The sequence below is a fragment of the Gemmatimonadaceae bacterium genome (genome assembly GCA_036003045.1).
In the GTDB taxonomy this organism is placed as follows: domain Bacteria; phylum Gemmatimonadota; class Gemmatimonadetes; order Gemmatimonadales; family Gemmatimonadaceae; genus JAQBQB01.
Window position 1 is genome coordinate 1 of the sequence record DASYSS010000074.1, and the last position, 41,901, is coordinate 41,901.

At 64.9% G+C, this 41,901-nt stretch carries 30 protein-coding genes and 1 riboswitch; of the genes, 17 read left to right on the top strand and 13 right to left on the bottom strand.

All coding sequences use genetic code 11. The features are described 5' to 3' along the window. Positions 1-453 (bottom strand): hypothetical protein (locus VGQ44_17515; protein ID HEV8448635.1); only part of this gene is annotated, 453 nt, incomplete at its 3' end. A gap of 76 nt (positions 454-529) precedes the next feature. Between VGQ44_17515 and VGQ44_17520 the strand changes: the two genes are divergently transcribed. From VGQ44_17520 to VGQ44_17535, 4 genes are read left to right on the top strand one after another with little or no spacing between them, the layout of a single operon-like run. Continuing rightward, positions 530-940 (top strand): GntR family transcriptional regulator, encoded by a 411-nt coding sequence (locus tag VGQ44_17520; protein ID HEV8448636.1) that lies wholly within the window; start codon positions 530-532, stop codon positions 938-940. Positions 941-942: 2 nt separating this feature from the next. Beyond that, positions 943-1,875 (top strand): slipin family protein, encoded by a 933-nt coding sequence (locus VGQ44_17525; GenBank protein ID HEV8448637.1) that lies wholly within the window; start codon positions 943-945, stop codon positions 1,873-1,875. Between the two features lie 60 nt (positions 1,876-1,935). Beyond that, positions 1,936-2,691 (top strand): Yip1 family protein, encoded by a 756-nt coding sequence (locus VGQ44_17530; protein ID HEV8448638.1) that lies wholly within the window; start codon positions 1,936-1,938, stop codon positions 2,689-2,691. Positions 2,692-2,749: 58 nt separating this feature from the next. Next, positions 2,750-3,268 (top strand): HEAT repeat domain-containing protein, encoded by a 519-nt coding sequence (locus VGQ44_17535; GenBank protein HEV8448639.1) that lies wholly within the window; start codon positions 2,750-2,752, stop codon positions 3,266-3,268. 74 nt (positions 3,269-3,342) lie between these two features. Here VGQ44_17535 and VGQ44_17540 read toward each other — a convergent pair whose 3' ends face one another. The 4 genes from VGQ44_17540 to VGQ44_17555 form a co-directional block, all read right to left on the bottom strand. Next, a complete protein-coding gene (locus tag VGQ44_17540; protein HEV8448640.1) occupies positions 3,343-4,707 on the bottom strand; it encodes a GGDEF domain-containing protein in 1,365 nt (454 codons plus the stop codon). Between the two features lie 359 nt (positions 4,708-5,066). Beyond that, on the bottom strand, positions 5,067-5,576 hold the full coding sequence (locus VGQ44_17545) for a DinB family protein (GenBank protein ID HEV8448641.1): 510 nt from the start codon (positions 5,574-5,576) through the stop codon (positions 5,067-5,069). Then, a complete protein-coding gene (locus tag VGQ44_17550) occupies positions 5,576-6,100 on the bottom strand; it encodes a c-type cytochrome (protein HEV8448642.1) in 525 nt (174 codons plus the stop codon). Before VGQ44_17550 ends, VGQ44_17545 begins: the two co-directional genes overlap by 1 nt. Before the next feature lie 185 nt (positions 6,101-6,285). Further along, positions 6,286-8,091, bottom strand: a complete 1,806-nt coding sequence (locus VGQ44_17555; protein HEV8448643.1) for a PQQ-dependent dehydrogenase, methanol/ethanol family — start codon at positions 8,089-8,091, stop codon at positions 6,286-6,288. Positions 8,092-8,359: 268 nt separating this feature from the next. Beyond that, positions 8,360-8,457, top strand: a riboswitch (cyclic di-GMP riboswitch). A gap of 24 nt (positions 8,458-8,481) precedes the next feature. On the opposite strand from VGQ44_17555, the gene VGQ44_17560 reads away from it, so the two are divergent. Continuing rightward, positions 8,482-10,077, top strand: coding sequence for a S8 family serine peptidase (locus tag VGQ44_17560; GenBank protein HEV8448644.1), 1,596 nt, complete (start codon positions 8,482-8,484; stop codon positions 10,075-10,077). A gap of 89 nt (positions 10,078-10,166) precedes the next feature. Here VGQ44_17560 and VGQ44_17565 read toward each other — a convergent pair whose 3' ends face one another. Beyond that, positions 10,167-11,603: a hypothetical protein gene (locus VGQ44_17565; protein ID HEV8448645.1), complete on the bottom strand. Its 1,437-nt coding sequence runs from the start codon at positions 11,601-11,603 to the stop codon at positions 10,167-10,169. A gap of 543 nt (positions 11,604-12,146) precedes the next feature. Here VGQ44_17565 and VGQ44_17570 point away from each other — a divergent pair. Further along, positions 12,147-14,102: a BTAD domain-containing putative transcriptional regulator gene (locus VGQ44_17570; protein ID HEV8448646.1), complete on the top strand. Its 1,956-nt coding sequence runs from the start codon at positions 12,147-12,149 to the stop codon at positions 14,100-14,102. 208 nt (positions 14,103-14,310) lie between these two features. Here VGQ44_17570 and VGQ44_17575 read toward each other — a convergent pair whose 3' ends face one another. The 3 genes from VGQ44_17575 to VGQ44_17585 form a co-directional block, all read right to left on the bottom strand. Then, entirely contained in the window at positions 14,311-15,453 is a 1,143-nt protein-coding gene (locus VGQ44_17575) for a hypothetical protein (GenBank protein ID HEV8448647.1), read from the bottom strand. 249 nt (positions 15,454-15,702) lie between these two features. Then, entirely contained in the window at positions 15,703-16,788 is a 1,086-nt protein-coding gene (locus tag VGQ44_17580; protein ID HEV8448648.1) for a zinc-binding dehydrogenase, read from the bottom strand. A 247-nt stretch (positions 16,789-17,035) separates the two neighbouring features. Continuing rightward, a complete protein-coding gene (locus VGQ44_17585; protein HEV8448649.1) occupies positions 17,036-17,791 on the bottom strand; it encodes a hypothetical protein in 756 nt (251 codons plus the stop codon). Between the two features lie 194 nt (positions 17,792-17,985). Between VGQ44_17585 and VGQ44_17590 the strand changes: the two genes are divergently transcribed. The 8 genes from VGQ44_17590 to VGQ44_17625 all read left to right on the top strand — a co-directional run bounded on the left by VGQ44_17590 (position 17,986) and on the right by VGQ44_17625 (position 31,269). Then, entirely contained in the window at positions 17,986-18,897 is a 912-nt protein-coding gene (locus VGQ44_17590; protein ID HEV8448650.1) for a hypothetical protein, read from the top strand. 151 nt (positions 18,898-19,048) lie between these two features. After that, on the top strand, positions 19,049-19,690 hold the full coding sequence (locus VGQ44_17595) for a DUF1254 domain-containing protein (protein ID HEV8448651.1): 642 nt from the start codon (positions 19,049-19,051) through the stop codon (positions 19,688-19,690). Positions 19,691-19,719: 29 nt separating this feature from the next. Then, on the top strand, positions 19,720-20,082 hold the full coding sequence (locus tag VGQ44_17600; protein HEV8448652.1) for a PadR family transcriptional regulator: 363 nt from the start codon (positions 19,720-19,722) through the stop codon (positions 20,080-20,082). Beyond that, positions 20,079-22,772, top strand: a complete 2,694-nt coding sequence (locus VGQ44_17605) for an ABC transporter permease (GenBank protein ID HEV8448653.1) — start codon at positions 20,079-20,081, stop codon at positions 22,770-22,772. Before VGQ44_17600 ends, VGQ44_17605 begins: the two co-directional genes overlap by 4 nt. A 462-nt stretch (positions 22,773-23,234) precedes the next feature. Continuing rightward, positions 23,235-24,659, top strand: coding sequence for an alpha/beta hydrolase (locus VGQ44_17610; GenBank protein HEV8448654.1), 1,425 nt, complete (start codon positions 23,235-23,237; stop codon positions 24,657-24,659). A 382-nt stretch (positions 24,660-25,041) separates the two neighbouring features. Continuing rightward, on the top strand, positions 25,042-25,665 hold the full coding sequence (locus VGQ44_17615) for a DUF4136 domain-containing protein (GenBank protein HEV8448655.1): 624 nt from the start codon (positions 25,042-25,044) through the stop codon (positions 25,663-25,665). A gap of 125 nt (positions 25,666-25,790) precedes the next feature. Then, the gene (locus tag VGQ44_17620; GenBank protein ID HEV8448656.1) at positions 25,791-27,371 is read left to right on the top strand and encodes a DUF1254 domain-containing protein; all 1,581 of its coding nucleotides are present in this window, start codon (positions 25,791-25,793) and stop codon (positions 27,369-27,371) included. 484 nt (positions 27,372-27,855) lie between these two features. Continuing rightward, a complete protein-coding gene (locus VGQ44_17625) occupies positions 27,856-31,269 on the top strand; it encodes a hypothetical protein (protein HEV8448657.1) in 3,414 nt (1,137 codons plus the stop codon). 208 nt (positions 31,270-31,477) lie between these two features. Here VGQ44_17625 and VGQ44_17630 read toward each other — a convergent pair whose 3' ends face one another. Together VGQ44_17630 and VGQ44_17635 are read right to left on the bottom strand one after the other, a co-directional pair. Then, the gene (locus VGQ44_17630; protein HEV8448658.1) at positions 31,478-31,774 is read right to left on the bottom strand and encodes a four helix bundle protein; all 297 of its coding nucleotides are present in this window, start codon (positions 31,772-31,774) and stop codon (positions 31,478-31,480) included. Positions 31,775-32,108: 334 nt separating this feature from the next. Next, the gene (locus tag VGQ44_17635) at positions 32,109-35,414 is read right to left on the bottom strand and encodes a hypothetical protein (protein ID HEV8448659.1); all 3,306 of its coding nucleotides are present in this window, start codon (positions 35,412-35,414) and stop codon (positions 32,109-32,111) included. Positions 35,415-35,874: 460 nt separating this feature from the next. Between VGQ44_17635 and VGQ44_17640 the strand changes: the two genes are divergently transcribed. Together VGQ44_17640 and VGQ44_17645 are read left to right on the top strand one after the other, a co-directional pair. Next, positions 35,875-37,797 carry a multicopper oxidase domain-containing protein gene (locus VGQ44_17640; GenBank protein ID HEV8448660.1) on the top strand — a complete coding sequence of 641 codons (1,923 nt, stop codon included), beginning with the start codon at positions 35,875-35,877 and terminating at the stop codon, positions 37,795-37,797. An 11-nt stretch (positions 37,798-37,808) separates the two neighbouring features. Next, positions 37,809-38,402 (top strand): class I SAM-dependent methyltransferase, encoded by a 594-nt coding sequence (locus tag VGQ44_17645; protein ID HEV8448661.1) that lies wholly within the window; start codon positions 37,809-37,811, stop codon positions 38,400-38,402. Between the two features lie 37 nt (positions 38,403-38,439). Here the strand turns inward: VGQ44_17645 and VGQ44_17650 are convergent, their stop codons facing one another. Next, a complete protein-coding gene (locus tag VGQ44_17650; GenBank protein ID HEV8448662.1) occupies positions 38,440-38,826 on the bottom strand; it encodes a hypothetical protein in 387 nt (128 codons plus the stop codon). A gap of 120 nt (positions 38,827-38,946) precedes the next feature. Here VGQ44_17650 and VGQ44_17655 point away from each other — a divergent pair, with 120 nt between their 5' ends. Then, positions 38,947-40,617 carry a competence protein CoiA family protein gene (locus VGQ44_17655; GenBank protein ID HEV8448663.1) on the top strand — a complete coding sequence of 557 codons (1,671 nt, stop codon included), beginning with the start codon at positions 38,947-38,949 and terminating at the stop codon, positions 40,615-40,617. Positions 40,618-41,048: 431 nt separating this feature from the next. Here the strand turns inward: VGQ44_17655 and VGQ44_17660 are convergent, their stop codons facing one another. Then, on the bottom strand, positions 41,049-41,615 hold the full coding sequence (locus VGQ44_17660) for a Uma2 family endonuclease (GenBank protein ID HEV8448664.1): 567 nt from the start codon (positions 41,613-41,615) through the stop codon (positions 41,049-41,051). Between the last annotated feature and the right edge of the window lie 286 nt (positions 41,616-41,901).

Genomic DNA, 41,901 nt, shown 5'->3' on the forward strand with positions numbered 1-41,901 from the left:
GTCCCGGTCCTTCGTCATCTTCACCAATTCGCCCGACGCCGTTTCGGCCTTGCCGCGCCATTGGTTGCGATCAACGGTCAGCTCGCCGACGAGTTTGATTTTCCGGGCGCGCTGATACCTGGCTTGCTTGATCCATTTGGGCAGATCGCGCTCGGCCTTGCCAGCCGACACGAACGCGCGCCATGCGAATCGCAAGCGACGGCCACTCGACCGGATCAACCGCCAGAGCTTCTTTATCTCCGGCCACAGCAAGACCACGATCACGAGCGCGAGGACGCCCATGACGCCGATCAGCGCGGGGACGCCCTTCAGGAAGGGCGGCACGCGATCCTTCCACCACTTATGGAGGTTGCTCGCCGCGTCGTCCGGGGAGATCTGCGCCAAGTTCCAGACGAGCGCGTACAGGAACGCGAACACCGATAACAGGATGGCAACGAGTCGTCGTCGTGACATGTCGCCAAGCTACGCATCGGAGCACCCTTGTGCAACAGGGATATAACCCCGACTGTACTAGTACAATCAAACTAACGTGTTTGCCGTCAATACTGACGATCCGACTCCCATCTATGCGCAACTCGATCGCAGCATACGCGCGGCGATCGCGCAGGGGAGGCTCGCTGTGGGCGACCGCCTGCCGACCGTGCGCCAACTCGCGGTGGACCTCAGGGTGAACGCCAATACCGTCGCCAAGGTCTACGCCGAGTTGGAACGCTCGGGCGTGTTGGCGACGCAGCGCGGAGTGGGAACGTTCGTGCTCGCATCACCGCCTGCACCAAGCCACCCCAAGGCCGCGACCGCCCGCCGCGAACGCGAGCGCCAGTTGCGGCCGCTCACCGACCGTCTGCTGGCTGACGCCGCGGCGGTCGGCATCTCACTCCGGGAGATCGTGGAGTACCTCCAGGGGTTCGAGACGTCTCGCTCTACCACGGAGAAGACCTGACCATGACCAAGAAGAAGAAGACCGGAGTCCGCACTCCGAGCCCGAAACACGTCGCGCAGTCGAACGCGCGGTTCAACATCGTCGCGGTGTTCGTGCTCCTGTTGTCCGTTGCCGTCGGATTCTCAGTGAGCGCCGCGCAGAAGAGCCCGCACGGAATCGTCATCGGCATCGTCGTCGGGTTGATCCTCATGTTGTCGCCGCGCATCGCGCGGCAGTGGGAGCGCGCCGTCGTGCTGCGCCTCGGGAAATACAATGGACTGCGCGGGCCCGGGCTCTTCTGGGTCGTCCCGCTCATCGACAACGTGTCGTCGTGGATCGACCAGCGCGTCATCACGACCAACTTCAACGCCGAGGAGACGCTCACGTCGGACACGGTGCCGGTAAACGTCGACGCGGTGCTTTTCTGGATGGTGTACGATCCCGAAAAGGCCGCGCTCGAGGTGCAGGACTACGCGCGCGCCGTGAGCTGGGCGGCCCAGACCGCGCTCCGCGACATCATCGGACGCACGTCGCTCAGCGACCTGCTCCGCGGACGCGAGCGCATCGAGAGCGAATTGCAAAAGCTCATCGACGAGCGCTGCACGCCCTGGGGCGTGACCGTCCAGTCGGTCGAGATGCGTGACGTCATCATCCCGGCCGCACTGCAGGACGCGATGTCGCGCGAAGCGCAGGCCGCGCGCGAGAAAGCCGCCCGCATCATCCTCGGCGAGGCCGAAGTGGAGATCGCGCACCTCTTCAAGAACGCGGCGATGTCATACCAGGACAACCCGACCGCGCTGCACCTTCGGGCGATGAACATCCTGTACGAGGGTCTCAAGGAAAAGGGCGCCTTGATGCTCGTGCCCAGCACCGCCGTCGAGTCCATGGGGCTTGGGGGCTTGCTGGGAGCCGCAGCCGCGCAGCAGACTAAGTTGAGCCAGGGGCAAGGCGCTTGACCTGGCGGATCGTCCCCGCACTCCTCACTCCGTCCTCTCCCCCTTCTCGCGAGTTCGACCATGACCGAACCGTCCTCCGTCGCCGCGCCGCCCGCCTCGACAACGCCAGCGGCGCCACCGAAGGCTTCGTTCTGGGAAGACCTGATCGACATCTTCTTTTCGCCGGCGTCCGTGTTCCGCCGCAACGAGAACAAGAGCGTCTGGCCGCCGCTGCTGTTCGTGTCGATCGCCATCGGCGTCATTTTCTTCTTCACGTTCAACCAGCTCGAGCCGATTTTTGACGCCGAGTTCCAACGCGGCATGGCCAAGGCCGCGGCGCAGCAACCGCAGCTCACCCCCGAGGCAATGGCGAAGATGAAGGGAATCAGCGAGTCGGTTACTCGCTATGGCCTCTCGGTAATCATGTTCTTCTCAGTTCTGGTAATCGGGGTCGTCTCCTGGGTCATCGGCAAGGTCGTCGGGTCGGCGCAGTCCTTCCACGCGGCGCTCGTCGTCGCGGCCTGGTCGTACATGCCGCGAGTCCTCGGCGCGATCCTTGGCGGAGTGCAAGGATTGCTTATGGATCCGGCGAGCCTCACCGGGCAACTGGCGATTTCTTTGAGCCCCGCTCGCTTCTTCGCGGCCGATCAACCGAATCCGCTCATGTACCAGTTCTTGGGTCGGTTGGATTTGATAACGATCTGGGTGACGATCTTGCTGTCGGTTGGCCTCTATGTGACGGGCAAGGTGAGCAAGGGACGCGCGGCAATCTTCGGCGTCATCATCTGGCTCATTGGCGCACTGCCCGTCCTGCGAACGGCCTACATGTCCATGTGAAACGGTGTACGGCTCTCGGCTGACCGCCGAGGGCCGATGCCGGGCTGGTTGTCGACGAATGTTTCTCGGATTTACGGGGATTCTTCCTTTCCTCGGCGTGATCCCGGCATGGATCGCCGAGCGAAAGGGACGCAGTGGGTTCGGCTGGTGGGTCTACGGCACGACGATGTTCGTCATAGCCCTGCCCCACGCGTTGATGCTGAAAGACGCGGATGACCTCGCCGAGTTCATCGACGAGTTACGTCCTTGTCCGTCGTGCGCCAAGACGATTCGCGCCGATGCGACCTACTGCCGCTTCTGCAAGCACGCCGTTCCACCCGGCGAACGCCTCGACGACGACGCCTCGAACGCGTCTTTGATCCGAAGCCTCGCCTCGCGCGACGACAACACACGCGAGAAGGCCATCATCCTCCTCGGTGACCGCGGCCCATGGGCCAAGGAGGCTCTCCCGCAACTGCGGACCTTGCTCGACGACTCTTCACGCCGAGTTCGCATCCGCGCCGAATGGGCCGTCGAACGCATCGACGATGAAGGACCTCGCGTCCGACGCTTCGATCCCCCACCACCACAAGGCTAGAACTCGTCATTCACAGCCGTTCCCGTCCACCTGTCCACCTGTCCACCTGTCCACCCGTCCACCGGTCCACCCTCTTACCCGAACGCCCCCGACACTCTCCTCGCGTACGGTGGCGTCGCGTTCGATCGCATCCCCGGCGCCCACAACACGACTCGATCTCGGCCGAGCCGTTTCGCGACGTACAGCGCCTCGTCGGCGCGCGCTCTCAGCGCTCCGGCTATGTACGGCTCGCTGATTCGCTCCGATGCGATACCGACGCTGATCGTCACCTTCTTGTTGCCCTGCGGAACGCGGAACGTGTGCGAGCGCATCGAGTCCATCAGTCGCTCGGCGACCACCCCCGCGGTTTCGCTGTCGGCGCCCGGGAGCAGCATCACGAACTCTTCTCCTCCGACTCGCCCGACAACGTCCCCGGCGCGCGACGCGTCGAGCAGCAGCATGGCTACCTCGCGCAGCACCATGTCGCCGACCAAGTGGCCCGCCGAGTCGTTGATGGCCTTGAAGTGATCGATGTCGACGGCGAGGATCGCGATCTCGGTCTCACGGCGCGACGCGCTGTCGATGATCTGGTCGAGCGCATACTCGAATCCGTTGCGATTCAAGCAGCTCGTGAGGTTGTCCGTGAACGCGATCTCGGCGAGCTCGGACCGCATGTGGTTGTAGGCGCGGCCGAGCACCGTGATGGCGTCGGGCTCGCGGTTGCGCGATTCCACGAACGTGCGCCCGAAGTCACCACGCTGGGCCGCCGCGAAGAGGTCGACGAGCGCGGCGAGGCGCTGGTTGGCGCTCGCCTGAAGGATCATCCCGTGGAACGACACGATGAGAAAGACGCAGAGCATCCAGCACTGCTCGCGCCAGTCGATGAAGATGCCGCGATGGTCCGCCGCGACCAGGAGGCCCAGGTACGCGGCTGACGACGCGACGACCACCGTGAGGGCGGGCGAGCGTAGGAAGAACATCTGCATCAATTGCAGAGCCAGAAGGCTCAGCAGGAGGGCGCGGCCGTAGTACGCGGGGCTCGTGACGAGGAGCGCCGTCGCATAAATCGCCATGACGTCCGCAAGCGCGAGCACGACGAGCGCCACGCGCGTGACCCTTTCGCGTCCTTCAATAAAGACTGTTAAAAGCGCGACGAAGATGACGTACGCCGGCGCGATAGCGAGGATCGGCCAGACCGGCCCGCGCGCCCAGCCCGTGAGGCGCAGCACAATGCCGCCCGCCGCCACGGCTCCCGCGAGCCAGAAGCGCCGGGTGGACTGCCACACCACCATCTCCGCGTTGTTGAAGACGCCGGCCCGCTCGGCGTAGCGCGAACGGCCCAGCACGCGCTCGATGGACAACATCGACTCGGCGGCGAATCGACGATACGAGCGCGGCGTGGGAAGCGGGAACGAGCGCCGTCGCTCGGTCAGATTCTGCGTAGGAGTGTGCGTCGACATCTGATGCGTGGCTGAGAGGGAGCCAGCGGAGTAATACCCGCCTTTGAGGACTCTCCTGCTGTGATACCCGCCACGACTCGGGCGTCGGTGATACAAAACGTTCCAATGAACTGCAAACTGCGCAGCTGACGAACGGCGCTGCTGAGCAACACCGCACCTGCCGTAGGGCGCGATTCCCGAAGGACGCGAAGTGCGCGACTGCCGAACGTCGTCGAGCAGTTGCGCCGTTCACGCCTCTTGGTAGTTGCGCCGTTCACGCCCCTTGGTAGTTGCGGCCTTCGCGCCCGTTGTCAGGCCCCGTCGTCAGCTGCGCCCGTCGTCAGTCGCGCCGTTCGGCATCTGCGAAGTCAACGCAACTCCTATACACCTGCCGCCAACGCCATCAGCTTGATCTGCCCTGCATGATAAGTGTCGTGCAGCGCCATGCCGACCAGTTGTCTCGCGATCGGCGTATCGGAGCGCTCCGGGACGCGCGCCAGCTGCTCGGGCGTGGCCGCGCGGATCGCGGCGAGCAGGCGTTCCTGGTAGTCGTCCAGCAAATCGCGATCGACCAGCCACGCCGTCTCACTCAAATCGGCCGGCGACGCGGGCCACCAGGGTTCTTTAATCGGCCGAGGAAACGGCGGAATGCTTTCGTTGGTGAGTCGCTCGATCAGCAGGTGGCGTCCGTGCGCGAGGTGCAACACGAGCTCCCAGATCGAGTGGCGGTGCGGCGCGATGCGCTTGGTCGCCGCTTCGGCGTCGACGCCGGCCAGCGCTTCAACGACACACGGGCCGTGCCAGGCCGGGCCGGCATACGATTCGTGAATCAGATCAGCGATGTAGTCGGGATGCGTGGTGGTCGGGTCCTGCACTCGCGTCGTCGTCACTACCGTCCTCCTCGATCGATCGTCTTTCCGGTGAAGTTCTCCGTCGAGACGCTGTGGCCTTTGGAAAGCGTTTCGACGTAGGCGACGAGCCGCCAGATCTGGTCGTCGCCGATCCTCCCGCCCCACGACGGCATTCCGTCCGGGCGCCCTTCATATATGGATTGAAAGATGTCACCGGAGGTGCTTCCGAAGTGCATGCGTCCGTCCTGTAAGCTTGGCCCCATCGCCCCCGCGCCCTCGGCCCCGTGGCAGTCCAAGCAGTTGTAAGCCACGAACAGCTTGGCGCCCTCATCGATCCGGGCCGGATTGCCTGAGTACGGATTCTTGAGCGTCGCGAGCCGGCCTTGGAGGTTGAGCCCCGGCTGAATGTTGTCCGGATGCTCGACGAAGTACGTCGGCTGCGTGCCGATCTCGGTCACATGGATCTGTTGGTTCGGCCGTGTCGTCCCTTGGGCTCGATACACGCCGACGCCGGTTAGTGCCAGGAGTACCGCGGCGGTTTGGAATGTCGAGGAGAGTTGCATGAGTGGCGTTCCTTGTGGCACGATGGCCGTACCAGCTAGACGGGATGTCACTGCCGCAAGAAACGCCCCGAGGCAGTTCACAAAGAGTTTGTTTTTGTCGCCTGTAGCCGTATCCGCGAAATCCGTGGTTTATCCGCGAAATCCGCGTTCTTTTCAGGCTGTTGCTTTGCCCCCAGCCTCCCAGCCTACAGAGAGAAAACGAACAACATCCCACCCCACGAAGTGTATCTGGCCAGGTCCGGCAGCGTTGTGCCGCGTTCACGAACGTCGTACGGCATGTTGGCTGCCACGTCGCCGGCGATGAGCAGTCCCATATCGCCACCGATTCCGGAGTAGATCGCGACGTACTGCTTGCCGTCGGGTCCGGTGTACGTCATCGGCGCGCCGACGATCCCGGAGCCGACCTTGAACTTCCATAAAACGTTACCGCTCACGGCGTCGACGGCCTTGAACCAGCCGTCGAGCGTTCCATAGAAGACGACGTTCCCCGCGGTCGCGAGCGCGCCACTCCAGACGGGGAAAGGCTCCTTGATGCCCCAGAGCTTTTTCCCGTTCACCGCGTCCCACGCGATGAACTCGCCCTTGTAGCCGCCGGGACCGCCGACTTCGGGCGCGTCGCCGCCGATGTACGGCGTACCGGCGATATACGTCACCTCTCGGCCCGTGAAATCCATGCACAGGTTGTTCGTCGGCACGTAGAAGAGTCCCGTCTTCGGCGAGAACGCCGCGGGCTGTTGGTTCTTTCCGCCCTCGAGCGACGGGCAGATGTCCTTCACGTGCTTTCCTTGCGCCGTCGCCTTGTCGACGTTGACGTTCGGCCGCCCGGTCGCGAGGTCCACGCCTGATGACCAGTTCATCGGCACGAACGGCTGCGCGATCAGCACTTGTCCGGTCGCGCGATCCATCGTGTACCCAAAGCCGTTGCGGTCGAAGTGGACCAGCACCTTTCGGGTGGTGCCGTTCATCGGCAGGTCGACCAAGATGTTCTCGTTCACCGCGTCGTAGTCCCAGACATCGTGCGGCGTCGGCTGAAACGCCCAGACCATCTCGCCGGTGTCCGCGTCGCGCGCGATGATCGCCGCGCTCCACTTGTTGTCGCCAGGGCGCTGATTGCCGTTCCACGGCCCCGGGTTCGACGTGCCGTGGTAAATCAGGTTGAGCTCGGGGTCATACGACACCCACCCCCAGACCGTCGCTCCACCGACCTTCCACGAATCCGCCGGCCACGACGCCGTCCCCGAATTCGCGATCTGATCTTGCTTATAGTAGGGTTTGAATCTCGGCCCCGCCTTGATGTCCGGGTCCGGTCCGATGTTGTACGCGCGCCAGATTTGCTTTCCGGTCTCGAGGTCGAGCGCCGCGATCCAGCCGCGCACTCCCATCTCGCCGCCGCTGGAGCCGACGATCACTTTGTTCTTCACGACGATCGGCGCCATCGTGATCGTCTCGCCGCGATTCAAGTCGCCCATTTTCACCCGCCACAGTTCCGTCCCCGTCGCCGCGTCGACGGCAACGGTGTGCCCATCGAGCAGGTTGTACACGATCTTGCCGTTCGCGTACGCCGCTCCGCGATTCACGACGTCGCAGCACGCTTCACCCACCGCGGCCTGCGCGTTCTCCGGCCGGTACTTCCATTTCGCGGGGAATCCCGGCTGCGTCAGATCCAACGCGTACGCCACGTTCGGATACGGCGTGACGATGTACATCGTGTTGTCGACGACGAGCGGCTGCCCCTCGTGGCCGCGGAGCACACCGGTCGAAAAGGTCCACGCGACGTGCAAGTCCTTGGCGTTGGCCGACGTGATCTGCGCGAGGTTGCTGTACCTGCTGTTCGCGTAGTCTCGGCCGGGCATCAGCCACTCGCCGTCCTTGTTGTTCGGGGGAGCGACGGCGATCGCGGCGCCTGACGAACCGGCTTTGGCCGGCGGTGACGATGAGTTCTGGCAGGCTACCGCGAACGATCCGATGACCAACAACGCAACAGCGCGCATTCAGGCTCCGGGGAGCGAACCATCGCAATATCCGGAGGGCTGACAGTGCTCGGTAGGGCTGGTTGCTGCGTTTCGTGACGCGGACCACTCCGCACAACTCGTCTCTTCAGCCGCTATGCCATCGTCATAGCGCACACCGTCCAATGTCCTGTCGTGGCCTGTTGTCTGGAACGTTTTGTATCCAGATCGTTTACCCCGTTTCAGTTACGGCTTCATCGCTCTCTCCGTCGAACATTTGGACACGCGCCTTCCCTCAAACCGGGATTGATCGCGATAACGGCAAACCCGGTGAAAACCGGCGACGCAAAGCTACGAGGCTACCGCGCCCTCCTCCCGTGATGGCGCCACGCCAGTCGAGCCGCCGAACGACTCGAGAGCTTGAGGGAGACAATGTTCACGACTCGAACCGCCGCCGAATCGCGCGAGACAAACGCACGCCGGTGGCCTGCCGTTGTCATCAATGCCGCGGCGGTCCTCACAGCTTCGCTGCTCTGGGCTTGCGCGAACGAGCCCACGATGCCCGCCGCGCCCACGAATGCATCGTCGGTGCTCAAGAATGCCGCAGCGAACGCCGAGACCATCCCGGGTCAGTACATCATCACGTTCGTCGACTCCGTAAACGACGCGCAGGGACTCGCAAACAAGATCGCCGGTCAGTACGGCCGATCGCCGATCTTCACCTACGACGCCGCGATCAAAGGGTTCGCCGCCCAACTGCCGGATCAAGCGATTGACGCGCTGCAACACAACCCGCGCATCGCGAACATCGAGCAGGACGCGCTCATGCAACTCGAAGCTTCCGGGACAGAATTGTCAGCGCCTTGGAATCTCGATCGAATCGACCAGAGGAATATGCCGCTCGACGGAACGTACTCCTACGGCGCGGACGGCAGCGGAGTCAACGTCTACATCATCGACAGCGGCATCCGGACGACCCATGTGGAGTTCGGCGGCCGAGCGTTCGGCGTTTACACGGCGATCAATGATGGTTACGGCACCAGCGATTGCTACGGTCACGGCACGCAGGTCGCAGCTGTTGCCGGTGGCGCAACCTACGGTGTCGCGAAGGCGGCAAAGCTGTACGCGGTCCGCGTGGCCGACTGTTCTGGCTATAGCGCCTACAGCGCGCTGGTCGCCGGCATCGACTGGGTTACGAAGAATCGCGTTCTGCCAGCCGTCGCGAACATAAGCATTGCCGGTGGCACCTCGTCGACGGTCAATGCGGCGGTAGAGAATTCCATCGCGGCAGGAGTCGTCTACGCCGTTGCCGCGGCAAACTACGCGGCCAATGCTTGCAACTACTCGCCGGCAAGTGCGACCGATGCGCTGACGGTGGCTGCTTCGACGCGAGACATCACGAGCTCATACGACGTCCAGGCCTCTTATTCGAATTTCGGATCTTGCGTCGATCTTTTTGCGCCAGGGTCGGCGATCCTGACTGCGACCAATACCAGCGATCTTGCGACGACAGTAGCCAGCGGGACGTCCGTCGCCGCTCCGCATGTGGCTGGCGTGGCAGCCCTTTATCTATCTGCGTACCCGTCCGCGTCGCCAGCACAAACCGCGGCCGCCATTCTGGGCGGCGCTATACCAGGCGTCGTTAGCGGTGTGACGACTGGGACGGCCAATCTGCTCTTGAACTCCAACATCACAGGGGTCGCACCTCCGCCGCCGCCACCTGACACGACCTCGACGCCTGCGCCGCCCCCCGCGCCGTCGTCCCACCCACCGGTCGCGACCTTCTCGGTCAATGGATGCCCTAAATCGACCTGCGCGTTCGACGGTAGCGGTTCCACGGCCGTGAACGGCATCGCAACTTATTCATGGAACTTTGGCGACGGTGGAACCTCGAGCGCCGTCACCACCAGCGCGTCAAAAGTTTCGCACTCTTATTCTGGCAAGGGTTCTTATAGAGTGACGCTCACCATCATCGACAACGCCGGGTTGACGGCTTCCTCATCGCTGACGGTCAGCATCAAGAAGTAACCGCGTCAATCACCACATCTTCAAGCGAAGCAAGCGGGCGGGGAGACTCGATTTTGGTCTCCCCGCCCGCTTTCTTCGTTCAGTACAGCCTACGATTCGCGGTTCAGGCAGTTCAACAAGAGGTTCATCGCGCCAATCGCAGACTGCGTCGTGCTCCCACCACTGGCGCTATGGTCGACCAGGGTGACGGCAGCCGCGAACGCATCGTTGACGCTATTCAAGGCCGTTAGCCCGGCCGTCAAATACGCGCTGCAACCCAGAGCGCCGATCGACTGCCCAGTAAAGGTGGGGACGAGGTTGATGTTGTAATGAAGAGCAAGGATTTGACCGGCATTCGTGTTGAACGCGCCGAGGCTAATTCCGCTCGCCAGCGTGCAGTTCTTCAGCGGATTCGTCGTGGTCGCCGCGCCCACCGTGTAGATGCTCGGCGAGCCCGATCCGCAAGCGTTGAGGGTGGACGGTAGAACTTTTAGGGCTTCCTGTTGAGTGTCGATGTTCGACCCTCGGCCAATGCCCGTTGCGTTGCCCGAGTACCCACCGTGGCCCGTGATATAGGCGACGCCGTTGGTGTTCCCCCAGAAGCCCATCGTCTTCCCGAGTTGGCCCGCGATGCTGAACGGCTCGCAGACGCCTTCGGCATCCGTGACCAGCGTCAAGTCACCGCTGTAGAAGAAGGCTTTGTACCCGTATGAACCGGGCAGGCTGATCGTCTCCGGGAGACCGCCGTCGAACGATGCGGGAGAAGCCCCGCTAATCGAGTGCGAATCGGGCCCACCCAAGGGCGTGCCTGTACACGAGCTATTCCCAAAGAAATAGAAGACCACACTGCTTCCGTCCGGAAGGCTGCCGCCGCCGCCGAACGTCACGATGGCTTTGTCGTGCACGCTGAGCGTCCCAAAGGCGCTCAGGTAGAGCGTCGAAGATCCGTCGATCACGGTGTGATCGGCTAAGTGGACCTCTGTTGTGAGCGTCGCGTCCTGTGGGGTGCCTCCACAATCCTCGGTGCAGCCTTCCCGCACCTTGAAGTTGTCGTATTTGCACTGGCTGGGATCGAGGACTGGAGCAGGGCCGTTTGGATCTACAGCGCCTATGCTGCATGCTGAGAAAACGTATTCGCCGCCAGGGTTCGACGTGTTGTCGTAGGGCAGCAGCCGCACCATATGTCGAGCGCCATCGTAGTCGTGCCCTCCCGGAAAACCGGCGGCAGGATACGTGATCACGCCGCCGCTGATGGAGAACACGCGATGCGACCACACGTCACCGCCGCCGCCATTGCATGCGTCCGACAGATTCTCGGCCGCGCACTCATTGGGGTCGCCCTGGCCGCTCGGATCGAGGACGGCAAACACGTAAATACCATCGCTTAAGGCGGCGCTGGCCGGGCCGCCCGTCAGCCAGACATAGGCCTTTTGCGCGTAGATGTTGCAGTTGTTGACGGGGCTCGAGTCGAGCCCGTTCGTGCACAGGTCATGCATCGAACTCAGCGAGACGTTTGGATCGTCGGCCGGATTTGTTGACGTGAACACCGCCCCGCTGGGGGCCGCGTCGTGCGAAGAATGAGCTTTGACCGCACTCCGCGTGACCTCGGTTGGCTCCGTGCGATCCGAACACGCCGCCGCAACTAGGAGCGTCATCGCCCCCGCGGCCAACAAGTAGAACTTCCTCATACCGCTACCCCCCCAACGAATTAAGGTCGCCGGTTGTTGGTCGTCGCCGGCCCGACGCCTCGTCGATCGCGCAGCGGCCTCGCCTCATGCATCGAGACCTGGGCTCTACGAACCGACCTCATTGGCCGGGGTGCCACGCCCGAGGTACCATCACAACTCTCTTTGTTAAGGTTCTTTTAATCTGTGTATCCCTCGATCCGAACCCGCCAGCGCCGCCCGCCTTCCGGGCCAACCGAATTTCCTGACCAAATGGACGAGATCGCCTGACTGGCGAAATCATCGTTAAGGATCCCTTAAGCTCCGGGAGCCCTATCTTGCCCTCCCCAATGGGGACAGCCATTTTAGCGGAGCGCCATCAACCCGCCGTTAGTCCTTCGTTATTTGCGCGACGCCGCGCCGATTGTGACAATTCCCCCTCGCTCCCTCCGGCTTCACACGCTCGGAGGCCTCTCCATCGGCGACGGCAATTCGCCGACTCACCGCAGCCGGCGCGCGCTCGCTCTGCTGAGCATCGCCGCGGTGGCGGGCGCGGACGGGGTCGAGCGCGATCGCATCCTGGCGCTGCTCTGGCCGGAGAGCGACACCCTCCGCGCCAATAACAGCTTCCGGCAAATCCTTTTCGGGATTCGGCGCGATCTGGGTGCGGGCGAGATCATCTACGAAGCGGGTCGTTTTCGACTCAACCCGGTTCTTTTCGAGGTCGACCTCTGGGACTTCGAGTATGCCGTGCGCATCGGCGATCTCGAACGCGCCGCCCCTCTCTACACCGGGCCGTTTCTCGAGTCATTTCACATCGCGGGACTCGACGCCTTCGAACGGTGGGCCGACGGAGAGCGCGTTCGACTGCGGCACCTTGCGCTCACCTCGCTGCAGCGTCTCGCGGAACGCGCGTCCGCGAAGGGCGATCATCCCTCGGCCGTCGAGCGGTGGCGCGCGGCCAACGCGATCGATCCGCTCAGCGCGAGGAACGCGCTCGGCCTTCTCCGCGCACTCGTGAACGCCGGCGACCGGACCGGCGCTCTCATCGCCGCTCGCAACCACGCGGAGCTCCTCCGCGCCGAGCTCGACGCTGAGCCCGACGAAAGCGTCGTCCGATACACAACGGCGCTTCAGCACCCGAACGGCGCCGCGCCCGAGGTGCCGCATCGTCGCCTGCTCACTTCCTCGTCGCCGACCGCACAACCCGCGCTCGCCGAGCAGAATGCCACGGAGCGCGAGGCCGCACCGCTGAGTCGGTGGCGAGCAGCGATTGCCGGACTCGCGGGACGACCGGCGATCGTCGTGGCCGCGCTCGCGGCCGTCGTCATTCCGGCGGCCGCGCGATCGTGGACCCGCTCGACTCACTACACCGCGAACGTCGTCGCCGTCCTCCCGCTCCGGGTTTACAAATCGAGTGATTCCTCGCTCGCCGTCGAGGCAACCTCGCTCGTGAGCACCGATCTCGATGGCGCCGGCTCTCTCCGGGTCATCGCGCCCTCGGATGGCGACGTGGGCGCGGCCCGACGTCGCGCCTTCGATCAGGGCGCCGGTCTCTACGTGCTGGGCGATTTGGCGAGCGACTCGAACAGCATCCGCCTGTCGGCATCGCTCCTCGATTCGCGAACGGGCTCGACGATCGGCGACCGTGTCGTCGTCGAAGGCGCGCCGGACCAGTTGCTGCGACTCGTCGACGACCTCGCCGCGCGGCTCGTCGCCGCGCGTTATGATCGGCCGATCGATCACCTTCTCCAGTCGGCCGCTCTCTCCACGAGGTCAGTCGTCGCGATGAAGGCGTTCTTGCGCGGATCGGCCGCGTTGCGCGAGCGACGTTTCGCCGCCGCGGCCGACGCGTTTCGCGACGCGACGATGGCCGATACCACGTTCGCTATCGCGTATTATCGGCTCTCGGTTGCGAGCCGATGGTGTGCGCGCACCGAGGTTGCCGAGCGAGCAATCGATCTCGCGGTCCGCTACGCCGGTGACCTTCCGGACCGCGACCAACGGCTCATCTCGGCTTACGCCGCGTGGAATCGCGGATTGAGCGTCGCCGCCGAGGAGACGTACCGATCGATCCTCGTCGACTATCCGGATGATGCCGAGGCGTGGCGAGAGTTTGGAAAGGAACTGTTTGGGACGGATGCGCTGCGCAGCCGGTCGGTAATCCAGGCGCGAAACGCGTTCGAGCATGCGCTCGCGCTCGACCCGTCCGACCTCGAGTCGATCGTATATCTGCGCAGAATTGCGTTGCTCGACGGGCGGAAGAACGCCGCCGACTCATTGCGAGCCCGAGCCGCGCGAATCATCCCGGACGCGGCAGCGCTGGACTCGTTTGCGATAAGAGCCTTCGCCTTGTCGGGCGAAGGCAAACGACGCAGCTGACAAACGGCCCGACCGTCAAGCGCCGTTTAAATCGCCCTTCTCGCCGTTTGGCAGTCGCGCCCTTCGCGCCGTCTAGCAGTCGCGCCCTTCTCGCCGTCTAGCAGTCGCGCCCTTCTCGCCGTTTGGCAGTCGCGCCCTTCGCGCCTTTCGGCAGCCGCGCTCTTTGTGTGCGCCGTTCGGAAGTCAGCGCCGTTCGGCATCTGCGCCGTCAGCTTTCTTCAGCAGCTGCGATTCTCGCGTAATACTGTCTCTTGAACTCCTCGAGCACTCCATCCGAGAACAGCTCATCCGCGATCGCCGCGATTTGCTCGGCGTCTTGCCACGCCGCGTGCAGCGCATCGAGCTCGCCGCGCATCGCTTTTCGCTCGATGTCCTCGTTCGCCGCCATTTCCAGCGCGAGTCGATCGACAGCCGGCAACCTATATAGAGGCGTCTGTTCGTCGCTTCCCGTCCCGCCGCGCCCCCAGAACGACCGATTCGCCAACTGCAGCGCGAGCCGCTCCGAGAACGAGCCTTTCGGCGGAGTCTCCTCCCGCCTCGGCGCATCGGGAAATCGGCCCCACGACGTGCGCATGGCGAGTGACGCGACGCGCGTGAAGTAGCCTTCGGGATCGCCGGCTTCGTCGAGCTTGTCGATCGCGTGCGACACTTCCGTGCTGCTCGCGACGCCGAAGTTGAGAGTGGCGAGCATTTTTCCCGCGACGCGCAGCGCGGGCGACTCCGACAGCGTCGCGATTCCGTTGTCGTGGTGGAGACGAAGCTGCCACGGCGCATCGAGCTCCGGACGCACCAGCTCCGCCGCGCCGAGGTGCGAGTAGCGAACCGTAACCGTGTGGCCCTGCTCGTCGCCGGTGCGGAGCAGAATTCCATTCTTGCGACGGAACGTGCGCATCCTCAGCACCGCGTCGTCGCTCAGCCCGACCGCATGCGCGTAATGCACCAGCGCACCGGCGACTCCGCGCACGATGAGCTGAGCACCGCGCGTGATCAGTCCGCGTTGATGCTCATGATCCGGCTCGATGCGCGCGAGGCGAGCGCCGTAGCGCCAGCTCGCGATCTCGGGCAACAGCGCGGGACCGATGCGAACGAGCTCGAAGCTTCCACGAAAACGCGCGAGCCCGATGTTGTCGGTCGACATCCGCAGACGAGTTCCGCGGAACAACCGCTCACCCTCGTCGATCGCTTCCCAGCGTTCCTCGAGCGGAGTGAGATTCCATCGCCCGCACCGCGTGCAGATCACCCACAGCCGGCCCTTCTTGGTGTCAAACGCGAGCCGGCGGCCGACCGGAAACGTCGGCAAGAAGTGGTTGGCGCCGAGGTCGGAGTGACAGAAGAGACAGGTCGTGTACACGCTTTCAGGGTACGCTTAGTTCGGCTGACGGGATAGTGGTCGATTGTTTACGGGCTGTAAGGGCGGGTCGGACTGAGTTCTGGCGTGGCGGCCCGGGGCGTGAGACCAGCATCGAGCATAAAGCATCGAGACAAGAGGGGTGAGAGCTGCGTTGAACTTCAACATCTCGACGCTGACCCCTCGATGCCGGTCTGAGACCTGCGACCCACGCAGCGTCAGCACGATGCAACGCCGTTCGCCTCTTTCGCCTCAATTCGGGACGATTACCGCCTTGATCGCCGTCCTCTTCTCCACCGCCGCCAACGCCTCCCCGGCCTTCTCCAACGAAAACCGTCCCGACACCATCTCCCTCCACGGCTTCAACGCACCGAACCGCGCCGTCAACGACACTGCTCTATGGAAGTGATCGTACCTCGACCCCCAGCATCCCTTGAGCTCGACGTGCTTCCGGTTGAGCTGCCAGTGCGGATGCATCTCGATCGCGCCGTTGTCGGTGTAGTGCCCGCACACGACGACTCGTCCTCCGTCGCGCACCATGTCGAGCGCTTGGCTCACCGCGTCCGCCGATCCGCTCGCCTCGATGACGACGTCGACGCCCCGTCCACCCGTCCACCCGTTCACCTGTCCACCTCTTTCCTTGGGCGGAATATCCAAACCCAACACCTGCGTCGCCCCCATCCGCTTCGCAAACGCCAGCCGATCCTTCGGCGCGCCGACGGCGATGATCTCACCCGCGCCTGACAACGACGAAAACGCGACACACGATTGACCAACCGGCCCGACGCCGAGCACCGCGACCGATTCGTCGAGGCGGATCTGCGCCATGTCGACCGCGTGCAGTGCGGTGACGAGTCCACACCCTCCGCCGATGAACGTGTCCGGATCGAGATCCTTCGGAATCTTGATCATCTTCACGCCCGACTTCATCCAAATCGCTTCCGCCCATCCGCCCAACAACCCTTCGTTCGAGCTGTAGGAGATGCCGTAGACCTTGCGATTCGGACACTTGGTCGGCTGCCGCGCGACGAGACAGTACCAGCAATTGTTGCACGTCTCGTGGACGTCGAGAAACGTGACCGTATCCCCTTCCTTGATCGCCTCGCCGCTGATGTCGGTGAGATTCCCGCGCGCCTTGTGGACGACGCCGACGGAGACGTGGCCGGGGATGATCGGGAACGGGACCTGGAGACGCCCGTGATGCAGATGGACGTCGGTCCCGCAGACTTCAGAATAGAGAGTTCTCAAAACCGCCGCGCCGGGCTCGAGCTGTGGCTCTTTGATCTCTGTTACGGTCAGCGGCGCACGGGGCGCGGACATCACGACTGCTTTCGGCATGGTCTCGGATGGTGAAGACGTATCGCGGGTGTGACCCGCGGCGTGACTGGCCTGACTGGCGTGACTAATGAAGGCCAGGGAACGCGAAAACGCGAGTGCTCGTTGCACTCGGAGTGCACCGCGCGCGGCTGTTGGTTCGCGCCGTGCCTGTCGCGGCCGCCTGTCGCTGACGACTAGAGTGCCCGGCGCCGCAGCGATCGCGTTTAAGCCACTCCGTCAACCCAGCCAGGCCGGCCGAGCCTACGGACTACCAGTGTATAGAGGCACCGAGTCCAAATCCTCGAGTCCGAGTGTCGAACAGGAACCGATCACTCTCGTAGTTCACCGACAGGTACCGGTATGCCGCACCGAGCGCGACTCTCGACCACACGTCGTACCCGGCCATTACGTATCCCTGCCACGTCCCGTGCGACCCGCCGCCGCCGCCGTCGCCGCCGATGATCACGTGGACCTTCTTGTACGGCGTTGCGCGGAATCGAGCGCCGACGGTCGCGTCGACCCACTGCTGCGTGATCGAATGCGGGTTCGTCGGCCGCCGTGCGACATCGACGTCGATCGTCGTCTTCAAATCCCAGTAGCGAAATCCGCCGAGGAAGTCGACCGCCCACATCTGATTGCCGATCGTGTAGCCGCCGACCGGCTGGATGATCGTCTCCTTCTGCTTGAGCTCGAGTTGCCCCGTGTCGCCGCGGACCGCGAACACGGCTTCGTTGCCGAGCGAGGCGTAGATCCCATCGAAGCCGGCCATCCATGGCCCACGACGCGCTTCGGCGTAGCCCATGATGCCGAACTTGAGTGATTTCAGAATGTCGTGAAAACTGATGTTGACGTCGGTCGCGACGGGTCCGACGCCGACGCGACCGTGGAGCGACGACATCCAGAGATACGGTGTGACGTCGAAGCGCCAGTGTCCGCTCGTGTCGATCTGCGCCCCCGCACGCTCGCCCGCGATCGCGAACGCCGCGGCGCAGGTCGTCAACGTCACCCTTACTGCCCGCCTCATCGGCCAATCCAAGCAGAGAAGCGCGGAAGATTGGCGTCACGTTGGCCGAAAGACATGCGACTTTGGACGCACTCGAGACTGCAACTTCGCAGCTGATGGAGGCGCGATCGTTGGGGAAGTCCCGTTTACCAAAGTCCCCTCGCCTGCGCCCGCGGACGCTCATAAAAAGCATTTCTCCATTTCGAGATGTGCCGATGGTAAACGATCCCAACGGTCCCCGCCCCCTGATCCGCACGCTCGCCCCGTTCGCGATTGCTCTCGAGATCGCGGCCGTGCTCACGACGCCGCTTTCCGCTCAGAGCTCGAGCGGCGGCCCCTCTGAAGACCAACTCGCCAAAGCATCGCAGAACCCGGTCGCGAACCTCGTTTCGTTTCCGCTGCAGTACAACTACTACACGGCGGGGGGACTTGGACCAAATAGTCAGATGGTGTTGAACGTTCAGCCGGTTCTTCCTCTCCCGATGGGCAAGCGCTGGCTGCTCGTCTCTCGCACGATCATCCCGTTCGTCAGCATTCCGTTCTCGAGCGACACCTTTCCTGTCATCACCGATTTTCGCACGGGCGGCACAGCCGACATACAGGAGCAGGCGTACATCACGCCGGCCAAGCCTGGTAAGCTCACCTGGGGCGCGGGCCCGATCTTCTCTTTTCCGACTGCCACCAACCGTTTCGTTCGGACCGGTCAGTGGGGATTCGGACCCACCGCCGTCGTCCTCGTGACGACCGGACCGTGGGTCGTCGGCATGCTGGCGAACAACATTTGGCGCATCGGCGGCGAAGCGCACGGACACGTCCTCAACACGTTCACGACGCAGCCGTTCATCAACTTCAATCTGCCTTTCGCCTGGTCGATCACGACCGCTCCGATCATCACCGCCGATTGGAGCGCGGCCGACGGACAGAAGTGGACTGTCCCGATCGGGATCGGTGTCGGGAAGATCACGCACATCGGAACGCAGGCGATGAGTTTTGGGATGCAGTACTACCACAACCTCAACCACCCCAGTTTCGCGGGGGCCGAGCAGATGAGGTTTCAGGCGACCTTGCTTTGGCCAACAGCGGCAGCGGCGGCGGCACGAAGCGGCAGGAGAGCAGACGATCAGTGACGAGGTGACCATCGGCATCGAGGTCGCCGCCGCGCTCGTGATTGTCGCCGCCCCCCACGGCACGTTCGATCCGGAGCTTCGGCGTCGTTCGGCAGTTCCGGCGTAATTGGTGCCCCCCGCTGATCACACAGGGCCTCCTGGGGGGCAATCAATGTCGAATCCGTTCTGCCGTGCGGGCGCTCTCGCGATGTTCGCGTCCGCCGTCGCCGTCAACTCTTGCAAGAAAGTCGGTGCCGAGGTCGGCGCGACGAACGAGCCGCAGCAAACGGCGGTGGATGCGTACGTCTACGGCTACTCGCTCGTCACCATGGACCAAACGCGTCGGGTGATGACGAACGTCGAGACCGCCGGCGACAAGCATGCGCCAATGGGGCAATTCGCGAACATGCCCAGCTATCCCACCGCGGAGTTCAGGGACGTCACCGCACCGAACGCCAACACCCTCTATTCGGTCGCGTGGGTCGACCTGAGCGCCGAACCCTACGTCCTGTCGCTGCCCGACGAGCATGACCGCTACTACCTCATGCCCATGCTCGACGCGTGGACGAATGTCTTCCGGGCTCCCCGGACGCGAACGAGCGGAACCGGCGCGCAGCGCTATGTGATCGCGGGCCCGCATTGGAGCGGCACGCCCAACATCCCAAACGCAACCCTGCGGGCAGTGTCGGCAATACTGCGCTGGTCCGCGGAGGACAGCCCCACCCCGCGCCCCCAATGGCGAGGCCCCGCCCCTTCTCCGCCCCAAGACCTTGACGAACTCCATCTAGGTAGACACTCTACATACTGCATGTAGATCGTCTACCTAGTCGCCCGGAGTCGTCCGTGTCGCCAAAGGATCCGCCGACCTCTCGCATCGAGCTGCTGCAGGGCACACTGGACTTCATCATCCTGCAAGCGCTCCGCTGGGGCCCCTGCCATGGCTACGGCATCGTCCAGCTGATCCGCTCCCAGTCGGCGAATGTGCTGCAAGTGGAGACCGGCTCTCTCTACCCGGCGCTCCAACGGCTCATGCGCCAAGGTGCGATCTCCCAGGAATGGGGAACGTCGAGCACCGATCGCCGGGTGCGCATGTACCGCCTGACAGCGAAAGGCCGGTCTCGGCTCGCCGCCGAGCGTTCGAAGTGGGAGCAGCTGACGCAGGCGATGGCGGGGCTCATGGCGCCGCCGGCGGCGGAGGAGCGATGAGCGTTTTTCGATGGCCATGGAATCGCGACCGGCAGACCGATGACTTGGCCGATGAGTTTCGCGCGCACATCGAGATGGCGGCGGCCGATCGCGTGGCGCGCGGTGAGGCGCCGTGGGAAGCGAGGGCGGCGGCGCGGCGGGAGTTTGGAAACCCCGGGCTCGTGCAAGAGATCTCGCGCGACCAGTGGGGACGAGCCGGCGTGTGGCTCGAGCGTCTCGTGCAGGACGTGCGCTTCGCGCTTCGCATGCTGCGCCGCGCGCCGGGCTTCACCACGGTGTCCATCCTGACGATCGCGCTCGGCATCGGCGCGACCACGGCGATCTTCAGCGTCGTCGACGCGACGCTGTTGCATCCGCTGCCGTTCCCACACGCCGAGCAACTGGTCCGCATCGAAGACGATTTCGCCGGAGTCGGCGGCGGCGCGCGCGACGTCGGCATGTCGACGCCCGAGTGGCGCGACCTTCAGCGCTCCGGAATCTTCCAGCAGATCTCGCCGATGTGGTTCGACGACAACAACCTCACCGGCAGCGCGCGTCCGCAGCGCGTCGGCCAGATGAGCGTCGCGCCCAACTACTTCGCCATGCTCGGCGTCAAGCCGCAGCTCGGCGTCACGTTCGATCCGGCCGACGCGACGCCGGGTTTCAACGAACAGGCTGTCATCAGCGACGGACTCTGGAAGCGAGCGTTCGGCGGAGACTCGAGCGTCATCGGCCGAATCGTGCAGGTCGACTCCGATTCGTATCGGATCATCGGCGTCATGCCGTCGGGTTTCCAGCCGCCAGAGCCGACGCGCGGAGCGAGGGCAACGGACACATGGTCGGCGTTCGGCTTCAGCGGTGCACCGTTGAGCCACGAGTCGGTCGTTCGACGCACCCCTTTGTTCCCCGGAGCGATCGCGCGCTTGAACGCCGGCCTCACCATCGCCGACGCGCAGCGCCGAGTGGACGCGCTCGTTGAAACGCTACGGCGGCAGTACCCGGAGGACTATCCGTCGCGCAGCGATTGGCGAATCCGATTGGTTCCGCTGCAAGACTACGTGATGGGCGACCTCCGGCAGCCGCTCTTGTTTCTGCTCGGAGCCGTCGTGCTCGTGCTCGGCATCGGGTGCGCGAACGTCGCGAATCTCCTGCTCGCCCGAGCGACGTCACGTGGCCGAGAGCTCGCGGTGCGCCAGGCACTCGGCGGTGCGCGCTCGCGTCTCGTGAGACAATTGCTCACGGAAAGCATCGTGCTGTCGGCGCTTGGCGGCGTTGTCGCGATTGCGCTGCTCCTCTCGACGAGAAGTTTGTTCATCCGTCTCGTTCCCGATGGAGTTCCGCGCTTCAACGACATCACGGTCAACTGGGAGGTTCTGTCATTCGCGTTGGTCGCGTCGCTCATCGCCGGCGCCGCCTTCGGCCTGGCGCCCGCTCTGCACGCGGGGCGGCTCGACGTGACGCGCGTGCTCAAGCAAGAAGGACGAGGCTCATCCGGCTCGAGAGAGCAACGCCGAACTCGCCGGCTGATCGTCGTCGCCGAATTCGCGCTTTCGCTCGTGTTGATGAGCGCCGCCGGTCTCCTCGCGCGAAGCTTCTGGACCATGTTGCGCGCCCCACTCGGCTTCGACGCCCACGATGTGACCGTCGTGCGAACTCGGCTGCCCTATCCGAACGATCCGAAAGAAGATCTCTATCCGACGGCCGCCGCCGAAGAGCCGTTCGCACGCGAGCTGATGCGACGCATCAAGGAAATGCCCGGCGTCGAGAGTGTCGCGCTCGGCAGTGGAGCCGCCGTTCCCCTCGACCACCCCGAGAGAGACCAAACCCAGAGGCACATTCTCATCGATGGCGCCGAGCAAAATGGTCAGTCGGTGTTCGTCACCGGCTCGGAGGTCACGCCCGAATACTTCCATCTGCTGCGAATGTCGTTGGTGAAAGGACGCCTGCTCGACGATTTCGACACCGAGATGGCCCCGCCGGTCGCCGTCATCAACGAGTCGATGGCGCGGACGTACTGGCCCAACGACGACCCGCTGGGAAAACGTCTCAAGTTGACCACGCGCGCCACTGAGTGGGCGACAATCGTGGGAATCGTCGCCGACGCGCGCACCGAATCGCTCGCCACGTCGAGCGTGCCGCATCTCTACGCCAGCTTGTATCAGCGGGAAGGAAAACACCTCGCGATTTTCCTGCGCGGACGTCTCGAGACAGCGGCCGTCGGACGTGCGGTGCGCGATCACGTGCAGGCGCTCAACTCGGCGCTTCCCGTATTCGGTGTGAGAACGCTCGACGAAACGCTGTCGGCGTCACTGGCCGTTCGACGTCTCTCGATGGAGTTGATCGCTCTCTTCGCCGCCACCGCGCTCCTCCTCGCCGCACTCGGCATCTACGGCGTCATTTCATATATGGTAGGCGAACGCACGCACGAGATCGGCGTTCGCCTCGCTCTTGGGGCGCGGCCGTCGGATGTCATGGGGATCGTCATGCAGCAAGGAATCAGGCTCACGCTGGTTGGAGCGGCGCTCGGCCTGGCCGGCTCCCTGATCGCGTCGCGGGCCATGGCCAGTCTACTCGTCGGCGTGACTCCGACCGACCCGTTGACGTTTCTTGCCGCAGCCATCGTCTTAGCCATCGTCGCCATGGCCGGCTGCTACTTCCCAGCCCGCCGCGCCATTCGTGTCGACCCAATCGTCGCGCTGAAAGCCTCATAGCCTTACACGCGCTCGGACCGACACGCGCTCGGACCGACACGCGCTCGAGCCGCCCAAGGTCTTCCGCGCGACCGGTGCAATACTGCCGATACAGCTGGGCAGTATTTCCTCGGCTCGCGCTCCAGACCCCGGGCGTTTCGGCACTGCCTCCCCTGGCCAGTGAGTAACTCGATCACCACGGAAATCCGCCGAGGCGCAACGCGCCCGCGCGCCCCCAGGTGCGCCCCCTCATGGGGAAGCGCGAGCTGGAGTCCGCCGGGTGAGCGGCGAGGGGTGGGGCTGTCCGGAGCGGAGCCATTGCAGCATTGCCGGCAGTATCGGCAATGCTGCGCGTGGTCCGCGGAGGACAGCCCCACTCCGAGCCCCCAACCCCCGAGCCCCAAGCCCGCAGCGGAACACCGGCCACAACATTTACACCACTCCATCTCCTCCCCCCGCTTCTACACTCCATCTTTCTTCGTCATGTTCCCCGCCCTCATCGCGTTGCTCGCACAGGCACCGTCGCCTCACCTGCGCGAGCAAGCGATCGAGCTTCAACCCTGCCGCATCGCGGGAGTGCCGGTCGCGATTCGGTGCGGCACGTTCATGGTTTACGAAGATCGCGCGCACAAACGCGGGCGGCGGATTCCGCTCTTTGTCAGAGTAATTCCGTCATCGTCGGCATCCCCCGCGGCGGACCCGTTCGTGCTCGTGTCTACCGGAGGGCCGGGCACGACGAATAGCGACGTCGTCCCATTCGCGTACGCGCGCGGTTGGGCGCGAGACCGCGACGTCGTTCTCGTCGACTTGCGGGGAACAAGTGGGCCCGCCGCGGATCGCCTCGACTGCGACCTGCCGGGCACCCCCGAATCACCGATCGGCTACCTGAAAAACGTCTTCGACACCGTGACGGTCGCGAGATGCCGCGCCGCTCTCGAGAAGCACGCGGATTTGACGCAGTACACCACGGCGAACGCGATGGACGATCTGTACGACGCGCTCGTCGCCCTCGGCTATCGGCGGGCAAATCTGTACGGCATCTCCGGAGGGACGCGCGAGGTTCTGGAGTTCATGCGGCGTCATCCGGCCATGGTGCGATCGGCGATCCTCGCGGGCGTCGCACCCGTCAGCTTCAAGAATCCACTGGAGCACGCGCGGGCGGCGCAGGAGGCGTTGGACTCGCTGTTCGCCCAATGTGAGCGCGAATCTTCGTGCGGCGCGGCATTTCCGAAACTGCGCGCCGAGTTCGCCCGACTTCGAGAGACGGCGAGCAGCCATCCAATAACGACGCGGGTTCCGCCCGCACTCGGCGGACGCGAAGCGACTGCGCAGCTCACGTGGGCGATGATCGCCGAGACGATTCGCACGATGAGCTACGGCGGCGGACGCTCGATTCCCTTCGTGATCCACCAAGCCGCGCTCGGCGACTACGGTCCACTCATCGAGGCGGGCGTCGAATCGAACCAGCGAACGAAGGGCGCCATCCGGTTCGGCTTCCTACTGTCTCAAACCTGCCTCGAGGATGTGCCGCGCATCTCCGACGCCGAGGTCTTGCGCGAGACCGCGAATACCTACCTCGGCGACACACGCGTGCGTCAGCAGCAGGCGGCGTGTCGGCAATGGGTCCACGGAACCGCGCCGCTCGGTGTCGGCGATTCGTCTCCTGTCAGGAGCGACATCCCTGTCTTCATGCTTTCGGGCACGATCGATCCGGTGACACGTCCTCGATTCGCCGCCGACGCCGCGCGGTATCTGTCACACAGCATCCACGTGATCGCACCCGGCGGACACGTGCCCTTCGGCCCGTGCGTCGACGCGATGGAGCGACAGTTTCTCGAAGCTCCGAGTCGGCCCGTCGATACATCATGTGTGAAGTCGATGTCGCTGCTGGGGTTTCGAGTTCGATGAAACTGCAAACTGCGCAGCTGATGACGACGCGACTCATTAGCACCGCACGTGCCGTACGGCGCGACTCCCGAACTGCGCGAAGGGCGCACCCGCCAAACGTCGTCTGAAGGTCGCACCCGCTAAACGTCGTCTGGCAGCTGCGACCCTCGCGTTTCTAGGCAGCCGCGCTCGTTCACGCTTCTTGGCAGTCGCGCCGTTCGCGCCCTTTGTCAGGTGCGCCTCTATCAGTCGCGCCCCATTCAGTCGCGCCCTTTGTCAGCTGCGCAGTCGGCAGTCAGACTACCTTGGCACAAGGTACAACGACCGGCGGACAGTCCTGCCGGGATGACGAGCATACGCGCTGCGTTTTTGGAGAACCGTCTTCTTCCGTGAGAGCGCAGTTATGCTTGACCCGAGACGCCTCGTCATCACCGGCGCGTGCGCGATTGCGGTTGTGGCCGCGGCCGGCGCGGTCGCATGCAACTCGAGCCCGGTGCGCGTCGCGACGGTGACCGTGGACTCCGCGGCGCCCGCCACGTTCAGGACCTTTGCGATCAAGTCGCTTCCGGTAGACGCGCGCGTCCAACGCAGGGCAGGGGTGGTCGTGCCCGGCGAAAAGAACCAAGCGGCCGGTAGCGTCGTGTTGGACATGGATCCGATGGCTCCGACGTCGCCCGTCGGCATCGCGATTCGGCAGAATCTGGCGGACGCTTTCGCCAATCGCGGCTATCAGGCCGCGCAAGGTCCTGTCGACTTCTACGTCGCGTACTACGCCGGCACCGGATCCGTCGTCAGCACCCGCGCCTCGGAGCAGGGCTACAAGGCCGACGGTCGCAAGATTTCGACGGAGACCATCGAGTATCCCGCCGGCACGATCGTCGTCGACGTCGTGAACGCGCACAACGACTCACTCGTCTGGCGCGGCACCGGTCTCGCACCGATCCCGAGCAATCCGAAAGACTACGCGTACGTCATTCAGAAAACCGTCGACAGGATCGTCGACGAATTCCCGAAGGCGCAGCGCTGAGTCTGCGCGCGCGTGTGCGTGTGCGTGTGCGTGTGCGTGTGCGCGAGCCGCGGACTCGCCTTCGCCGGCCGAACACGGGCGTCGAGCGAGCGGGTGGGACTGTCTGGAGCAGAGCCGAGGAAGTATTGCCGGGCCGTGTCGGCAATACTTCACTGGTCCGCGGAAGACAGTCCCACCCCGAGCGCCCCGAGCCCCGCGGAACACGGAACCGCACGCGCCTGTGCGCGACGGGCGTCGCGCTGCTCGTCGTGCTCAACAGCTGCAAGGGCGTCGACGCGCAGAAAGGTGCCACGTCGCAGTCGGCCGCGGCGGCGCAGACGGACACGTTATGGAAGCGGGACTCGACGGTGGCCAAGGATTCGGCGGCGAAGGCGGACGCTGAACGGATCGCGCTCGACGCGTACGTGTACGGGTACCCGCTCGTGACCATGGACCGGATGCGGCGCGTGATGACCAACGTGTCGTCCGCCGGCGAAACGCGCGCGCCGGTGGGACAGTTCGCCAACATGCCGAGCTATCCGGATCCGTCGTTCAAGGATTGGCCGACGCCGAGCCCGAGCACCCTCTATTCGATCGCGTGGCTCGACCTCGAGCGTCAGCCGTACGTGCTCTCGCTCCCCGACGAACACGGCCGCTACTATGTGATGCCGATGCTCGGCGGGTGGATGAACGTGTTCGAATCGCCGAGCGCGCGCACGGCGGGGAAAGGGACGCAGCTGTTCTTGATCGCCGGTCCCGGCTGGAAGGGCTCACAGGATACGTTGGGCGCGACGTTCATCCGCGCGCCGACGAACCTCGTGGCGATCCTCGGCCGCACGTTCGCCAAAGCGACACCGACGGACATGCGGGAGGCTCGCGCACTCCAGCGGCAGTACACGCTCGTTCCGCTCGGCGCGTACGGCAGACCGTCGGCACGGGTCGACCCGTCTCGGGTCGACCCTTCCATAGATATGAAGACGCCGATTCGCGCGCAGGTGAACGCGCTCGACGCGCCGGCGTTCTTCAACCAGCTCGCGATGCTCATGAAAGCGAATCCGCCCGCGTCTACGGATTCGGTGATCGTCGCGCAGATGGCGAGCATCGGCATCGTCGCGGGCCAGCCATTCGATCCCACCAAGCTGGGCAATCACGCGAGCGAGATTCTCTCCATCGTTCCCCGGCTCGGTCAACAGCGCATCATGGCCGTCGAGACGAATCTGCCGATCGTGCATGGCTGGACGTCGTCGAACAACTTGGGCGCGTACACCGATCACTTGGACTTCCGCGCCTACGCGGCGATCGTCGGCTTCGACGGAAGCCTGCCGAAAGACGTCGTCCACGACATAGCCGGAACCGACGTCGCGCAGCACCCGCTCGATGGGACGCGCCGCTACGTGATGCACTTCGCGAAGGGAGAAGAGCCGCCGGCAAAAGCGTACTGGTCGATCACGATGTACGACTCGGCACACGCTCTCGTGCCGAACGCGATTCATCGCTACGCGATCAGCCCAAAGCAAACTCCGGTGACGCACAACGCCGACGGCTCGCTCGACATTTTCTTCCAGCACGAGCCGATCGCCGGACCCATGCAGTCGAACTGGCTCCCCACTCCGGCCGGTCGCTTCTATCTCGTGCTTCGAATCCACTCGCCGACCGACTCCGTGTTGGCGGGCACGTGGAGTCCGCCCGGGGTGGTCGAGGTCGGAACGCGCGTTTGGGAACGGTGAGCCGTGCGCGTTCTCAGCGAGGAGACACACGCGCTGAGCCGCCCGGGGTCTTCCGCGCTGCCCCCGCGTGGATACGAAGCCCGTTTGGTCGTTGTCGTCCGTCGGTTCGGAGCGCGCGCCCCCACTCGGAACCACGCGCCCCCGGCTTGGAAAGCCGCCGCGGCGCAACGCGCCCGCGCGCTGTCAGTGCGCACCCTCCGGGGATGGCACCCGGGCAACAGGCGAGGTCCAGTCCGTGGAAGGTGCGGGGTGGGGCTGTCCGCAGCGAAGCGCTTGTAGTATTGCCAGGCAGTACCGGCAATACTGCGGGGCGTCCGCGGAGGACAGCCCCACCCCGCGCCCCCCCCAAGAAACCCGGAACCCCGCGCCGTTTCACGCCGGCCACAACACTCCCCCCGGCCGTGTCGTAACGCTATTGTCGTAGAACGCCCGGGCCCCCACCAAACGGCCCGGCCGTACACTCCCTCCAATCCGCAGGAACCGTATGCAACGATCGCGTTTGCTCGCCGCCGCCGCCGCCGGTGTCGCGCTGGCGTCCGGCCAAGTCTCGGCCCAAGGCCTCGATACGACCGTCACGAACGCCTTCAAATGGCGTCAGATCGGCCCGTCCAACTTCATGGGCCGCGTCTCGGACGTTCAGGGGATCCCGTCCCCGTCCAAGACCCTCTTCGTCGCCGCCGCCGGAGGTGGAATCTGGAAGTCCTCCAACTTCGGCATCTCCTGGCGCCCCGTGTTCGACGACAAGGACGTCGTCGCCATGGGCATGCTGGCCATCGCGCCGTCTGATACGAACGTCATTTATGCGGGAACCGGCGAACCCAACTCGCGAAACACCATCGAGCCGGGGAATGGCGTCTACAAGTCCACCGACGGCGGGCTCCACTGGACCCACATCGGCCTCCTGAACTCCCAGCATATCGGGCGCATCCAGGTCGATCCGCGGAACGCAAACACGGTGTACGTCGCTGCACTTGGGCCAGCTTGGAAATCGGGCGGCGAGCGCGGGCTGTATAAATCAACGGATGGCGGCACGACGTGGAAGCTGATCAAGGCGCCGGCGAACGATAAGACGGGCGCGATCGACGTGCAGATCGATCCGTCGAATCCCGACGTGATCTATGTGTCGATGTGGGAGCGCTACCGCACGCCGTACTCGCTCCTTTCGGGCGGTGTCGGCTCGGGTCTCTTCAAGTCGACGGACGCCGGTGCGACGTGGACGGAGATCAAGGGCAGCGGGTATCCCGAAGGCCCCAAGGGCCGCATCGGCATCGCGATCTCGCGCTCGAATCCGCAGGTCGTCTACGCGCTGACCGAAGCCGCGTCGATGGAGCCGGGTCCGATGAAGTTCAATCCGGCGAACCAAGCAACCGCGAACGGCCTCTATCGCTCGGCGGACGGCGGCAAGACGTGGCAGCACATGAACAACATCGACGTTCGTCCGTTCTACTACTCGCAGGTCCGCGTCGATCCGAAGAACGAGAACCGCGTCTACTTCTCGTCGACGACCATGCAGGTGTCGAACGACGGCGGCAAGACGAACATGGACGCGACGGTGGGAGTCCACGTCGACGACCACGCCGTGTGGATCGATCCGAACGACGGCGAACGCTGGGTGGTCGGCATGGACGGCGGCATCGCGATCACGTATGACCGCGGCGGCAACTTCTGGTATCCGCAGAACCTGCCGATCGGCCAGTTCTACGACGTGAGCTTCGACTACGCCATTCCATACAACGTCTGCTCCGGCGCGCAGGACAACGGGGCCTGGTGCGGACCGAGCAAACGCCGATCGACGCCCAGCAACAACACGTACTGGTACACGATCTCGGGTGGCGACGGCTTCTACACAGCTCAGGATCCTACGGATCCTTCGATGGTCTGGGGCGAATCGCAGAACGCCGGCATCCAGCAGACGAATCTCAAGACGGGCGAGCGCGGCCGAGTCAACAAGCCGACGTGGAACGAGCGCTATCGCATGTGGGAGGATTCGATCGCGATCGTAAGAGGCGACCCACTCCGACCGGCAACAGCGGACGCTCTTAAGAAGATCGCCGCGTATCGCGTCGATCAGAAAAAAGACTCGGCCGATCTCCAGATCCGATATAACTGGGAATCGCCGTACTTCCTCTCGCCGCACAACCCGCAGGTCTTCTACCTCGGCGGCAGCAGAGTTCTGAAATCACTCAAGCGCGGCGAAGATCTCTTCCCGATCTCGCCCGATCTTTCAGTCAAGAAGGATCCCGCGCAGGAGAAAGCTCGCCTCGCTCGTCTCGATACCGTCGAGCATTACACGGGCGGCGTCACGCTGGATCTGACCGGCGCCGAGGCGTACGGAACGGTCGTGGCGTTGCAGGAATCTCCGCTCAAGCCGGGCCTGCTGCTCGCGGGCACGGACGACGGCAACACGTGGATCACGCACAACGACGGCGCCACGTGGGAGGATCTCACGCCCAAGTTCACCGCGCTCGGCGTTCCGTGGGACGCGTATGTGGTGCGAGTCGAGCCGAGCCACTTCGACACGCTCACGTTCTACGTCGCGTTTGAAAATCATAGATGGAACGATTTCAAGCCGTATTTGTTCGCGACCAATGATGGCGGGCGGAGCTTCCATTCCATCGTCAACAATCTCCCGAGCTCGAGCCCCGCGGATTATCTGCACGTCATCCGCGAGGATCCTCATAATCGCGACCTGTTGTTCGTGGGCAGCTCTCGTACAGCGTACGTGTCGGTGGACCGCGGCCAAACCTGGTCGCGTTTCTCGAACAACCTGCCCACGGTTCCCGTCTTCGATTTGCAGATCCACCCAAGGGATCACGAGCTGATCGCGGCGACGCACGGCCGCAGCTTGTGGGTGAACGACATCGCGGCGCTCGAGCAGATTACGCCGAAGGTGATCGCGCAGGGCACATATTTGTTCAAGCCGAAGACCGCGTACCAATGGGGCGAAGGTCCGCAGCTCAACCTGCCGGGCAACGGCTTCGCGCAGGCGGTGATGACGTACGCGAACCCGCCGTTCGGCGCGGACATCGTCTATCGTCTCGCCGCGAACGCGCCGGGCAACGTACGTCTCGTCGTGTCCGACGTGGCCGGCGACACGCTGGCAACGCTCAACGGCCCAGGCGGCGCCGGCGTGCATCACGTCGATTGGAATTTCCAGGAGCAACGCCCGCGTGGCGAGCGCGCCGAGCTCTCGCCGTCGCAGAAGCGTGACAGCATCCTGCTGCACACGCGCGCGCCGCAGGTGCTCGACTCGCTCCAGAAGGCCGGCTTCGACACCGCGGCGATCCGTCAGGTCCGCGCGCAAGTCGGCATCCTCGCCAACCCCGGCGGCCTCGCCGCCGGCGGCGGGCGGGGCGGACGTGGTGGCGGCGGTGGTGGACGCGGTGGCGCGGGCGGACAAGCCTGCGAGCATCCGACCACGCAGTGGGAGACTTTCTGCGCTCGTCCCGGCGAGGCGGCCGGCCGCGGTGGTCGTGGCGGCGGCGGTGGCTTCGGCGGTCTCGATTCAGCGACGGCGGCGGCCTTCGCTCCGGCCGCGACGGCCGGCGTGAACGTTCCGGCGGCGGGTGCTCGTGGCGGCCGAGGCGCGCGAGGCGGACGTGGTGGAACTGGGGACAACCTGTCGCCGGTTCAGCAGATCTGGAACATCATCGGTATGAATCCGCCGGCTGTTGGTGGCCGTGGTGGTGGCGGCGGCGGCTTCGGCGGCGGCGGAGCTTCGATGGCGAACACTGGGGACTATCTCGTCACGCTGTCCGTGGGTGGGCAGACGTACAAGCAGACGTTCCGTGTGGAGCGGGTGAGTGGCGGAGCGGATGCGGGGGGCGGGTTCGGTGAGGACGAGAATCACGACGGACTCGGACGGTACACGCCGCAGGCCGCGAAGAAGCAGAAGTAGATTGGCGGTTGAGAGTTTTGAGAACGGCAGCGGGCTACGAGCTCGCTGCCGTTCTTCTTTTTCGTCGATGCTCTAGAGCGCTGACGTGCTTAGAGCGCTGACGTGCTTAGAGCGCTGACGTCCTAGGAGCGCTGACGTCCTAGGAGCGCTGGCGTCCTAGGAGCGCGGAATCACGTCTTCGTGATGGAATCGATCATCTTCACTGCCGTCACGAGACGGTGATGTCACGCCAGTACGGTCGATCCTCGATTCGCCTGGCGATTCTGTTGGCTAACAGATGCCGGATTGCCTCCTCGGCTTCTCCGCGCGCGATGAAGAGCACGCGATTGCGGTCACGATCGGTTCCCCGCCCAAAGGCTTCACCGACGTTGCCATGCAGTGACTCCGCCGCGTCTAGCAGTTGCCCTTTGAAGAGCAATCTGGACCTGCCGGTCGCGAGTTGAATGACGTCGGCGAGGATCTTCTGAGCGAGATCCAACAATGCGAGGTTGCGGTGAGTGCCCATCGGCAACGATGGTGGCAGAGGCAGAGCAAACCACCGCCGAATCCCCTCACCTCACACCAAAATCTCCCGCCCTCACACCTCGCCCGTTGGGACATTGGCGCTCCCAGGACATTGGCGCTCCCAGGACATTAGCGCTCCCAGGACATTGGCGCTCCTAGGACGTTGGCGCTCTTAGGACGTTGGCGCCCTTAGGACGTTGGCGCTTTTAGGACGTTGGCGCCCTTAGGACGTTGGCGCTCCCAGGACGTTGGCGTCCTTAGGGCGTTGGCGTCCTTAGGACGTTAGCGTCCTTAGTACGCTGGCGTCGTTAGGACCCCAGCGCCCTTACCTCCTTCTACGGCACCACCGACGCCGCGATTCCGTTCGCCTTGAGGAATGCAGCGAACGCCGGCGCCTCCACGTCCACGATCTTCTTGTACTCCGCCGCGATCGCCGCGAGCTCCTGCTTGAACCCCGCGTTCACCGCGACCTGCTGCGTCGTCGGCCCGACGTCCCCGCCGCTGCTTCCGCTTCCCGGCGTGCCGACCATCGGCCCGATCATCCAACTGATCCGCTCGTAGAGCTGCACCGGCTTCCTGAACGCGTCCTCGCTGCGTCCCGTGTTCCGGAGATCGATCAGCTTACTCTCGACCGCACTCGCCTTCACGTCGAACGCTTTCGCCGCGTCCACCACCGCGCTCTTAGCGGGATCTTTCGAAGCAGCCGCCGCCGCGTCCTGCGCTTGCTTGCGAAGCTCCTCCATCCGATTCCCCATCTTCGCCGCCGAGTCGATCTCGGCGAGCACTTCGCGGACGAACGCCACCTGCGCGCGAATCGTCTCCGGCGTGCCCGGCGAGTGCGGATCGGGAAGCACGGTGAGTTGAGTCGTCTTCTCGGCTGACCCGGCCTTCACGTGCACGGTGTACACGCCCGGCGGCACGATCGGACCGGCGGGAGGAATGCGCGTGCCGTACGCCGCGTAGTTGCGGCGCGCCGGTGCCCACGGCTCGTCGAGCGGCGGCACCTGCATCACGATCGTCGAGCCCGACTCGTAGCGGAGATCCCACCACACCCGATTGATCCCCGTGTGACCTGCGACGGTGAGCGTGCGAATCGCGGCGTTGTTGGGACCGGTGATCGACACCTTCACGTCCGGCGTCTCGCTCTTGAGCGAGAAGTCGATGTCGGCGCCGTACTGCGCGTTTTCGCCGGTCACGTGCGGATCCACGTCCGATTCGCGCGCGTCGTTCGTTTGACGGAAGCGATACGCTGGGCGCGTGGCGAAGAGATGAAAGTCTTCCGACTGCGCCGAATCCCACGTGCGGAGCGGCGTGACGTCGTCGAGGATGTAGACGCCTCGGCCGTGCGTGCCGATCACGAGATCGTTGAACGTCGGCTGCACCTGCATCCAGTAGATCGGCGCGGGCGGCAGATCATTGCGAATTCGCTGCCACTTTCCGCCGTCGTCCCACGTCACGTACAGCGCGTTGTCGGTGCCGAGGTAGAGCATGCCCTTCCGAACCGGATCCTCCACGACGATGTGCCCGCTCGAGTTCACACCTTTGGGAACGCCGGCCGAGATGAGCTTGAACGATGCGCCGTAGTCGGTGGTCTTATAGACGCGCGCGTCGTAGTCGGCCTGGTGTTGCAGGTTGACGACGACGTAGGCAGTCGCCGCGTCGAAGTGCGACGGCGCGATGCTCCACACCGTACCCCAGGGCGGCAGATCGGGAATGTTCTTCGTGACGTTCGTCCAGTGGAGACCGCCGTCTTTCGTCACGTGCACCTGTCCGTCGTCACTCCCCGTCCATATCACGCCCGCTCCCGTCTTCGCCGGCGACTCGGCGATCGCGTACAGCGTGCCTCCGTCGAACGTCGTGAGGTTGTCCGCCGAGATGCCGCCCGAGTTCTGTTGGTGCGATTTGGTGTTCGTCGTGAGGTCGGGGCTGATCGGCTTCCAGCTCTGCCCTCCGTCGGTCGTCATGAACACGACCTGCGAGCCCGCGTACACGCGGTTGTGATCGTGCGGCGAGATGGCGAGCGGCGTGATCCAGTCCCACCGGTATTTCATGTCCGCCGGCGCCCATCCGTAGCTCGTGATGGGCCAGGGACTGACGTCTCGGGCCATTTGATTTTTATAATCGATTCGTACGATGCGCCCGTTGTCGCACCCGGACCACACGACGTCGGGGTTCGTCGGATCCGGCACCGCGAACGCGTCCTCGCACCCGCCCGTGTTCTGCCAGTTGCTGAGCGGAATCCCGCCCCGTCCACCGCCGGCGCGCGACGGCCCGCGGAACGACGACTTGTCCTGAATGTTGCCCATCACGTTGTACGGGATCGCGTTGTCGGCCATCACGTGATAGACCTGCGAGATGGGCAGCAAGAAGTGCTTGTAGCTCGCCGCGCGATTGTCGCTGATCGCGACACCGGCGTCGTTGGCGACGAGCACGCGATTGGCGTTCGTCGGATCGATCCACACGTCGTGGTTGTCCCCGCCTGGCGCCGAGATCGGCGGCCCGGCCGGCCCCTCTCCACCTGCACCTCGCCCGCGCCCGCCGCCGCCGCCACCACCACCACCTCCTCCTCCCCCACCAGCTTGGAAGACGGTCGTGCCTCCGTCGCGCGACATCGTGAACGCGACCGAGGGGAAATAGAGCAAATTCTCATCGTCTGGCGACACGCCCACGCGCGTGTAGTACGGCGACCGCTCGCCGGGCAGGTGCGACTGATTCACGAGCTGCCACGTCTCACCGCGATCGCTCGACCGATAGAGCCCCGGCGCCGGCGCATCCTGCACCAACGCGTACACGCGATTCGGATTACTCGGCGCAATCGCCACCGCGATCTTGCCGAGCGGGTGATCGGCTGCGGGCAATCCATGACCAGCGATGCGCGTCCAGTTGGCGCCACCATCGTGCGTCACGTACACGCCGCTCCCGAGCCCGCCGCTGTGCAGATCCCACCGATGGATGTCGAGCTGCCACGCGCCGGCGAACAACGTCTTCGAGTCGTTCGGATCCATCGCCAGGTCGGAGCAGCCGGTGCTGTCGTTGACCGCCAACACCTGCGCCCACGTCGCGCCCCCATCTATAGTATGGAAGACCCCGCGCTCCTTCTGCGGCCGAAACGCCTGCCCGATCGCGCAGACGTACACGGAGTTCGCGTCGCGCGGGTCGATGACGATCCGCGCGATGTGCCCGCTCTCGGCGAGCCCCATGTGCTGCCACGTGCGCCCCGCGTCGGTCGACTTGTAGACGCCGTCGCCGAGTGTGTAGTACGGGCGAATGAGCCAGGGTTCGCCCGTCCCCGCCCACACGGTTTCGTGCGCCGAGGGAGCGACGGCGAGCGCGCCGATCGCCGACACGTCTTTGTCGTCGAAGATCGGCGACCAGTTGATGCCGGCGTCGGTCGTCTTCCAGATCCCACCATCGGCGGCGCCGATGTAGACGGTCATGCGGTCGCCGGGCACACCGGTGATCGACGCGACCCGATTTCCTTCCGGGCCGACAGGGCGAAAGTGAAGTGCGGCGAGTCCGTCCGGCCCACCGGTAGCGCGCCCGCCACCTTGGCCGCGGCCGCCGCGTTGGGCGCTCGCGGATTGAGCGTTGACTACGAGGAGCGCGAAAAGAGCGAAAGACGATGGGAGGAGTCGACGCATCGGCTGGCTCGAATATGAGATAGGGATGCTACGATTTTGCTCCCAAGGACGGGGAGGGCGCAAGCGAGAGCGCAGCTTTTTTGGGGCGCTGATGTCGTCCTAGGGGCGCTTACGTCCTTACGGCGCTGACGTCCTTACGGCGCTGACGTCCTTACGGCGCTTACGTCCTTAGAACGCCAACGTCCTTACGACGCTAACGTCCTTACGACGCTAACGCCCTTACGGCGCCCCTAGGACGTCAGCGCTCCTAGGACGTCAGCGCTCCTAGGACGTCAGCGCTCCTAGGACGTCAGCGCTCTAAGGACGTCAGCGCCCCTAGGACGTCAGCCCCGTACGGGAAAGCGCCCGCCGAGTGAATCGACGAGCCCAGCCGTTTGCGTTCGCGGCTCGCTGCCCCCAATGTTGTTCGCCCTCCCCAGGCGCACAGCTCAGTCCGCCCCTTCCCTCCCCCAAGGCTTCGATGACGAAGACCGATTTGGTGCTCGCGCCGGCGCTGGCGCTGGCCGTGTTGACCTTCGACGGCGCCCCGCCCTCACCCCGCTCGCCGCTCCCGCCCCCAATTATCGAGACGAACGACAACCGCGTCCCCGCCGGCACCATGAGGAACGGTGCTCTCGACGTGCAACTCGACGCCCGCGAGGGCGTTTGGCATCCGTACGGTCCGAGCGGTCCACCCGTCACGATTCAGGCGTTCGGCGAAGTCGGGAAGCCTGTTCAGATGCCCGGGCCAATGATTCGCGTGAAGGCCGGCACGCGCGTTCATGCGAGCGTCACGAACTCGACGAGCGGCGTGCTGGTGGTGCACGGCCTCGCGGACCGTCATCGCGCGATGATGGACACGCTTGTCGTGCCCGTGGGCGCGACGCGCGAGGTCACCTTCACCGCCGCCGACGCCGGCACGTTCTTCTACTGGGGCACGACGACCGGTGTCGCGTTCGGCGACCGCATTCTCGACGGCGCCCAGCTGAGCGGGGGGTTCGTCGTCGATCCCGCCAACGCCGCGCCGCGGCCGGACCGCGTGTTCGTCGTGCAGTGGTACATCCCGAAACAGAAGAAGGACAGCTCGCCCGACTTCGCGAACGGGTTCTTCACGTTCAACGGCCGGCCCTGGCCTTACACCGAGCGACTGGAGTACAGCCAGGGCGATTCGGTGCATTGGAGATTCATCAACACCACGGCCGACGTTCATCCGCTGCATCTGCACGGTTTCTACTTCCGCGTCACCGCGCGCGGTGACGTCCGGCGCGACACGCTCTATTGGAAGGCGCAGGAGCGCATGGGCGTGACGGAGCTCATGGACGAAGGCACGACGATGGACCTCTCGTGGTTCGCCGACCGGCCGGGCTCCTGGATCTTTCACTGCCATCTCAATTTTCACGTCATTCCGAATCCGGCCCTCGGTGACGCTATCCAGTCCGACAGCGCGCGCGCGGCGGAGCTCTTTTCTGCTCCCGACATGCCCGCGATGCAGCAGGGGCACGCGATGGACAACCACGCCGAGAAAGGCATGGGTGGACTCGTGCTCGCGATGCACATCAAGCCGAAGGCGACGTGGAAGCCCTATGCCGGCCCTCGAGAGCGACTCAGACTCTACATCCAAACCGACTCTCAGCCGGGCGACACGGCGCGACGCTTCGGCTACGCGCTGGCGCGCGGCAACGAAGTCCCGGCGGTGAATGCCGTGCAGTGGCCCGGACCGCCCATCGTCCTGCACAAGGGCAGACCGACGAGCATCTGGGTCATCAATCGCTCGACCGAGCCGTCGCAGGTGCACTGGCACGGCCTCGAGATCGACAGCTACTACGACGGCGTCGCGGGGCTCAGCAGCAACGCCGGCATGGTGTCGCCGATGATCATGCCTCGCGATTCGTTCGAGGTGACGGTGACGCCGCCGCGCGCGGGCAGCTTCATGTACCACACGCACATCAACGACCTGAGGCAGCAGAGCCACGGCCTCTACGGACCGATCGTCGTGCTCGACAGCAACGAGACGTGGAATCCGGAGACCGATCTGATCTTCCAGTCCGGGACGGACCCGACGGATTCACCGATTCTCAACGGCAGCGCGTCGCCCCCGGCGCTCACGCTGCACGTCGGGAAGCCCTACCGTGTTCGGCTGATGAACATCACGCTCGACAACCCGTTCAACGAGCTCTGGCTCACCGGGAAGGACGGCGCGTCGCTGTTCTGGGTTCCGCTCGCGAAGGACGGTTTCGACTTGCCGGCGTGGCAGCGAGAACCGCGGCTATCTCGGCAACGCGTGAGCATCGGTGAGACGTACGATTTTCGCGTGAAGTTCTCCGAGCCCGGCGAGTATGAGATCGAGGGGCGAACGGCCAACGGTGCGCAGTACGCGAAGCAAATGATCCATGTGGTGACGTAGAGGAGGACCCGATGTCGATGTGGGACGAACGCTACTCGGCGCCCGACTACGCGTATGGCGTCGAGCCGAACGATTTTCTGAGATCCGTCGCGGACCGCATTCCCCCCGGCCCGGTGTTGTGCCTCGCCGAGGGCCAGGGCCGGAACGCGGTCTACGTCGCGTCGCTCGGCCATGAGGTGCTCGCCGTCGATCAATCGGCCGTGGGGCTCGCGCGGGCGCGGGAGCTGGCCGCATCGCGCGGCGTGACGATCGCGACGCAAGTCGCCGACCTCGGCGCGTTCGACATCGAGCCAGGAGCCTGGTCAGGGATCGTGGCGATCTTCTCGCACCTGCCGCCGCCTTTGCGCGCTCGCGTGTTCGGCGCGGCGGTCCGCGGTCTCGCGCCTGGCGGCGCATTCGTGCTCGAGGCGTACACGCCGAAGCAGCTCGAGTACCGCACCGGTGGTCCGCCGGACGTCACGCTGTTGATGACGCTCGATGCGTTGCGCACAGAGCTCGCGGGACTGCGCATCGAGCACGGCGTCGAGACCGAGCGGGAGGTTCACGAGGGCGAGCATCATCACGGGCGGTCGGCGGTCGTGCAGATCCTGGCGTTCAAGCCGTAGGTCAAGCCGCATTTTCGATCGCCGCGGCTAGCCGCGTTCAGGCGAGGACCGCCGCCGGTGCCGGACCCGCATCGACGAGGCGCTTGTTCGCCGGTTCGACGCGGAGATTCAACCCCTCGAGCGATCGCGCCCCGAGCAGAACGAGGTCGCCCGGCTCGCCGAACACGACTTCGTCGGCGGCGCGCTTGCCGGCGACGTGGACGAACGCCGCTCCCGCCCAACGCTCGAGCACCGTTCCATCCGCTTGGCGAAACCGCCACGGCGTGTAGCGCTCGATGCCGAGTGATTCGAGAACTTGCGCCGGGATCCACGTGAGCTCGGCGCCCGTGTCGACGAGAACATCGTGCAGAAGCCGCCGCTCCCCCGGGCGCGCCGGGTTCTCGATCTCGATGTCGATTCGAAATGTGCCCATGGCGTCGGACATCGTAACTCCGGTGAGTCCGCCGAGAGGTACCGGCTCATGGCCGGTGGTGTCAATCGGCTGCTGGTGCGCGAGTACTCGAGCGCGCTGTCGCCATACCGGCCCGTCCCCCATCATTCCTGCATGCCTCCCGTCGGGCTTCTTTGGGTTCTCGTTGACGGAACGCCGCGCCACGTCTCCGAGTTCGCGTCGCTGCCGGCGCGCCGGCGTCCGCGCGCCGCGTGCCCGCAGTGCAACCGGCGGCTGACCCTCAAGCTCGGCGCCGTACGACGACATCATGCGGCCCACCATCCGGGCGCCGTGTGCGCGTCGACGAATCCGGAAACCGCCCTCCATCTCGACTGCAAGCTCGCCCTCGCGTCGACGCTCCGACGCGCCGGGGCCGGCGACGCGAGTCTTTCGATCGCCGAATGCTGCGCGGGCACGAGGGGCGCCGCGTGCGGCGAGCGACGTGAAGGCGTTTGGGTGAGTGGATGGAACGAGGTCCTCATCGAGCGCCGAGTCGGCAACGCGCGGCGGCCGGACTTGGTTCTGGTGCGAGACGGTGTGCCGCTCGCCGCGATCGAAGTCGTCGTCACGAATGCCGTGTCGCCCGAGAAGGCGCGGGCACTCGTGGAACTGCGCGTGCCGTGGATCGAGGTGCGGGCGACGGAAGTCTTGGCGTCACCCGGCGGCTGGTCGATCGGCGAGGCACTGTCGGTGGAGCGGGTGAGCGAGTGCGACCCATGGCGGTGCCCGGCGCATGCCGCCGAGCACACGGCCGACGTCGCCGCGATCGTCGCCCAGCGCCAGGCGGCGCGCGAGGCCGAGCGTCACGCGTCGATCCTTCGCGCGGCCCGCGTGGTCGATCTCTATCACCCGCGCGGCGTGCGTGAGCGTTTCATTTATCGCGTGGACGAGTTGCTGCTGGATGGCCGGACGGAATCGCTTCGGCTGCGCCGAGGAGGCGCCGACGTGAGCATTCTGCCGGCCGGCTCAGATGGCGCCGCCCGTGCTGCGTGGACGAGGTTGCGCCTCGCATTCGCCGCCGACGTCGAGCGATTCCTGCGCGGCGAGGGGTCGTTCTCCGACAGCCCGATGCGATGGGCGGTCCGCGACGCCGCGGAAAACCTCGTCTACGAAGCACTCGGCGATCGCGTGGGCCGTGATCCGACGCCACTCGCGACTCGTTACCCGAGGCGCTGGTTCTACTCGACGAAGGTCGAACGGGGGTTCCTCCCCGAGGACATGCGCGACGTCCGCTGGGATCGCCCGTCGCCGGACGCATTTGCCGCGCACCCCGCGTCGGCGCGCGCGCGCTCCGCCGTGCAGGAGCGGCCTGCGCCCGAAGGGAGCTGGTCGACGCCCGTGTTCTCGAGCCGCCCGATCGGCGCGATGTTCGCCGCGGGTGGGTTCACGGTCGCGAGCGAGGACGACGGCATCTCCGTCGTCGACGTCGCGCCGTCCGCCGGCGCGCGGCGGGTGATCGTCGTCCTCGAGCGAGAGCCGCGTCCCCCACACGTCGAGTCGCTCGCCTCGCGACTCGCCGCCGAATCGACGGAGGCGATCTGGATCTCGCATCCGTCGGATTGGTGCGAGGCCCTCTCCGGCTTCGCGTGGGCCCCCGCCGGCCGCGATTGGCACGGACGGGGCGGCATCGTCGTCGACGGCCTGGGCGTCTTTCGCGCCGATCAATTTGCGCGCGCCCTTGCGAAGCGGGATCGCCGTTTGAGGACCGAGTCGATCGTCGAACGAATGAGGGAGCGGGTCGAGCGAATCAGATCGAACCGAGCCGGCACGACGCGCTCCTCCTGACACTTGGCGCGCGACCTGCCATCGTCACTTCAACGCGACGCCTTCGCTGGCGCGCCTACGATGGGCCGGCCAAGCCTGCTACGAATCTTGGTTCCGACGACGCGGAAGGCCCAAAGTTGGATCGGGATTTCGTAAAGGCGCTGCCGTCCTTACAACGCTGCCGTCCTTGCAGCGCCAACGTCCTTGCAGCGCCAACGTCCTTACAGCGCTGCCGTCCTTACAGCGCTGCCGTCCTTACAGCGCTGCCGTCCTTACAACGCTGACTTCCTAAGGGCGCACTTACGGGCGAAGCCAGACGCCGTTAGACGGTTGGCGCTTCTAGGCCGTTGGCGCTCCAAGGCCGTTGGCGCTCTAAGGCCGTTGGCGCTCTAAGGCCGTTGGGGCTCTAAGGCCGTTGGCGCTCTAAGGACGTTGGCGCTGCTACAGGCCGTTCACCGCTTTGCCTCGCTGAACAGCTCAACGAGATCGACCTCTAACGGCTCGCCCGTCGCAGTTGGTCTCCAGCTCAACGTGTCTGTGAGGATTTCCGGCCGCTCGTCATCCGGCCTCCACCGTTCGACGAGCTCGCTCTCCGGATCGACGAGCCACAGCTCGACGCGCTCTTTCTGATACGTCGGCCGTTTCCCCACGCGATCGTGTCGCGCCGAGCCAAGCGAAACGACCTCCACGGCGAGCGACAATTCGTGCGCGGCATAGCGATGGCCGGACAGAAGGTCTCTCGCCGTCGCTACGAGCAGGTCTGGTTGTAGTACGGTCCGATCCTCAAAGCGAACATCGAACGGCGCAATCAACAGCTCACCCAGGCCGTTCGTCTGAACGAACGGAGCGATCAGCATTGCCAGGCGAAGCACAAGCCGCTGATGGACGCGGTTCGGCGACGGCGTCACGAGGATCTCGCCGTCCAGGAACTCGTGACGCGGTCCAGGCGGAGCGGCGTCGCGCAGGCGCTCGAACTCTTGCAGCGTGAAGCGTCGTTGCGGCCGCGATGACAGAGGCATGCCCATAAGCTGCTCGGCGTTCGTCGGAGGACGCAACTCGGCACCGCCAACGATAGGGCTGCTTGCCCGATGCGCCGTCATCAACTCACCGCAGCAAGGTTCGCTTCTACGCCGTCAGCGTCGTTAGGACGGTGGCGCCGTTAGGACGGTGGCGCCGTTAGGAAGTGTGCAAATGTCAGTGAGCGACGCGCGGCGGCGCAGGTTGGATTGGGACTTCGTAGAGGCGCCAACGTCCTTAGGGCGCCGAGGGCCTTACACCGCCGCCGTCCTTACAACGCTGCCGTCC

Bases quoted from the DNA above. Each gene is read 5' to 3' on its own strand.
- VGQ44_17525 (HEV8448637.1), top strand. From the start codon at position 943: ATGACCAAGAAGAAGAAGACCGGAGTCCGCACTCCGAGCCCGAAACAC.
- VGQ44_17530 (HEV8448638.1), top strand. From the start codon at position 1,936: ATGACCGAACCGTCCTCCGTCGCCGCGCCGCCCGCCTCGACAACGCCA.
- VGQ44_17535 (HEV8448639.1), top strand. From the start codon at position 2,750: ATGTTTCTCGGATTTACGGGGATTCTTCCTTTCCTCGGCGTGATCCCG.
- VGQ44_17540 (HEV8448640.1), bottom strand. From the start codon at position 4,707: ATGTCGACGCACACTCCTACGCAGAATCTGACCGAGCGACGGCGCTCG.
- VGQ44_17550 (HEV8448642.1), bottom strand. From the start codon at position 6,100: ATGCAACTCTCCTCGACATTCCAAACCGCCGCGGTACTCCTGGCACTA.
- VGQ44_17555 (HEV8448643.1), bottom strand. From the start codon at position 8,091: ATGCGCGCTGTTGCGTTGTTGGTCATCGGATCGTTCGCGGTAGCCTGC.
- VGQ44_17560 (HEV8448644.1), top strand. From the start codon at position 8,482: ATGTTCACGACTCGAACCGCCGCCGAATCGCGCGAGACAAACGCACGC.
- VGQ44_17580 (HEV8448648.1), bottom strand. From the start codon at position 16,788: ATGCCGAAAGCAGTCGTGATGTCCGCGCCCCGTGCGCCGCTGACCGTA.
- VGQ44_17585 (HEV8448649.1), bottom strand. From the start codon at position 17,791: ATGAGGCGGGCAGTAAGGGTGACGTTGACGACCTGCGCCGCGGCGTTC.
- VGQ44_17590 (HEV8448650.1), top strand. From the start codon at position 17,986: ATGGTAAACGATCCCAACGGTCCCCGCCCCCTGATCCGCACGCTCGCC.
- VGQ44_17595 (HEV8448651.1), top strand. From the start codon at position 19,049: ATGTCGAATCCGTTCTGCCGTGCGGGCGCTCTCGCGATGTTCGCGTCC.
- VGQ44_17605 (HEV8448653.1), top strand. From the start codon at position 20,079: ATGAGCGTTTTTCGATGGCCATGGAATCGCGACCGGCAGACCGATGAC.
- VGQ44_17610 (HEV8448654.1), top strand. From the start codon at position 23,235: ATGTTCCCCGCCCTCATCGCGTTGCTCGCACAGGCACCGTCGCCTCAC.
- VGQ44_17615 (HEV8448655.1), top strand. From the start codon at position 25,042: ATGCTTGACCCGAGACGCCTCGTCATCACCGGCGCGTGCGCGATTGCG.
- VGQ44_17625 (HEV8448657.1), top strand. From the start codon at position 27,856: ATGCAACGATCGCGTTTGCTCGCCGCCGCCGCCGCCGGTGTCGCGCTG.
- VGQ44_17630 (HEV8448658.1), bottom strand. From the start codon at position 31,774: ATGGGCACTCACCGCAACCTCGCATTGTTGGATCTCGCTCAGAAGATC.
- VGQ44_17635 (HEV8448659.1), bottom strand. From the start codon at position 35,414: ATGCGTCGACTCCTCCCATCGTCTTTCGCTCTTTTCGCGCTCCTCGTA.
- VGQ44_17640 (HEV8448660.1), top strand. From the start codon at position 35,875: ATGACGAAGACCGATTTGGTGCTCGCGCCGGCGCTGGCGCTGGCCGTG.
- VGQ44_17645 (HEV8448661.1), top strand. From the start codon at position 37,809: ATGTCGATGTGGGACGAACGCTACTCGGCGCCCGACTACGCGTATGGC.
- VGQ44_17650 (HEV8448662.1), bottom strand. From the start codon at position 38,826: ATGTCCGACGCCATGGGCACATTTCGAATCGACATCGAGATCGAGAAC.
- VGQ44_17655 (HEV8448663.1), top strand. From the start codon at position 38,947: ATGCCTCCCGTCGGGCTTCTTTGGGTTCTCGTTGACGGAACGCCGCGC.
- VGQ44_17660 (HEV8448664.1), bottom strand. From the start codon at position 41,615: ATGCCTCTGTCATCGCGGCCGCAACGACGCTTCACGCTGCAAGAGTTC.